The 57671-nt window shown below is 45.9% G+C and carries 46 protein-coding genes (1 of these 46 running past the window's edge); 16 read left to right on the top strand and 30 right to left on the bottom strand.

Annotated elements, in window-relative coordinates; genetic code table 11:
* The 8 genes from IQ263_RS09020 to IQ263_RS08985 form a co-directional block, all read right to left on the bottom strand.
* A protein-coding gene (locus IQ263_RS09020) for a phytoene desaturase family protein (RefSeq protein WP_194067125.1) crosses the window boundary here: on the bottom strand, positions 1 to 1240 show its 5' portion. 293 nt of this gene lie to the left of the window's left edge; 1240 of the gene's 1533 nt are visible here — the first part of the coding sequence; it begins with the start codon at positions 1238 to 1240; its stop codon lies off the left edge, out of view.
* An 827-nt stretch (positions 1241 to 2067) separates the two neighbouring features.
* Complete coding sequence (locus tag IQ263_RS09015) at positions 2068 to 2553, bottom strand: CRR6 family NdhI maturation factor (protein ID WP_194067124.1); 486 nt, start codon at positions 2551 to 2553, stop codon at positions 2068 to 2070.
* A 288-nt stretch (positions 2554 to 2841) separates the two neighbouring features.
* The gene (locus IQ263_RS09010; protein WP_194067123.1) at positions 2842 to 4800 is read right to left on the bottom strand and encodes a DUF3685 domain-containing protein; all 1959 of its coding nucleotides are present in this window, start codon (positions 4798 to 4800) and stop codon (positions 2842 to 2844) included.
* Between the two features lie 40 nt (positions 4801 to 4840).
* Positions 4841 to 7114, bottom strand: coding sequence for a hypothetical protein (locus tag IQ263_RS09005; protein ID WP_339384819.1), 2274 nt, complete (start codon positions 7112 to 7114; stop codon positions 4841 to 4843).
* A 412-nt stretch (positions 7115 to 7526) separates the two neighbouring features.
* Entirely contained in the window at positions 7527 to 7688 is a 162-nt protein-coding gene (locus IQ263_RS09000) for a hypothetical protein (RefSeq protein ID WP_194067122.1), read from the bottom strand.
* Between the two features lie 79 nt (positions 7689 to 7767).
* Positions 7768 to 8232, bottom strand: coding sequence for a Fur family transcriptional regulator (locus tag IQ263_RS08995; RefSeq protein ID WP_194067121.1), 465 nt, complete (start codon positions 8230 to 8232; stop codon positions 7768 to 7770).
* A gap of 361 nt (positions 8233 to 8593) precedes the next feature.
* Complete coding sequence (locus tag IQ263_RS08990; RefSeq protein WP_194067120.1) at positions 8594 to 9565, bottom strand: Hpt domain-containing protein; 972 nt, start codon at positions 9563 to 9565, stop codon at positions 8594 to 8596.
* Positions 9566 to 9745: 180 nt separating this feature from the next.
* Entirely contained in the window at positions 9746 to 10000 is a 255-nt protein-coding gene (locus IQ263_RS08985; protein WP_194067119.1) for a hypothetical protein, read from the bottom strand.
* A 194-nt stretch (positions 10001 to 10194) separates the two neighbouring features.
* Between IQ263_RS08985 and IQ263_RS08980 the strand changes: the two genes are divergently transcribed.
* Complete coding sequence (locus IQ263_RS08980; RefSeq protein WP_339384818.1) at positions 10195 to 10878, top strand: DUF1345 domain-containing protein; 684 nt, start codon at positions 10195 to 10197, stop codon at positions 10876 to 10878.
* Between the two features lie 898 nt (positions 10879 to 11776).
* Complete coding sequence (locus tag IQ263_RS08975) at positions 11777 to 12436, top strand: SanA/YdcF family protein (protein ID WP_194010446.1); 660 nt, start codon at positions 11777 to 11779, stop codon at positions 12434 to 12436.
* A gap of 129 nt (positions 12437 to 12565) precedes the next feature.
* Here the strand turns inward: IQ263_RS08975 and IQ263_RS08970 are convergent, their stop codons facing one another.
* Complete coding sequence (locus tag IQ263_RS08970; RefSeq protein ID WP_194010447.1) at positions 12566 to 12790, bottom strand: hypothetical protein; 225 nt, start codon at positions 12788 to 12790, stop codon at positions 12566 to 12568.
* A gap of 531 nt (positions 12791 to 13321) precedes the next feature.
* Here IQ263_RS08970 and IQ263_RS08965 point away from each other — a divergent pair.
* Positions 13322 to 13960 (top strand): transaldolase family protein, encoded by a 639-nt coding sequence (locus tag IQ263_RS08965; RefSeq protein WP_194067118.1) that lies wholly within the window; start codon positions 13322 to 13324, stop codon positions 13958 to 13960.
* Positions 13961 to 14149: 189 nt separating this feature from the next.
* Here the strand turns inward: IQ263_RS08965 and IQ263_RS08960 are convergent, their stop codons facing one another.
* Positions 14150 to 16210, bottom strand: a complete 2061-nt coding sequence (locus tag IQ263_RS08960; RefSeq protein ID WP_194010449.1) for a protein kinase domain-containing protein — start codon at positions 16208 to 16210, stop codon at positions 14150 to 14152.
* A gap of 725 nt (positions 16211 to 16935) precedes the next feature.
* Positions 16936 to 18057 (bottom strand): calcium/proton exchanger, encoded by a 1122-nt coding sequence (gene cax, locus IQ263_RS08955; RefSeq protein ID WP_194067117.1) that lies wholly within the window; start codon positions 18055 to 18057, stop codon positions 16936 to 16938.
* A 346-nt stretch (positions 18058 to 18403) separates the two neighbouring features.
* On the opposite strand from cax, the gene IQ263_RS08950 reads away from it, so the two are divergent.
* The 3 genes from IQ263_RS08950 to IQ263_RS08940 all read left to right on the top strand — a co-directional run bounded on the left by IQ263_RS08950 (position 18404) and on the right by IQ263_RS08940 (position 20657).
* On the top strand, positions 18404 to 18943 hold the full coding sequence (locus IQ263_RS08950) for a GrpB family protein (RefSeq protein ID WP_194067116.1): 540 nt from the start codon (positions 18404 to 18406) through the stop codon (positions 18941 to 18943).
* Positions 18888 to 19235 carry an antibiotic biosynthesis monooxygenase family protein gene (locus IQ263_RS08945; protein WP_228049908.1) on the top strand — a complete coding sequence of 116 codons (348 nt, stop codon included), beginning with the start codon at positions 18888 to 18890 and terminating at the stop codon, positions 19233 to 19235. Before IQ263_RS08950 ends, IQ263_RS08945 begins: the two co-directional genes overlap by 56 nt.
* 480 nt (positions 19236 to 19715) lie before the next feature.
* Positions 19716 to 20657, top strand: a complete 942-nt coding sequence (locus IQ263_RS08940) for a GNAT family N-acetyltransferase (protein WP_194067115.1) — start codon at positions 19716 to 19718, stop codon at positions 20655 to 20657.
* Between the two features lie 377 nt (positions 20658 to 21034).
* On the opposite strand, the gene IQ263_RS08935 is transcribed toward IQ263_RS08940, so the two are convergent.
* Together IQ263_RS08935 and acpP are read right to left on the bottom strand one after the other, a co-directional pair.
* On the bottom strand, positions 21035 to 21496 hold the full coding sequence (locus IQ263_RS08935; protein WP_194067114.1) for a hypothetical protein: 462 nt from the start codon (positions 21494 to 21496) through the stop codon (positions 21035 to 21037).
* Positions 21497 to 21813: 317 nt separating this feature from the next.
* Positions 21814 to 22074, bottom strand: coding sequence for an acyl carrier protein (gene acpP, locus IQ263_RS08930; RefSeq protein WP_339384820.1), 261 nt, complete (start codon positions 22072 to 22074; stop codon positions 21814 to 21816).
* A gap of 1433 nt (positions 22075 to 23507) precedes the next feature.
* On the opposite strand from acpP, the gene IQ263_RS08920 reads away from it, so the two are divergent.
* The gene (locus tag IQ263_RS08920; protein WP_194067113.1) at positions 23508 to 26120 is read left to right on the top strand and encodes a dynamin family protein; all 2613 of its coding nucleotides are present in this window, start codon (positions 23508 to 23510) and stop codon (positions 26118 to 26120) included.
* Positions 26121 to 26349: 229 nt separating this feature from the next.
* Here IQ263_RS08920 and aroF read toward each other — a convergent pair whose 3' ends face one another.
* The 5 genes from aroF to IQ263_RS08895 all read right to left on the bottom strand — a co-directional run bounded on the left by aroF (position 26350) and on the right by IQ263_RS08895 (position 32558).
* A complete protein-coding gene (gene aroF, locus IQ263_RS08915; RefSeq protein ID WP_194067112.1) occupies positions 26350 to 27411 on the bottom strand; it encodes a 3-deoxy-7-phosphoheptulonate synthase in 1062 nt (353 codons plus the stop codon).
* A 421-nt stretch (positions 27412 to 27832) separates the two neighbouring features.
* Positions 27833 to 28306 (bottom strand): PAM68 family protein, encoded by a 474-nt coding sequence (locus tag IQ263_RS08910; RefSeq protein WP_194067111.1) that lies wholly within the window; start codon positions 28304 to 28306, stop codon positions 27833 to 27835.
* Positions 28307 to 28402: 96 nt separating this feature from the next.
* Positions 28403 to 28672, bottom strand: a complete 270-nt coding sequence (gene rpsO, locus IQ263_RS08905; RefSeq protein WP_194012436.1) for a 30S ribosomal protein S15 — start codon at positions 28670 to 28672, stop codon at positions 28403 to 28405.
* A 183-nt stretch (positions 28673 to 28855) separates the two neighbouring features.
* Positions 28856 to 29479 (bottom strand): Holliday junction branch migration protein RuvA, encoded by a 624-nt coding sequence (gene ruvA, locus IQ263_RS08900; protein WP_194067110.1) that lies wholly within the window; start codon positions 29477 to 29479, stop codon positions 28856 to 28858.
* A 433-nt stretch (positions 29480 to 29912) separates the two neighbouring features.
* Positions 29913 to 32558, bottom strand: coding sequence for an AAA-like domain-containing protein (locus tag IQ263_RS08895; protein ID WP_194067109.1), 2646 nt, complete (start codon positions 32556 to 32558; stop codon positions 29913 to 29915).
* 972 nt (positions 32559 to 33530) lie between these two features.
* On the opposite strand from IQ263_RS08895, the gene IQ263_RS08890 reads away from it, so the two are divergent.
* The 3 genes from IQ263_RS08890 (at position 33531) to IQ263_RS08880 (ending at position 35547) form a co-directional block, all read left to right on the top strand.
* The gene (locus IQ263_RS08890) at positions 33531 to 33740 is read left to right on the top strand and encodes a hypothetical protein (RefSeq protein WP_194012439.1); all 210 of its coding nucleotides are present in this window, start codon (positions 33531 to 33533) and stop codon (positions 33738 to 33740) included.
* A gap of 280 nt (positions 33741 to 34020) precedes the next feature.
* Positions 34021 to 34596, top strand: a complete 576-nt coding sequence (locus tag IQ263_RS08885; RefSeq protein ID WP_194012440.1) for a hypothetical protein — start codon at positions 34021 to 34023, stop codon at positions 34594 to 34596.
* A 234-nt stretch (positions 34597 to 34830) separates the two neighbouring features.
* Positions 34831 to 35547 carry a GUN4 domain-containing protein gene (locus tag IQ263_RS08880; protein ID WP_194067108.1) on the top strand — a complete coding sequence of 239 codons (717 nt, stop codon included), beginning with the start codon at positions 34831 to 34833 and terminating at the stop codon, positions 35545 to 35547.
* Between the two features lie 253 nt (positions 35548 to 35800).
* Here the strand turns inward: IQ263_RS08880 and IQ263_RS08875 are convergent, their stop codons facing one another.
* The 9 genes from IQ263_RS08875 to IQ263_RS08835 all read right to left on the bottom strand — a co-directional run bounded on the left by IQ263_RS08875 (position 35801) and on the right by IQ263_RS08835 (position 49075).
* Positions 35801 to 36166 carry a DUF1823 family protein gene (locus IQ263_RS08875; RefSeq protein ID WP_194067107.1) on the bottom strand — a complete coding sequence of 122 codons (366 nt, stop codon included), beginning with the start codon at positions 36164 to 36166 and terminating at the stop codon, positions 35801 to 35803.
* A 129-nt stretch (positions 36167 to 36295) separates the two neighbouring features.
* A complete protein-coding gene (gene gap, locus IQ263_RS08870; RefSeq protein WP_194067106.1) occupies positions 36296 to 37327 on the bottom strand; it encodes a type I glyceraldehyde-3-phosphate dehydrogenase in 1032 nt (343 codons plus the stop codon).
* 340 nt (positions 37328 to 37667) lie between these two features.
* Positions 37668 to 38588 (bottom strand): NAD(+) kinase, encoded by a 921-nt coding sequence (locus tag IQ263_RS08865; protein WP_194067105.1) that lies wholly within the window; start codon positions 38586 to 38588, stop codon positions 37668 to 37670.
* Positions 38589 to 39082: 494 nt separating this feature from the next.
* Positions 39083 to 39826, bottom strand: a complete 744-nt coding sequence (locus IQ263_RS08860) for a hypothetical protein (protein ID WP_194067104.1) — start codon at positions 39824 to 39826, stop codon at positions 39083 to 39085.
* 786 nt (positions 39827 to 40612) lie between these two features.
* Positions 40613 to 42145, bottom strand: a complete 1533-nt coding sequence (locus IQ263_RS08855) for a hypothetical protein (protein WP_194067103.1) — start codon at positions 42143 to 42145, stop codon at positions 40613 to 40615.
* A 75-nt stretch (positions 42146 to 42220) separates the two neighbouring features.
* On the bottom strand, positions 42221 to 46333 hold the full coding sequence (gene cobN, locus IQ263_RS08850; RefSeq protein WP_194067102.1) for a cobaltochelatase subunit CobN: 4113 nt from the start codon (positions 46331 to 46333) through the stop codon (positions 42221 to 42223).
* Positions 46334 to 46482: 149 nt separating this feature from the next.
* Positions 46483 to 47355, bottom strand: a complete 873-nt coding sequence (locus IQ263_RS08845; protein ID WP_194067101.1) for an EamA family transporter — start codon at positions 47353 to 47355, stop codon at positions 46483 to 46485.
* Complete coding sequence (locus IQ263_RS08840) at positions 47352 to 48089, bottom strand: ABC transporter ATP-binding protein (protein WP_194067100.1); 738 nt, start codon at positions 48087 to 48089, stop codon at positions 47352 to 47354. Before IQ263_RS08840 ends, IQ263_RS08845 begins: the two co-directional genes overlap by 4 nt.
* A 179-nt stretch (positions 48090 to 48268) precedes the next feature.
* On the bottom strand, positions 48269 to 49075 hold the full coding sequence (locus IQ263_RS08835; RefSeq protein ID WP_194067099.1) for an ABC transporter ATP-binding protein: 807 nt from the start codon (positions 49073 to 49075) through the stop codon (positions 48269 to 48271).
* 69 nt (positions 49076 to 49144) lie between these two features.
* Between IQ263_RS08835 and IQ263_RS08830 the strand changes: the two genes are divergently transcribed.
* The 4 genes from IQ263_RS08830 (at position 49145) to IQ263_RS08815 (ending at position 52599) form a co-directional block, all read left to right on the top strand.
* Positions 49145 to 49312, top strand: a complete 168-nt coding sequence (locus IQ263_RS08830) for a DUF433 domain-containing protein (protein ID WP_194067130.1) — start codon at positions 49145 to 49147, stop codon at positions 49310 to 49312.
* Positions 49308 to 49523, top strand: a complete 216-nt coding sequence (locus IQ263_RS29775) for a YgiT-type zinc finger protein (RefSeq protein ID WP_370589076.1) — start codon at positions 49308 to 49310, stop codon at positions 49521 to 49523. Before IQ263_RS08830 ends, IQ263_RS29775 begins: the two co-directional genes overlap by 5 nt.
* Positions 49523 to 50665: a Uma2 family endonuclease gene (locus tag IQ263_RS08820; RefSeq protein WP_333194100.1), complete on the top strand. Its 1143-nt coding sequence runs from the start codon at positions 49523 to 49525 to the stop codon at positions 50663 to 50665. The genes IQ263_RS29775 and IQ263_RS08820 overlap by 1 nt, the downstream gene beginning before the upstream one ends.
* Positions 50666 to 50730: 65 nt before the next feature.
* Positions 50731 to 52599, top strand: coding sequence for a tetratricopeptide repeat protein (locus tag IQ263_RS08815; protein WP_194067098.1), 1869 nt, complete (start codon positions 50731 to 50733; stop codon positions 52597 to 52599).
* A 61-nt stretch (positions 52600 to 52660) separates the two neighbouring features.
* Here IQ263_RS08815 and IQ263_RS08810 read toward each other — a convergent pair whose 3' ends face one another.
* On the bottom strand, positions 52661 to 53293 hold the full coding sequence (locus tag IQ263_RS08810; RefSeq protein WP_194012195.1) for a L,D-transpeptidase: 633 nt from the start codon (positions 53291 to 53293) through the stop codon (positions 52661 to 52663).
* A 684-nt stretch (positions 53294 to 53977) separates the two neighbouring features.
* On the opposite strand from IQ263_RS08810, the gene IQ263_RS08805 reads away from it, so the two are divergent.
* Entirely contained in the window at positions 53978 to 54481 is a 504-nt protein-coding gene (locus tag IQ263_RS08805; protein WP_194067097.1) for an autotransporter, read from the top strand.
* Positions 54482 to 54584: 103 nt separating this feature from the next.
* Positions 54585 to 55931 carry a PQQ-dependent sugar dehydrogenase gene (locus tag IQ263_RS08800; protein ID WP_194067096.1) on the top strand — a complete coding sequence of 449 codons (1347 nt, stop codon included), beginning with the start codon at positions 54585 to 54587 and terminating at the stop codon, positions 55929 to 55931.
* Between the two features lie 484 nt (positions 55932 to 56415).
* Here the strand turns inward: IQ263_RS08800 and IQ263_RS08795 are convergent, their stop codons facing one another.
* A complete protein-coding gene (locus IQ263_RS08795; protein WP_194067095.1) occupies positions 56416 to 56982 on the bottom strand; it encodes a DUF924 family protein in 567 nt (188 codons plus the stop codon).
* A 281-nt stretch (positions 56983 to 57263) separates the two neighbouring features.
* Positions 57264 to 57671: peptidoglycan-binding domain-containing protein (locus tag IQ263_RS08790; protein ID WP_228049907.1), on the bottom strand; the 408-nt coding region annotated here is incomplete at its 5' end.

The raw sequence follows: 57671 nt of genomic DNA, 5'->3' as shown, positions 1-57671 counted from the left end.
AGTCCAGAATCTCTTGTTTTTTCTGTCTGTAAGCTTTGCGATCGGTATCCCAAAGTTGTTTAAAATAGCTGTAATTAGCAACAGTCAGGAATTCCACAATTTGACAATCTTCAGGACAATCCCCCCGTGCTTCTGTGAGTAAAGTGGGTGTGGTAATTGCAAAACTAGGACTAGAAAAATCATTTTTATCGTACATTTGAGCAAAAGCTTCATTCAGATTCAAATGTTCGGAATGAAATGTATTCCACTTACCAAATCCATAGTCTCGCAGGTCGATATCTTTGACAACACAGTAGACCATGTAATTAGATGCAGAATACTCGTAGTCGAGTTTCCGCCGCACTGTTTTCGAGAACAGTTCCTCCCCAATCATCTTGGCCGCTCGTTTGGGATCGAGGTTGCAAATCACCGTGTCGCCGGTGAATTCATGGGTTTGATGCGTGGTTAAATCCATCGCTTCAACTCCCGTTACGCTTCTATCTTTCACCCTAAAATTTGTGACTTCGTGGTTTAGAGAAACCTTCCCGCCGTTGGATTCAATGACTTTAACTAAAGAATTGATGACATCTTCAAAATGTTGCGTCGGGTAAAATGCACCTTCTTGATAGCCTCGAAACAAAGCAATCCAAGCATAGAAAGAAAGCTGGTTCGGAGGTAGCAAAAAGTCCGGCCATTGCAGGGCTAATAGGGTTTGGGCTGCTTGCGGGAGTTGGAATTTGTCGAACACGTCTTGAAGCGTGCTGTTGAGGTGCTGGACAGCGCAGAATACCTCGCTGAAATTTTTGATTAATTCAATTGGTTTGACGGGAGGAGCGAGTTTTCTGAGTCCTTCGCCGGTTTTTTCGACTTCGTTGACGAATTTGCGAATTCTCTCGCTTGCTTCGGGAAACAGGGCCGACAATCTGCGGATCAGTTCTTCTGATTCCGAGGGAATATCTAGTGCGTACCCCGGCATTCTCATGTGGTCGAAGCCATTCGGATCGTACCGTTCAAAGGTGACATCGCGATCGAGATTGAGTTTTTTGAGGACTCGATTCACTGTATGTCCTTCGCCGCAGTCCCAAACGTAGTGGAATTGGGCATTAAAGGTGTATTTTTTGGCCATTGTAAAGGTGTGGCCAAAGCCTCCGGGGTGTTCGTGAGCTTCAAGGATGTGTACGGTTTTGCCGGAGTTTGCCATCAAAGCTCCGAAAACCAGTGCTGATAAACCACTGCCGACGATGAGGTAATCTGTTTTCATGGGATATTTCCTCGATCGATATGAAGATGGAAGAAGTCATTAGTCATTAGTCATTAGTCATTAGTCATTAGTCATTAGTCATTAGTCATTAGTCATTAGTCATTAGTCATTAGTCATTAGTCATTAGTCATTAGTCATTAGTCAGTAGTCAGTAGTCATTAGTCATAAGTCATTAGTCAGTAGTCATTAGTCATTAGTCATCAGTCATTAGTCATTAGTCAGTAGTCAGTAGTCATTAGTCATTAGTCAGTAGTCAGTAGTCATTAGTCATTAGTCAGTAGTCAGTAGTCATTAGTCATCAGTCATTAGTCATTAGTCATTAGTCATTAGTCAGTAGTCATTAGTCATCAGTCATTAGTCAGTAGTCATTAGTCATCAGTCATTAGTCATTAGTCAACAGTTAACAGTCAACAGTTCACAGTTAACAGTCAACAGTTCACAGTCAACAGTCATTAGTCATCAGTTATTAGTGCTGTCGCCTCTGAGCTTTCCGTACAACGTCATCAGGAAGATGCGATCGACCACATGGGTTTCATTCGTAAGAACATTCTCACCTACTTATCTATCTAAGCTAACTCTCAATTCTGAGGAAAACGTGAAGTCAAGCAACAAAATTGCTAATGGCGCTGGTTAAAGCATTGTATTAAAGCCGTTTTGCGGTTACTGTTAAGATTAATTAAGCTTTTTAAATCTAAGTTATAGCTTGTAGGGCGAGCTTTCCAGGTCGCCCCACCAGGGAAAAAACCGGGTTTATACCTTTGTGCGTAAGTCTTAAGGTATAGATTTATCTACCTAATTAGGATGATATTAATGAGATGTCCGATCGCCTATTTGTGCGGCACGATCACATCAAAAAAAGCATCCTCCAAATCATAACCAAACATCTGGGACATCGCCATCAACTTCGATTTGCTGGGAATTCCCTGCTGGTTCAACCAATCAGTCAACACAAAAATTTTGCTCATCAAAAACATTTCTAAAGCTTCAGGATTGTACTGAATGCCTTGGGTGCGGTGGAACTGGTGCGGCACCAACATCGCCGCGTAGCGGGCCAATTCTCCACCTTTCCAATCTAGCAAAAAGGGCAGCCAAGGATAACAAGCATCCAAGCGGATAAACCACAGCCGCACTTCTGGAATTTCGGATATTTCTCGCGGATCTAATTCTTCGCGCGGATACTCAATTTCAAATTGTACCTGTTGTTCGTTTTCGGCGATCGCCCCGGAGGCCAGCCACTGTTCGATCGCACTCCGCACCGGAGACAAATCTAAACTGTTTATGCGATCGGCATCGATCGCTATCATAATACTCATAAAAAGTCAACCTTATAACATTAAGTTTTAGATTAATCCCACAGATAAATCCGGGAGTCCAGTAACCAATTGCTTGATAGTCAACTGTATACCGTTTAGTTATCATACCACCAGCTATAAATATTTTAGCTGACTGTTGACTAATGACTGCTGACTGCTGACTACTGACTACTGACTACTAAGAGGGCGGGCACGCACCATCCACCGCCCCTACCAACTGACTAATGACTAATGACTAATGACTAATGACTACTGACTACTGCCAACTGCCAACTGCCAACTAACTAATTACCCATTTTTCCCAAACTTGCCATCCTGCAAAGAATTACCAATTCCCTGAATAATTCCCCGCCCGATCAAACCAATTCCCCGCCCTATTACCTGCGTCAAAACGTAAACAACAGCAGCACCCAACAGCGAAATCACCGCGCGAACCCTAGGCGCGATCGCATCCCTAGCTTCCAGCACCAAAGTCAACACCAACTGCAACCCAGAAAGCTGTGCTAACTCCCGATTTCTCGGAGCATAAATAGAAATTCTCTTGATTCCCGCATCGCCCAAAACAAACAGCCAAAATCTGCTTTCAAAAATAGCTTTTGGTTCCACAAAATAGTTGTCCCAGCGATATCTCCAGGATAAATTATTCCGAAACCGCTCAATTTCTCGTGTCGAAATCAACTTTCCATCATAAAAATTTTGCTTAATTTCCTCAATATTTGCAAAATTATTCAGTAGGGGCTGCACTACTCCGCTAGCAATTTGAATTGCCAAATTTTCTAACAAAGCTTCCGCTCGCTGCATTGCTTGCGGGCTGCCAGCAACACAAGAAAGATTGCCAACTGTTAGCGGAATTTCAAATAATAAATGGGCAAAAAAATCAACAGTCATCGGTATTTTGTCAAGAATTTCTGCCGCCACGGCTGTTTCTTCTGCCAACAGCACCGGCACCATTTCTACGCTACTGCCGTTTAATAAATTAGCAGCGGTTATCGCTGGATTTTCTGACAGTTTCAAGTTTGTTGGACTGTTGTCTAAAAGCAGATTTTCTTCTGTTTGTAGCGTGTAATATCTGCCAAAAAAATCTATGATTGTTGCTTCCCACAAATCCCGCAAAATAGCAGGCATTTTTTCCGACAATTGAGTTGGCTGCACTTGCGAAAAGCGCAATTCCTCTAGCAAATCCTCTAACTTCCGCAGGATGGAACTCATCAATTCGCGCTTTTGAGCCGATCGCAAAATATCGATTTCCAAAGGCACGCCAGTCAAATTCACCAAATCAAACTGCAATTTAGCAGCCGCCGAATCAAACAAACTCCCTTGCCAATCATTTGCCACCACCAAAGATTCCGCCGCCACTTGAGATTTCGCGACTTGCAACTGAGAATTATTCAACAAATTCTCTGCTTTTGCTTCTGCCTTCTCTCTTCTTTGTACCTTGAGCGAAGCCCGATCGCCCTCTTGCCTCTTTTTACCTTGAGCGGAACCCGATTCCCCTCTTGCTTCAAATAATAACTGACTGACAATCCAGCGAGCAGCCAACAATTCTCGGCGGCGTCCGCTGACTATAACCCGGTCTAAAATAGAGGGCAAATCCGTCGTACCTGCCGCTTTCACCTCTTCTAAATCAGCTTTGACAAGCGCCAAAGCTGAGTCTATTTCCCGCAATCCAGACACAAAAGCATCAGTCAGGATGTTTTGGCGTAAAGGGCGATCGACTATCGGATCATCAAGATTTTCCTCAGCAGCAATTGCTGCTGAGTTTTCTATTGCTGCAACTACGGCTGAATTTAGCTGTATTGTCGAGTTAGCTGTCGCATCCGCCGGCCAATAAGTGCTGCCCGAACCCACCGCGCGAATAGCTTCCATTGTCACAGAAATATCTCTACCTTTAGGACAATAGCCATTCGCGCCCGCAGCTTGTATGACCGCCAACAACTCCGGTGTCAGCGGTTCGCCTAGCAGCAAGAGCGGCAGGTTGGGGTACAAACTTTTGAGTTCGCCACAAGCTGCCAGCGCCGAATCTTGACCCGATCGCAAATTTAAGGTCTCAACACCCAAAATTGCCAAATCTGGGGGCTTCTCGGCCGCTCCAGAGTCGAGGGAGCGAGCTTCTAAAACCTGCAGGGCCTCCGAGACAGTCGAAACCTCTGCGACAACCTCCAAGTCTGGAGATTGTTCGCAGGCGACTCGCAGCCCCAGCCGGAAAATGGGGTCGTTATCGATCGACAGCAGTTGCAAATTACTCACTCGATTTTAGATGTTAGAGGTCGATCGCCAGAAAACCCAATTACTCGGGGAGCAAATTAGCATCAGGAGGCCCAGCCGATTCAGGAATCGACGGCGGAGCCGGAGCTGGAGCCGGAGCTGGCTCTGGAGCTGGAGCCGGAGCCGGAGCCGGAGCCTCTTGTCGGTTGGGCGGATAGTAAGGTTCAGGCTCCCTCGCCGGAGGATAGTAAGGTTCAGGCTCCCTCGCCGGAGGATAGTAAGGTTCAGGCTCCCTCGCCGGCGGATAGTAAGGTTCAGGAGCCGGAGCCGGGGCCTCTTGTCGGTTGGGCGGATAGTAAGGTTCAGGTTCAGGAGGTGGCGCGTACTCCTCCTGTCGCGGAGCTGGCGCGTACTCCTCCTGTCGCGGAGCTGGCGCGTACTCTTCCTGTCGCGGTGCTGGCGCGTACTCCTCCTGTCGCGGTGCTGGCGCGTACTCGCGAGCGGGTTCAGGCGGTGGTGCAGTGTTGGCTCTGAGTTCGGCACTCCAGCGCCCGATCGCCCTTGCAGCCTCTGAATGTAGTGCTCTACCGTAACCGATTTGCGAAGCCATATCGATCGCCGCCGACAGACTACCTTGAGACGCCAATTCAGCAGCTCGATCCAGAATCGGTCTGTCTCTAGCAATTTGCAGTTCGCTCACCCACTGATAGATATTATCCTGAGCTTTGGCGTACAGAGTCCTACCGCTCTTAATTTCCGAAGCTTTATCAATAGCCGCGCTTAGTTTTCCTTCCTTCGCCAGGGCGATAGATTCATCCAAAAAAGGCTGATCTTCAATCACTTCAATGCGTTTCGTCCACTGAGCCAAGAGAGTTTGCGCCTCTATTCTCCGGGGGCGGTTGAGAGCCACCAAACGTACCTGAGCCATGCCGCCCTTGAGTCCTTCAACCGTTCCCGACTCTGCCAACTGCTTCGCCAGAGTCACAAAAGATTTGTCTTCGATCCGCTGAATTTCCCGGCGCCAAGTAGCCACCAAAGTTTGAGCGTGAATCCGCCGCGGCTGAGAAGGGCCGATGGTTTGCGCTTCAGCGATCGCTATCTGAAATGCCCCGATTTGACCCAAACCAGCGATCGTGCTCGCCATTTGCAGCTGCACCAAATCTTGAAACTGCACCTGTAAATTTTCAATTTGAACTTGAGCCTGCTTGTACAGAGGGCGGCCCGGAGCAATTTGGCTAGCAGCGCCCTGCCCTTCGAGCAAACTAAAAATATGTTGTGGTAGCGGTGTGGAAATCGACTGATTCCACGTCACCGCCTGAGCCCTACCCAACTGCATCAAATCTTGAGCTTCCGCAAACAGTGGCGTATTTTGCGGCACCACAGAAGCCGCCTCGATCGTCCCCGGCAAGTCTTTCGCCTCCAACCGCTTAGTAGCCATTGCCAGCAAAGTCCGGCTCCAACCCTCAATTTCCTTCTCTGCTTTCGCGCGCGCAAAAAGCTGCGAGTCTATTTTACGAGCTAGGACGATCGCCTCAGCGAACTTTTGCGGAGTCCCATCCTGCGCCAAATCTCTCGCCTCTTGCAAGCGCTGCCAGCCGTTTCTTTCCAAAGAAATCTGCTGGATCAGCTCGTTGTAGCGCTTTTGACTCCAGAAAATATTTTCCAGCTTGAACAAAGCTTGAGCATAATCCCAAGCCTTCTTTAAATCCTCGCTTTTCAAAGCTGTTAAGGCTGTATCGTAGAGTTTTTGACCCTCCTGCCAATTTTTTTCCCAAGCAGCAACAGCATCCTCTACATCTGGGTAAGACGGACTGGTTTTGGGAATTTTCGCCACAATGTCCAGAGCCCCCTTCAAATCCCCCTGCTCAATTTTTGCCCTGGCAAAACGCAGCATGGCTTTTGACCATTCTCCGATCAAATGTTGCCCCTGCGAGTATAGCGGGTGTTCTTTGGGCCAAGCCTGCACCAGTGCAATTGCCGATTCTAGCTGTTCTAGTTTTCCCGACTTAGCCGCTTGTTGAGCGCAGTAAAGTCGCTCTCCATCCGCCGCCAGCGGTGACAGTTGTTGGCAATTTGGTGGTGGAGGCATAGTCAGCAACCACAGGAATGCGGCCGCACCGGTGACTCCAAATCCCACTAGGAGACTCAGCCAGATGAGCTGCCACTGCCAAAAAGTTCTTTTGCCCTCGTTGATCGGCAGCACCCTTGCTGAGGTACTCGCATCGCCTATCGCCTCTGCACTCAATGGTGCTGTCGGCTTGGGGGATGGGTTGTACTGCGGTGCTCTGTGGAATTGGTCAGATTGTCGTCTCGCCATTACTTCAGCTTGTCCTGTAATGCGCTCTATGCGTGACACTCCCACATCAAATCCATAGATTGTGATGTGGGATTCTGACTCCTGTTAAGGAGATCGAGAACTTCCTTCAAGGTACTGGCAATCTTTCCCTTTATGGCATTTTATAGTGAGGTTTGTGTCCCGCCCCACTGCTGGCTTTGGAGTATTTTAGGCTCTGTAAGCACGTAGATCATACCAGTTATCAAACTGTTATTCACAGCTCTCGCTGGCAGTTTAGCAGAAAAAACTGTATTAAGCCCCGTCAGTAGATTTTAGATACTTCGGCTTGCTTCGGCTCCCTTCGGCTACGCGAGCGGGCAAGACGCGAGCGGGCAAGTCGCGAGCCTACAAGTTTTAGATTTTAGATTTGACTCTGCTGTTGAATTGGGGAGTTCAACTAAAGTTTTGCTTTTCTTTACCCAAAAAAATGGGTTTAAAGCCTCTCCCTTGTAGCGTCCAAGGAAAAATTAATTTCCCTCAGAGACAATCTCCTGGCGATCGCCCCAAGTAACTGTCCCAGCTCAGCAGTCAACTGTTGAACGTACAGAATTGCTCTGCGCCCGACGGCGATCGATCGCCGTCGGGCGCAGAGCAATCATACTGAAATCATTTTATACTGCCGACAGGTTTATTTCCAATATTGCTTTAACAGCAGGCAGCCTAGGGATTTCTGGTTAAAAAGCCTTTGGTGTTTCGCTAACACTCGATGCTTCCGCCTCTGCCCCTGCCGAGCGGTATCCGTAGAAATCTATCCGGTAGTCTACAATTTTGACACCAGTTTGCTGTTGAATTTGTTCGATCAACTCGATCGGCAATTCCACATGAACGTCGAGAATCTGAGCCGTATCCAGACAGTTGACATGGGAGTGAGAGTCGCTGACATTCCCGTACAAGCGTCCCTCCGAGCGTTCTATGCACTCAATAATCCCTTCTCTCGAAAGAGCTTCCAGATTTTGATAAACAGAAGTATGACCGATCGAATGCGCTTGTCGGTTCAGGCGATCGTAAATTTCTCGAGCCGATAGGTGTTCTTTTGCATCCCACAAAAGCTCTAGAATAAATCGACGCTGGCGGCTCAAGCGCATTCCCGCCGCCTGACAGCGGTTTAAAGCATCTTCTAATGAACGAATTGGTTTCACAGCTACCGCCTTCTAGAGCCTGCTCGATGTTTAATTCTGGTACAATACTGCACGCCGATCTTATATCTAAATTCTAACGCAGGGTTGCCCAACAGTAGAAGATAGAAGGCAAAAATCAAAAATCCGTAAATCTTCAATGCCCCTATCGACTAACCGTTGCCGCACTAGACCAGAGTTGCACTCAATCGCTTTCAATTATTGAATTATCTGCGTCCATCAGTGTTTGTACGCTAGAAATCTGCGGTGAACAGATCGATCGAATACTTGTGCAACTCAAGTCTAGGAGCCTGCTGTGAGCACGCAGCAGAAAATTTCCGTCTCAAAAATATTGCTTTGACCTTATTTTCTACTGCAACAACTCCTATTTCGAGGATTTGATAGCATGAACCAGTAACTTGGCGATTTCCGAAAGTTGCTTTTTGTTGAAAGTTTTGAGCAAAAGCTTTACTACCGCCTTCGGGTCGGCGGGAAGAGCTACTTCCTTCGATGCCGGTGGTGCTGCGGTTGCTGGGGCGCTTGCTTCTACAGTTTTTGGGCTTGATGCCAAAAGTAGCAAATTTTTACTTGGAGCGATCGTCTTAACTTTCCCCCCTTGCACCAAATCCCCAGCCTCCTTGAGTTCTTTGATAATCAGCGGAGCTAAGACTTTATAAGAGTTTTTGGGATTAACGATCGCCCCTCTAGCTATTTTCACTAAATTTTGCCAAGTCTCAATTTTACCTCCCAACTTATACAGGCGAACGCACACAGCCGCCAACTGCTCGCGACTAGCAGCCGATTCTTTCTGTTTGAACCCCTGCAACATTTCTTTAAGTAAAACCATCACTTCCGCAGCAAAATTCGCCGGCACACCGCCCGCTGTTTGAGCGGCCCCGGCCCCGCGAGCCACCGCAGCAGCAGCCGGAACTTTACCCGCAGCCAAGTTTTTGAGATGAGTTTCCAGTTGAGCAAAAACTGGCATCACCTGTTGAACGAGTTTTTCTCCCTCTTCATTCCTCAAGCCAAAAGGCCCTTCCAGTCGCGCCAGCAAATCTTTAAGCGTATCAACTCCCTTTAAAAATAGGGATTCTGCCGTTTGGTCAACCTGCTTGACGGGCCCGTCCTTGAGTACCTTAAAACAATCTTCCAAGCGGTGAGCGGTTGTTTTGATACTATCCAAACTGAGCATCGCCGCCCCTCCTTTGACGGAATGGGCAGCTCGGAACATCTCTTGAACGCTTTCGGGGTCTTTCATCGTGGACTTCAAATCCACTAAACCATTTTCTAGAGTATCGAGGTGCTCCTTAGCCTCCTCGATAAACAAACGCATAATTCGATCTTGCTGATCTGACACGACAGTTCTCCTAACAATCTCAGCCCCCCTCCAGAAAGCACCATCTTCGCGGGAGGAAACAGGACTCCTGCCAAAAGTCAGAAGCTTCCATGCAAAATATTCTAGCCTGACTAACCTAGCAGGCTCAAAATACTGTCGGGCCAGTCTGAACCTCTAAAACTGGTGCGGTGGAAATTAAACCTATAGTTCTGAAGGAGTATCGGGAGCGATTTCAATGCCCCTGCCTTGTTTCATCATCTGCTGATCCGTAATTAAATCGCTCAATTCCTTAACTTCAACGCCGATGTTTTGGCAAGCCTGTTTCAATTCCCGCTGGAAGGTGTTGACGTCGGCTTCGTAGCCGCAAAGCTGCGCGGCTGTGACGATTCCTTGTTGGGCGTTTGCTTTGGCGCAGTCGATCAATTCAAGGCCTGTGAGGGGTTGGGAGGATGCCATAGTGTCAAACCACAATTTATATTTTGTCCCACTGTACCCAAAATGTTGAGATCGATCGATCTATCAAAAGGCATGAAACATCCTTTCTGTGCTGCGCGTTATCAATTCTTACCTTTTTTTGGGGAGTTCCTGGCAAGATAGCAGTAATTGGCATTTTTTAATCTAGATTGTGCCTAACTTCATATTGAATCGTAGTGAAAAACCTTCGCTTATCTAAAATGCACTGGCTTTGGAGCGTCCGGCATCGCGTTTTGGTGTCTGTTCTGTTCGCTATAGCAGTTACTGTTTTCCTGCCGCCTGACTATTTCCTGCTGACTCGGATGCTTTGCATTTGGAACGCGGGCGCTGTCAGTTTCCTAATTTTGACTTGGATGCTGATGCTGCAAAGCAATCCACAACTGATGCGCCACCACGCTCAGCAGTTGGATGCAGGTCGCTTGACTATCTTAAGTACGATCGTCGCAGCCGCTTGTGCTAGCTTGTTGGCGATCGTCTTCCTGCTGCGCGATACCAAAGGCTTGCCCCCCCATTTGCTATTTTTGCACTTGGGGCTTTCTGTGCTGACAATTGTTGGTTCTTGGATGCAGGTGCACACTATTTTCACCATGCACTATGCCCGAAGCTACTACGGAAACAGCAGCAAGCAGCACGGCAGCCATTCGCAGGCGAAGGGTTTGGATTTTCCCGGCGACGAGGAACCAGACTACAAAGATTTTTTATATTTCTCCTTTGGGATTGGGATGACTTGTCAGGTTGCAGACGTGCAGACAACTTCTCGTTCCATGAGGTATCTCGTGCTTTTTCACAGCGTTTTATCCTTCTTTTTTAATACTGCTATTTTGGCTATGAGCGTCAATATTATTGCTGGATTGAATTGATAGGAATCAGTATAATTGGCAAGCAGGAAGATTGGTATTATTTCAAATTCGGTAGTATAGAAATTATTAGCTATCATCCTTACCACTCTGGTAGACTGAACAATATAATTTCTATAGAACCGGAAACGATATTAGTAGAAAATAAATTCAGCCAAATTACCCAGATTGGTCTGACGCAATATGAATAATAACCAAAATGATAGCAACTAGCATTTGGCACAATTTGAATCGCTTTGAATATATCGATTATTGGCGTTGCTGAGTTAAAGTATGAATAGGAAAAATATCGAGTTGCTCGATCGGAATATGAGATAGCATCCGGTCAATTAGGATCGAAAACTTAATAATTCAAGCACCTCCTACAGTCATCTCTCCTGTAGGTTGCCACATCAAAGAAGGCAGAGCGAAAGTAACGAGTAATCGCTTAAGTTATTAACTTTTTATTCCTTACCAACAAAAATTATTCGTTCGTAGTGCGGAATTTACTCCGCACTACGAACCTGATTTAAATCTGTCAATCGACCGAACACGAGTTCAAAAGTAACCGTAGAAAAATTCAGATTTTTTGTAAACAGTAGTTAGTTGTGGGATTTGTATATTTAGCCGTTCATACTCTAACTCAGCAACGCCCGATTATTTGGCTGCGATTGTTAACGCTGTATTTGCCGCATAACTTAGCAATCTCGTCAATATTGTTTTTCAACCATAAAGCGATGAGACAGTTAGTTTAAGGCCGCATCTCCTGCATTGGATAGATTATTTTTTGCTTGATTGCTGTCCCCGAAGAGCGAGTTGTATAATAATAATTGCGAGCGGAGACGATCGCACTGTAAAAAAAAATGCTTTTTGTCAACCCGGAGATGCTCCCGAAAAAGTTCCCTCAAATAAGCTTAAATTTATGGTACTTAAATCGTTTCTATTGCAACTGCGCTTAGCCTTACCGCTGTTAATACTAGCCTGTGCGCTCACATCCCTAGCGCTCAACTACTACGTCAGACTTGTTACCAGCAACTACCGTCACAGCGATATAGCTAAGGTTCCAGCAGAACCTATCGCCATTGTTTTTGGTGCTGGAATTTGGGAAGATGGCACTCCGACTCCAATGTTAGCCGATCGAGTGCAAGCGGCGGTCGATTTGTACAAAACTGGGCGAGTGCGCCAAATTTTGATGACAGGAGACAACAGCAGCCCAGATTACAACGAAGTCAAAGCAATGCAGGAGTACGCCCAAGCACAGGGCGTACCGCTAAATAATATCACTCTCGATTATGCTGGTTTGAGCACCTACGAAAGCTGCTATCGGGCGAAAGAGATTTTTGGTATCACCCAGGCTGTTTTAGTGACTCAAAACTTTCACATAGCCCGCGCTGTTTATACCTGTCGCCAGTTGGGCGTACAGGCGATCGGCTTAGGAACCCCCGATTGGGGGAAATTTCGCCAATCTAGCATGATCCGTTACAGTTTTCGCGAATTTTTGGCAGTCCTCAAAGCGCTTTGGGAAGTGCGCGTTTCCCGTCCCAAACCGACTTTTTTGGGGCCGTTTGAAGGAATAAAATAAAAAATATGGGCGATGGGCTGAAGAGTTAAGTCCTTAGATAGAGGAATTTAGTCCGAACGATCGAACTAATTTGCTTAAAAAGAAGCCGTAAGTTTTGATTGAAGCAAAATTCTCAATCCAACTCACAGCTTACTTGGGTTTGGAAAGTCCTGCCAGCGACCAAGTTAGGCTCACCATCATCAAACGGCCCAGAGCCTTCATACGGTCTTCGGCGTTATTTTCAACCAATTGAGACAGAGTTTCCGAATTCAGATTTATCGAGGATTCTTCAGCGACTGCTGGTTCTTCTAACGGGACTTGTTCCGAAAATGTCTCAAGGCTGACTTGTCGCTGCTGATTTTCTTGTTCGGTCATTTCTGAGTCACCTCCTGGAGCGATCGCATACATAACCCCTACTACAAATGTAACTTATGTGTATCCGGGATTTGGCAATTAAATTTTTCTGTACCCAACAATCACAATTACCAACAAACTTCTAAGCTTTGAGCTCATTTATAAGTTATCTTGATCAAAACTTATGCACTTTCCCTCAAAAACCTGGTTTTTTGATGTAAATATTGTTAAATTCCCAGCTTGTATTATGTCCGGGGAAATAACCTGCCGCGCCTTGGTAGTGAGGATTTTAGTTTTGTGAATTTTCTGGGGACTCATCTGGTCACTACAAAACCAATTTAATTGTAGTCGTGACTGCAGACACGATCTTACGCATTCTCGGCTCCCACGCTACTGCTTGTGATGCACATCACTGAATTGTTATATTTACTTAAGAGTAAGATTTCCGAGATTCTGATATTGTTAAAGCTTGTCTAATGAATTTTGCTCAAATTTATCTCAAGCTGAAACCAAGCGTCTGGAAATTATTAAGAAACTAAAGGTGTAGAGCCGATGGCAATTTATGTTGATACTGCAATTATAGCAACTGCCGCACGGGCGATCGAGTTCGGATGGATAGCGGGAATTACTACTAATCCGACACTTTTGGCAAAAAGCGAGCTATCTGCTGATGAGACACTAAAACAACTGGCACAACTGACTTCTGGAGAAGTGTACTATCAGCTAACGGCATCTGATTTTGATGGCATGGTAGCAGAAGGAAAGGGTGCTTTTGAGTCGATCGGGCGGCAAACAGTTTTGAAAATTCCAGCAACAGCGGCGGGCTTCCAAGCAGTAGCTTATTTGTCGGGGGAAATTCCTTGTGCGGTGACAGCTATTTACAGTGCCGCCCAGGCCGTTGTGGCGGCAGAAGCGGGGGCCAAATATGCGATCGCCTATGTGAATCGCGCCACCAGATTCCTAGGAGACGGTTTTGGCTTAGTGCGGGATATGGCAAATGTTTTAGAGAGAACAAATACAGAGATTTTAGCAGCTAGCATTAAATCGCCGGAAGAAGCAGTCAAGACTTTATTAGCCGGCGCGCATCATTTGACATTGCCTTTTGACGTGTTGGAAGCAATGGCAGTTCACGAATTATCCCAGCAAACTGTTGATGAATTTGCCAAAAACGGGCGGGGAATTTTGGGATAATAGCAAATCCATTTGTACAACCTGTTGATTTTTTGGAAATTGGTAATTGGGAATTGGCTATTAGTAAGTACGGGCGGGTGCGGGTTGATGCAATTGTTGGTACTGCCAGCAAGAGCTATATCATACAAAATTAGTCATTAGCAATGATTCAATTTGTTCATCTAGAATCTCAAGTTTACAGTGGTTTGACTATGGCATTCGCCAAATCTTAATAGTGCAATCGGGACTGCCACTTACCACAGTCTTGCTATCTTTGGTAATAGCAATAGAATTCACAAACTGACTGTGACCCGAAAGAGTGGCTCTTTCTTTTCCCGTCTTCAAATCCCAAACTATAATCTCTCCGCCCGCGCTAATCAAAGTGCGACTGTCCGGGCTAAAGGCGATCGTCCTCACCCAACTCGAATGCCCTTTAAAAGTGCGGGTACGCTTTCCGTCTCGCACGTTTGACAAACGGATTGTATTGTCGTTGCTCGCACTAGCCACAAGTTGCCCGTTGGGGCTAAAATCTACAGCATTAACCGCGCCCCCGTGACCGGTGATAATTCTTCTGACTTCTCCGGTGTCGAGATTCCACAAACGCACAGTTTTGTCCTCGCTGCCGCTAGCGAGTGTTTTACCGTCTCGGCTCAAAGCGATCGCATTTACTCCTCCAGCGTGGCCGGCCAAAGTCCGCAACCTGCTGCCGGTTTTGGTATTCCACAAACGCACAGTTTTGTCATCGCTGCCGGTAGCCAGAGTTTTACTGTCACTGCTAAAAGCGATGGCGTTGACGGCGGCTTGGTGAGCGGCAATTGTCCGAATCCGCCGCCCAGTCTTCAAATCCCACAAAATCAGATTCTTGTCGTCGCCACCGCTGGCAAAAATCGAGCCATCCGGGCTCACCGCCAGCGACTTGACCGATTTTTTAGAATGCACCCCATTCAGAGTCCGCACGAGTAGTCCCGTCTTCACGTTCCACATCCTAATTGTCCCAAAGCTGGCGCTGACTAAAGTTTTACCATCGGGCGACAGGGCGATCGCATTTACACTCCCGACATTATCTAAACTTCTTTCCAAAAACCTACTGCTAGGCAAACTAGAAAGCAGCCACACCGGGTTTGCCGGAAACAACCCGTAACGCATCGAACCGTAAATTTGAGACGCACCAATACCCAGCATCAATACAGCAGCGCCTGAGAGGAACTTCTTTTTCCAATCAAAAACATTTTTATCGGCCTTGTTCAAGCCCGAATTCAGAGGTCTGAGGCGCTTCATCAAACTCTGCTTCGTCGCCCCAGCTCCGGCGGAACTTGCGCGAATTTTAGTTTGCCCCGTCGTCGGTAACTGAGTTGGCAACTGAGTTTCTGCCGCGTCTAGATTAATTTCCTCCAAGCACTGCAAAACCATTTGCGGACTTTGAGGTCGATTTCCCGGAAAAGGTGCCATCAGGTAGTCGATCACATTAGCCAAGGGGTCAGAAACTTGAGGAGCTCCCTTACGCCACATTAATCGGCCCGTGCGCGGGTTTTCGGGAAACGCAGTCGGCGGCTTCCCTGTCAGCAAATAAACAAAAGTGCGACCCAGAGCAAAAAAATCGGACTGCGGAACAGCTTTGCCATTAGTTTGTTCCGGCGGTGTGTAGCCAGGGGAAACAATACCAGTGACATTTTGTCCCTGGCCCACCTTAGCGAAATAAGTCGCCGACACTTCCCTAGCAGTCCCGAAATCAATCAGCACTAACTGCCCGTTGGGCTTGCACATAATGTTGTGCGGCTTGATATCTCGATGAAAATAGTTGAGTCGGTGAACTTGGTCTAAAATTTCCGACAGTTGTTTGAGCCAGTTGAGAGCTTGTTGTTCGCTGATCGGGCGGCCCCGATGTTTCAACCAGTCTTGCAAATTTGCACCAGCAATTTTCTCCATCACCAGACAGTGAAAAGACTCTGTGCTGTGAGCTGGCGAAAATGTAAAATAACCGTCGCGATCGACTTTTGGAATTCCTGGATGTCTCAGCCTGACCAATACGTCGGCTTCTTGCTTAAACAGTTCTACAGCTTTGGGATGTTCTTTGAGCAGGACTTTGATCACTTTTCGGGTGCCGTTGTCGTCTACTTCAAAGGTTCTGCCAAAGCCGCCGCTTCCGAGAGGCGCGACTAGGCGATATCGACCTTGCAACAAAAGTTCAGACCCGCAGTGAATGCACGCGGGTTTACCAGAGTTGGCTGGATCGGAGGGATTCGGGCATTTGGGATTGAGGCAATAACTCACGAAGCCACATAACCCTGATTGAGGTTGCTCTATCAAGTTTTACTCGGGCATTCTCAGCACTGTGTTGTGACTGAGATTCTTGCTTGGGCGAACTCACTTACTGGCAACTGGATTGCTCCAGCCTTCGGTAGAGGTGTTTTCTCCTCAAGCGTCAATTCCGGTATGCCCTACCGTATTCGATTAGTCGTTTTTATCTAGTTCGGTTTTTTTGCGAGTGCCAGCTTTCCCAGAGGGCAACACTGTTAGGTGTGACTGCACGCTCAACAACCTAGTTAAATTTTTACGTGGTCTACTTATACTCAATCTTCAGATTGTGACGATCGTAGCACACCTAGTACAACACTCATCAGCACTTGCTGATTGAAGTCCAGAAGGGTCGATCGAGCCAAGCAGACGGACTAAAGTTAAAGTCTCGATCGCGAGTGCGAATCCAATCTTTTTCTAGAACTTACGGCAGCTATATTTCAATTGTACGATCGCCACGACCACTTTCAAAAAAAAGAAGTCCTGCAAGCAGAGCGTCCGGGGAACATCGAGCGCCCAAGCATTTGTAGTGCCAGCGTCCTCTTCGAGAGATTATATACTCCCTCGAAGAGGAAGCTGGTAAGTAGTCAAAAAAATACTGGAAAACCGAGAGGCTTTTGAGTGGGAGAGTGGAGGAGAGTTGGAAAATCCACCATCTTCCTTCTTGCATCTTGGATCTTCCTTCAGCACGAGAAAGCCTGTTAAACAAGTCCCTCGATTACCGGATGGAAGTAGAAAGCCAGTGCCAAAACCGCATAAGCTGCCAAGAGCAAAGTACCTTCGAGCCAGTTAGAGTTGCCGTCAGAACTGATAGAATTGGCGATCAGCACCGACACCGCCACCGCTACAAGTTCAAACGGGTTGAAGTTCAAGTCCATCGGTTTGCCCAAGATAAAACCTGCCAAAACCAACACCGGCGCAACAAACAAAGCAATTTGCAAGCTCGAACCCACGGCCACAGAAACCGACAAATCCATTTTATTTTTCATCGCCACAGTCACCGCCGTCGTGTGTTCGGCTGCATTGCCAATAATCGGCACTAAAATCACCCCGGTAAACAGTGATGTCAGCCCCAAAGTGGCGGTAGCTTCTTCTAGGGTACTCACGAGCAATTCTGACTCGATCGCTACCATGACAGTACAGGCCAACAGCACACCAATCCACAGCGGCAGATTGACCTTGTGGTCGGGACTGTCTGGTGCTAAGTTACTTTCGGCTAATTCTTCGAGCATTTCTACTTCTGCCACGCCAGCATCGTAGAGATAAGTGTGGGTTTTCATCGAAAACAGCAGTGTCAGCACGTAGACGACAATCAGGATTACAGCCACAGCGCTAGAGAGGTTCTGCATAGTTGCCTCTGGAATGCCAATAGAGGTGGCATTAACTGCCGTCGGCACCAAAATGGCAATCACGGCTAAGTTCATCGCTGAAGCGTTCAACCGAGCGACTGTGGGCTGAAATTCTTGTTCTTTGTAGCGCAAGCCACCTAGCAGCATTGCAAGTCCCATCACTAGCAGCAGGTTGCTCATAATTGAACCGGTGATGCTGGCTTTGACAACATCTATTAATCCGGCGTTGAGGGCGACGATGCCGATGATCAATTCTGTGGCATTTCCGAAGGTGGCGTTGAGCAAACCCCCCAAATTTGCGCCGAGCACCACGGCGATTTCTTCGGTAGCCGTGCCCATCCAGGCGGCTAGGGGGATGATGGCTAGGGCTGATGTAATGAAGATTGTGGAGGATTCCCAGCCGAGAAAGTGTCCGGCGATGGAAACTGGGATAAATATCAGCAGGCTGGAAATTATTGTAGTTGTGTTTGGCATTTAGATTGTTAAAAGCTCGCAACTGTCAATCATAGCCTGCCACAAAGTTGCAAGAAGCGGGAGGAAAAGAAATTTGGGTTCGCTCAAAGCTTGAGGTGGCGCTCTTCTTTATTGGCCTACTCCTTTGTCGGGCTTTCCCTGTCGCGACGCTGGCGGGAGAGCAACTTTACACAAAGGGCGATCGGGCGATTTGAAATTTCGCTCCCAAACAGTCAGTTTTTCCCCGTTATCCGTATGTTTAAGAGTTTGGCGCGCAGCCGGTAAATGAGTAATGATAAAATCAGTGTCGGTTAAATGCGATCGTCAACTCATCTGAAATCACAAAAGTCGCAAATAATTATCAGTCATGTCAATAAAACTAGATTTTTTCAAAGTAGAAGTCGTCCCCCACGATCCAAGTTGGCGAGACGCTTTTGAAACTGAGTCGAAACAGATTGCACTTGCACTTACCGAAAATGCGATCGCTATACATCACATCGGTAGCACAGCCATTCCACAAATTTATGCAAAGCCGATTATCGATATGCTAGTTGAGGTCAAAGATATTATGAAAGTCGATGCACAGAGTTCAGGACTTGAGGCCTTAGGTTATGAAGCAATGGGTGAGTTTGGGATACCGGGCCGCCGTTTTTTTCGTAAAAGTAATGAACTAGGGATTAGAACGCACCACATTCACAGGTTTGAAGTGAACTCAGCACAGATATATCGCCACTTAGCGTTTCGAGATTATCTGATTTCCCATCCTGAAGACGCGCAGCAATACAGCGAACTTCAAAGAAAACTCGCAAACACTTACCAGGATAACATTCAGGGGTACATGGATGGAAAAGATGAGTTTATTCAAGAAATCGATCGAAAAGCAGCAAATTGGCGATCGCCTGATTAAATCTATGATATTAGAAGTTGCTATTCTTGATGTTAAACCTAATATGGCTGCTGAATTTGAAATTGCTTTCAAAACAGCTTCAGCTATTATTTCTTCTAGGCCGGGGTATATTTCGCACGAGCTGCAACGGTGTATCGAAATTAGAAATCGCTATATTCTGCTGGTGCGATGGCAGAATTTGGAAGACCATACTGTGGGATTTCGAGAATCGCCAGATTATCAAAGGTGGCGTTCTTTATTGCATCACTTTTACGATCCTTTTCCAACAGTGGAACATTACGAAGTCATTTGATCGTGACTTATAGAACCCATTTGATATCTTGGAGTTTTTGGGTTGGGTGATGAGGAATATAGAGAGAAACTGGTTTATGAGATTTACGCAAGGGGCGATAAACCGGGTTTCTACGAGTTTTGGGTGGATCACGAGAAATATAGAGAGAAACCCGGTTTCTGAGATTTACGCAGAATATATATCAAATGGGTTCTAAGCTGTTGTGCAAATAAACATTGTATATTTTGATGACAATCAAAAATCGTCAAATTCTCTCCCCCTCTCCCCTGATCCCCATCGGACCCTCAATCGCCATACACAATCTATATGAGCAACAGCTTATATCCTATAGGGTAGATTGACAGGTTTCGGATTGGTTCGTATTCGGACTTTAGTCCGCAATAATGAGCGGGAGATGTTCATCTAAATCAAATATTTATGCAAGAGGTTTAATATGTATAATTGCATGATTGTTCGCTTTGTTAACGGATATCGCACACAATGAATATCTCTATTCGACTACTTCAAGAAAATGAGTTGGCGGCGGCTGAACATATTTTTCGACTGGCTTTTGGTACTTTTATTGGATTGGCTCAACCGACGGATTTTGGTGGTGATGCGAACTATGTTCAAACGCGATGGTTAGTCGATCGCACGGCGGCTTTCGCAGCGGAGGTTGAGGGACAGCTAGTGGGCTCGAATATAGCTGTTTGTTGGGGGAGTGTGGGTTTTTTTGGGCCGCTGAGCGTTCATCCTGACTTCTGGAATCAAGGTGTTGCTCAAGGTTTGATTGAATGTGCGATCGGCAAATTCTCGGAATGGGGGACGCGACAGGCGGGGTTATTTACTTTTCCCAACAGTCCAAAACACCAGGGGCTTTATCATAAATTCGGGTTTTACCCGCGTTTTTTGACTTTCATTATGGCAAAACCAATTCAGTTTGTGGATCGGGATTTTCCGGTAATAAAATATTCTGAATTAAATTCACAGGAGCGATCGCACTTTCTGAAAGAATGTTATGAATTGACGGATGGTATTTATGCAGGGCTGGATTTATCGCGGGAGATTTTGGCGGTTGAGGCTCAAAATTTGGGCGATACGGTTTTATTGTGGGATGACAAGGGTTTGGCGGGATTTGCTGTTTGTCATTGCGGTGCGGGTAGCGAAGCTGGTTCTAATGTATGTTATGTCAAATTTGGAGTTGTGCGATCGGGTGTTGGCGCAGGCGATCGATTTGAACAGTTGCTGGATGTCTGTGAAGCGTTTGGGGCGAGTGAAAAAATGTTGCGTCTGATGGCTGGAGTGAATACGAGCCATGATGTGGCCTATGGTAAAATGGTCGATCGGCATTTTCGCACAGAAAGTACAGGTATAGTAATGCACAAACCAAATGAGCCTGGTTACAATCGATCCGAGGTTTTTGTATTAGACAATTGGCGCTAATTCAAGGTTTTTTGGCGATGTTTAACAGACATTTACTACCTGTTATATCAAATCTTCTCTTCATTGGAATAGTAAATTCAGTGTTGACTGTTGACTGTTGACTGTTAACATCATGAGGAGTGCAACCGGAATTGATATTAATCATATTTTTAGGAGGTTCTTCCTCACTTACTATCCTAAATCAAGAACTCAATCTTTCTCAAAATTTGAATAGATGTGTAATAAAGTAAATCAAGTTTTTGTCTGGCTTGACATTTAGGCTGGTTTAATTGTCAACTCTCAAGAGACACAAGAATTTTTGAGAGCGAATTACAGTCACGAGCCCAAAAAGGGTATTCATACCAATTCATTGGTTCATGACTTTAGCTAACTATCAATCATTTTGGCAAAGAAGGCGGTGCGGGTGGAGACTGAGAAGGTCGGGGAATATAGCTCGGTTTAGGACGGCAAGCTTCTATTATTTCGTTTCTAAACTGGTTAATTTTATCACTTTTTGAATAAAACAGAATTAAATTATTGCTACTCGTATAAATAACAATATAACGCTGTTTTACAACGAAAGCCAATACAATGAAAATAATACCAATAAAGAAGATTCCCAGGGTCAAAATTCCAAGTCCGAGCAGCCACCAAGTACAGCCTTCCCCAATTTCAACTGCTTTGACATTTTGAATGGGAATGACAATTTCTTTGATTTCTAAGCCAAAAAATGAAGTAAAATTTCCTTGTAAGGTGTCTCCAACTATTTTAATAGTTCCTGTACCGCTGGTTCGGAGTGGAACTGCACCGACTAATTGACCTGGAAGACCGCTGATTTGCGTAACTGATTTAGACTTCATTTTGTTTGATGATTGTTGTAATAAGAATTACCGGGATCGCGCAGTATTTGTTTTCCGCTGTGCCTGAGTTCCTGGTAGGGACACGGCATTGCCGTGTCCCTACACCGATCTTCATTTTTTTTGATAATTGTTGTAATAAGAATTACCGGGATCGCGCAGTATTTGTTTTCCGCTGTGCCTGAGTTCCTGGTAGGGACACGGCATTGCCGTGTCCCTACACCGATCGCTCTGCTGAGTTGGTATTACATGAAACCTTGAAGTCTTTCTAGTGCTTTCTTCTGTTTCAGGAATTTGAACTTAGTTACTGTCTTTGCTTTTTAAACAGCTACTTTTTGGTAAATATAATCAACAGCCTGTTGAACTGTTTTTATGTTCTCCGCAGCTTCATCGGGAATTTCAATGTCGAATTCCTCCTCAATCGCCATAATTAGCTCTAGCGTATCTCGGTGGAGTCCAAAATAACCACCTGAAATACTACTAAAATCTGCTATATCATCGGGAAACTTAGTATTGAGGGTAACGTCAGTTGCATCAACTTCTAGTTGCTTGGCAACAAGCGCTTTGACTTTTTCATAGATTTGCTGCTTAACCTTATCGCTTGGGAAAGATTCTGCAACAACGGTAGCAGTAGCAGTAGTAGTTTCATCAGAATCTAATTCTGATTCGTCTTCCGATTCATCTCGGATTCTGAAATAGTAATATAAATTAGCAACAGCCAAATCTGATGCTTTCTCCAAGTTCGACAATACTAAACTTTTATGACCCGCATTTTCCCCTTGCTCAATGATATAACCTTCATACTCTTCACGTCGCTGCGGATCGAGCATCAGTTCCAGTTGAGTGCGAAGCGCATAAAAATGAGACTTCGGGCGCAAATTTTCATAAAATAACTGTTCGTCGGGTATTGCTAAAGCTGTGGTGGCTGAATTTTTCTCCCCAATAACAGCTAAGTTTGATTTACTAAAATCAGCACTTTGTAGCTCTTTTAATTCACTGGGCGGTAAAGATTTTATCCAGTCAATCTGATTTTGCCAAGTGTCTAATAAAACTAAATCGCGATCGTGAATGCACGCAATCTCTGGAAACAGAAAATCTAGTTCTCCGTCTGAGTCGCAGCCAGCAATTACTGTTAAGCCATCTTGACGGATTTGTTGTTGAAGTTGAGAAATGCGATCGCCCGCAGCACCAAATTCATTCTGCACCTGATACGTGCCGATAATACTTTGCTCGATCGCCCAACTGCACTCTAACCGCCGCAACTGTCCCGCCGCACAGGTTTCTGCCAACAAATGCGGATTTCTGTAATCTGCTAAAGCTTCAAACAGCATCCCCCGCGCGGCATCAATTTCAGCATTGCGGCGGTTGATATCTTGCAGTTGCAAAGCCGATCGCATTCGTTGAATTGCTTGATTGAATAACCCGTAAGCCCGCACTAAAACTAAACGGTGGTTCTCAAATTTTATATCTGCAACAACTTCCGAAATTAATTGCTTAATTTCCGCGCCTTGGCCTTTCACAAGTTGTTCTAAATTGATGAAACCATTTTCTACTTTAACTTCCAGCCTTTCTACCGCTTTTTTTAATTTCAAAGTCTGGTGCAAATTCACCGCTGACAAAGCTACCCCAGCCGCAACTCCCACACCAATGACGGCTGTAGTCGCTTGCAGCACCCCCAAACTCGCTTGGACGGCTTGAAAGCCCATGTGCGTTTGGTGCATCTGCAAGCCGCCCATAACAAGCTGCACGGGAGACACTAAGGGCGATAGTGGGCTGTTGTTGACCACCGCACCAACGGCATGGGCCGCAAACTGTCCCGTGGCTGCATCTCTCGCCATGCCGATCGGCACTCCAGCGGATGTAAACACTTGCACGTACTTGCCAGCCTCGATCGCAGCCTGTACCGCTGCAGGAAATACAAAGTTCATCATCAATTTTTACCCTGGTAGCAACCCACAGAACAACTGATCTATTATGATCCATTTAATAAAAGAAATATTATTAGGCGCTACAAATGAATACTTCGTTAATTAGTCCGCAAACGGTTGAGCTTGTTTCGCTGCTGACTGGGCAAAAACTACGAAAAGAGGATATTACTCCGCCTCTGCTTTTTCTGGCGGGGCTGGTGACGGTGTTGTTGGGAGTCATGTATGCCGATGATACGGTAAGTGCTGAGGAAACGCAGCGATTGCGGACAACTTTTACGGAACTCATCCCCGCGAACAACAGTTTGCGCCAATTGGTAATGCTGATGGTTAAGGGCGTGCGAGACCGGCAAGTTTACAATAAAGTGACGGTGTTGTTGGCGCTGACTGCGTGTTTTTCTGAGGAGGAAAAACTGCTGCTGATTAGTTTTGGGTATCAAATGTCGGCGGCAGATGGAACAATAGAGGAACGAGCAAAAGAGTATTTGAAAATCATCGCTAGCCGACTCGGAATCGACGGGCGATATTTGACTGTTTTGGAAGCGAGTTTTAGCAATCAATCAATAAGGGATACAGCAGCTTTAGCAGAAGTCCATTCGTTACTCGATCCAGCAAGATTTCAATCTCTCGATTCTTTGTTTGTCCGTGCAGCCAGTCACATTATCGAACATTTGCCAGCAAAACCCAAACAGCAAACAAATCGCAAACAGTCAGTTTCGTCCTATCAGGAGTTGAAAAAGTTTCAGGAGTATCGGCAACAACTGGATGCTGTTTGTGGAAAACTAGGCTTAACTCTGCTAGATGGGAGCGATCGCAACGTGCTATCTCCTAATTTAACAGAAGAAGTAGCAAAGATATCTCGTAAATTACAATCTCAGCGGTTTCGCGTTGCTGTTGTCGGCGAGTTCAGCAAAGGCAAATCAACTTTGCTCAATGCTTTGTTGGGGGAGGAAATTCAACCGGTGCGGGATATTCCCTGTAGCGGTACGGTAACTGTTTTAAAATACGGGCCGCAGCAGCGGGTGATTTGCAAATATACAGATGGACGCGAGGAGGAGATTTCACCCGATCAATATCAAGAGAAAGCCTCGATTTCTGAGGAAGCTGCTTTAGGTTCTTTTGGAGATGAAACTGTCAAGTCAGAAATCACAGAAATCATTTTCGAGCATCCGAATCTCGAATTGTGTACCAATGGTGTAGAAATTATTGATACTCCCGGATTGAACGAACAAGCGGAACGCACGTTAGTTACGGAACAGGTTCTCAAAACAACTGATGCGGTGATTTTTTTGACTCACGCTCAAATGGCTTTGACAGAAAAAGAGCGGGAATTGCTGTTGTATTTGAAACAAGAGTTGAATCCGGGGAAAGATGATGAACCTGCGAAGAATATTTTTGTTTTAGTTAATTTTGCCGATTTGCTGCGTCGAGAAGGAAGCCACAAGCAGGCAAGACAAAGGGTAGAAAAGTTTGTTAGTGAAAAATTGATTGGTGGTGAAAACCGGATTCATTTGATTTCGGCTCAATCAGCACTTGAGGCTATTTTGGATGGGACGGAAAATGAGTTTGTGAAATCTTTTCAGGATTTTACGAAATCTCTGGAACAGTTTTTGACAGTTGAACGGGGGGCGATCGCACTTCGGCAATCAGCCACCGGAATTAAGCAAATTATTAATGCTTGCTGCGATAAATTGAATCAAATGCGGGAAATTTCAGAAGGAAAGCTGACACTTTCTCAAGGAGATAAGGCGAAGATTTTTGAAGAAATGGCGGAAGCAAGCGGTCGCGATGTTAAGATTAGACTTTTAGCTAATAAACTGAGGGAGGAATCTTTAGAAGAAGCTCGTGAATCTTGGCACGAATGGGTGAAAATATTGGACGATCGCATGGCTACAAAAAGTAAGAAATGGACTTCAGAGCATAATCATATTTGGAGCCAAGACAAGTTAATCCGAGATTATGCCAAACAATTTGTGTGGGAATTAACACAAGAAATTGATGTTTGGAGCGACCAAAAAATGCAGTTTATATTAAAACAAAAAATAGAAACTTTAGACTTCAAAATTAAGGAAGAGTTTTATGCAATCCGACAAGAGTTTCAAGAGTTCGATCTGCGACTTAGCACTAGCCTTGTTACTCAATTCAATAACTTAGGAATAGCAAAAAATTTGGGTGGAATTGGCATCGGTGGAAGCAGTATCGCTTCATCAATTAACTCAGATATTGGAGGTCCTGGAGGTTTTCTTGGCGGTTTAGGTCTTGGTGGAGCCGTCGCGGCGGGATTGCTGTTTTTCGCAGGACTTGGTATTATTCCAGTTATTTTGGGTGGCTTAGCTGCTGGTGGGGGTGGCGCATTTGGATTGGGAATGCTAGATGTTGATGGAATTCATAAGCAGATTAAGCAAAAAGTCGTTATGTTAGGCTATGAGAAGTTTAATGAATCTTCACAGTCTATTTTTGATAAAATACAAGAAAGAATTATTGCAGTATTTGAAGAAAGAGTTGAGACGAGTAGCGGTGCGATCGCACAAGCAATGTCGCTGTGGGAGAATTTATTGGAACAGCAGGAAAAGCGCGATCGCCAAAATCAAGCAGAATGCGACACCGAAAAAGTTTGGCTGGCTGAAAAACGCCGAGAACTCGAACAAGTACAGAATCAAATTGAGGCTATTTTAAATCAGAGCGATCGGCTAATTCAATGAGTTACGGGTAAACGCAAAAAAACCATAGTACCTTGTAGATACTACGGTTTTTTGGGCGATCGCCTACTGATTACTGAATACGCTTGGGTTAAAACTGTTCATTCCCCGGAGATCCCCCTAAATCCCCCTTAAGAAGGGGGACTTTGATCAATTTCTTATTCCCCCCTTTTTTAGGGGGGTTAGGGGGGATCCGCCGAGGCTAAATCCTAGTGACTGATTACCGATACTTCTACGCCAAAACTGGCACCGGCTGCGGCCAACGTTTCATGACTTTACCAATCACCGCCAATTCTTCCATCAAGTTGTCGAACTGATCCGGTGTTAAAGATTGCGGCCCGTCAGACAAAGCTTTTTTCGGATTCGGGTGCACTTCTATCATCAGGGAATCTGTACCAGAGGCGATCGACGCAAACGCCATCGAAGGTACAAACTGCGCCCAACCAGTCCCGTGACTCGGATCAACCATAATCGGTAAGTGAGTCAGGGTTCGCAGCACTGGAACCGCCGACAAATCCAGCGTATTCCGCGTATACTGCCTGTCATACCCGCGAATGCCGCGCTCGCACAAAATCACGTTCGGATTGCCCGCAGCCATGATATACTCGGCAGCCATCAACCATTCTTCAATCGTGGCGGAAATGCCGCGCTTCAGCAAAATTGGTTTGTCTTGAGCTCCGACTTTCTTCAACAGCGAGAAATTCTGCATATTTCGGGCTCCGACTTGGATCACGTCGGCTACTTCTACGATCGCACTTAAGTCCGCCGCATCCATAACTTCGGTAATAATTCCCAAACCGCTAGCTTCCCGCGCCGCCGCCAGCAGTCCCAAAGCACTCTCGCCGTGTCCTTGGAAAGCGTAGGGAGAGGTTCTCGGTTTGTAGGCTCCACCGCGCAAAAATTGAGCGCCAGCAGCTTTGACACGCATCGCCGTCTCGACAATCATTTCTTCGTTTTCGACCGAGCAAGGGCCTGCTACGACTGCGATCGGGTGATTTAAGCCGATCGTCACAGTTCCCAAGGGAGTAGCAATCGCGACTCCGCTGGGTTCACCTTGGCGGTATTCCAGAGAAGCGCGTTTGTAGGGTTTTTCTACCCGCAGCACTTCTTCAATCCAAGTGCTCATTTCGCGCAGTTGCATCGCTTCGAGCTCTGCGGTGTCGCCTACCAAACCCATGACAACTTTGTAACGCCCAACGATTTTTTCTGGTATCAAACCCCAGTTAGTGCGGAGTTCTTCGTCTAGTCGATCGATCTCGGCTGCTGGAGTGCCGACTTTCATGACAATAATCATATTTTTTTTCCCTTGGTCTGTTGCGCTCAACACGGATTATGACACGGATGCACGAAGAAAAACTGATGTAATTTTAATTCTGCATTCATCTAGATTCTTTCACCTGTCATCATTTCTCAGTTAGCAATTGCCCAAATCTATTATAACAACCTGTTTATAGTAATGACTAAAGTCTTTGCTGGCAATTTTACCTAGAAAAAACTGAAGTTTTCACTAAAAACCTTTGAAATTTTGGTAATTTTGTCTGTTAGCTAAATTACTGATGACTGATGACTCAGAGGGCGGATTTTGCAATTTTTTTAGTCACTTGTATCATATATCCTCTTCTAAACCCGCCCCTACAAAATGCTAATGACTAATGACTGCTGACTGATGACTAATGACTGCTGACTAATGACTAATGACTACTGACTAATGATTTTTAACTTTTTGGTTTAGCGGCGCGCCATGCTTCTCGCATCCGTCCAAAATTGGTAGTGAATTCTTCCCACCCCAGAGTGCTTCCTGAAGTTTCTTCATCCCAGGAAGCTGAGAGGACTCCGTAGCTCAATCCCAATACGCCTAAACCAAAACAGCCCATGCTTACCAGCAATACTGCTGTGTTGGGCAAGTCAAACAAGCCTTTGCTGACTATCAAATAACTCACAAAAAATGTGGAAATTCCCAGAATGGTCGGTATGCCGCAAAATACCGCTATGCGCGATATCATGCGTTTGCTGACTGCTTCTGGGATGGATTGCGCCTGTTTTCTGGTTTTGTTAGCTGGAGGCTGCTTGTCGGCAACATTTGACTCTAAGGCTGCATTTGTTTCAGGTTCTGGGGGCTTTTTAGGCGTTTTTTTACGATTTGTGACCGGTTCAAACGGTAAGCGCTGGCGGGGTGGTTCGGAGGACATATTTTATCTCTAACCTGAATTCTCGAACATTTATTCAATAGGTCTTGGTTTTTGTCCAAGATTCTTGAATATTGTCGCAAATTTTGGCTTTGATGTTTAGCCGCGAATGCCTAGACGGGCAATCAATGCTTTGTAGCGTTCAACGCTTCCTTTTTGGATGTAGGCTAGGAGGCGCTTGCGACGGCCGATCATCATCATTAAACCGCGCCGGGAGGCGAAGTCTTTTTGGTTGATTTTCAGGTGGGCGCTGAGTTTGCTGATGCGATCGGTCAGCATGGCGACTTGGACATCTGCCGATCCGGTATCAGTTTCATGGGTTTGGTAATCGCCCATGATTTCTAGTTTGCGCTGTTGTGTAAGTGGCATGAATTGATTTTATGTTTTTTTGTACGATGTCACAATCTGGGATCTTATCACAGATCGAGAACGGTGGGGGTTGATTTTTTGGCGGCAAGGGTTGACCGGGCGATCGGGCGAGTTTAAATCCCCTTGGGGGGAAGTCAATTCCGCTACAGCGAAGTGGCGGCTGCTTGTCGCCAACTGATTTAGTTATCGGCTTAAATAGCTGATCGCCTCGCGTATCCAATCATCCGCATTACCTTTGTTGGACAAATTGCTGTCTTGACTGAGGGTTTGCAAGGCTTGCAAGACTTCCGCCCCAGTGTATCCCATCGCCAGCAGGATCATCTCGACTTCTTCTTGAATAGCTGCGGGGACTCCGGCGGCGACAGAAGTTGTCAAACCTGCTTCCTGTCTCCATTCCGAGAGTTTGCTTTTGAGTTCCAAGGCGAGGCGTTCGGCGGTTTTTGTGCCCACTCCGGGGGTTTTGGCGAGGATGCGGGTGTTTCCGCCGACGATCGCCTGGACTAAATCTTGCATTCCTAAAGTATCCAAAAGGGCGATCGCCAGTTGAGCACCAACACCGCTAACACTCGTCAACTGCCTAAACAAATCGCGTTCTGCCGCGCTACCAAAACCGTATAATACGATTTGGTCTTCCTTAACTTGCTGGTGAGTAAATATTTGGGCGATTTCGCCGGAAGCTGGCAATTGACCCGTCACGCGGGGTAAAATTTGGATTTCATAGCCAACTTGATTGACTTCGAGAGTCAAAATGACGCGGTTGCTGCCTTTGGAGATATTGGCGACAGTGCCTTTGAGATAGCTGATCATATTGTTTTTTACTAGACTTATTGCATAGATATTTGATTGATGGGCAAACCGCAGATGTCAGGTAGATAAACGCCCATGGACGCAGATAATTTCAACTCTTGAAAACCAATTAATTCAATCTTGTTTACTGAATAATACTACACTTTTGTATCAACTTATAGCGGTTCGATCGCGTGGTGATATCGTTTCCGGTTGCATCGGAATGATTTAACCGGCGCTAGAACACAGAGTACACAGAGTCCGAGAATATATATCTGAATCATTCCGATGAAGAGAGGATTTGATATGAGGTATGCCCGCAGAGGCCTATGCCCAATGCCCAATGCCCTGTTTGGCCAATGCCCTGTTTGGCCTGCGCGGGCCAATGCCCTGTTTGGCCAATGCCCAATCCCGCATAGTATCTCATCTTTCTGAGAAAGGCTATAGTTATTTTTTAATTCAAAATAAGATGCTTTTTGACCAACGACAAATCCGTCTTGCCAAAATTCACCGCCAAAGCCACATTTAAATTTTCTAATGATTTTATAAACCACATAATTTCATCAGAAGCTTTACCTTCATAGTGATTAAACAAAATAGACAATCGCTTTTCCAACTCAGGCTTAACTTTGCCCGAAAGCAGCAGGATTTTCAGCATTAAAGCAATTGTCCGGCTGGGGCCGAGGTTGTATACCAAGTCGTAAAAAACGTAGTGACTGAGATGTTGGGAATTTTCCACTACTAAAAAATTGAACAATTGGTTGCAAGTCCGAGCTAACAATATATTATTTAATTTCCCCGAATCGCTTTCAGAAAATGTATTTTTGATGTACCTGTACAAGCGGTCATTAAATTGACGACCGCCGTATTCTGGCTCCACTGCCGAGATTAAATATTCATACAAATCAACTTTAAATGAACTGTAAGATGGAGTTTGTCTGGCATCTCTTAAGAAAAACTGAGCCGATTCTTTGTGGGTGCGCTCGCCTGCCACTTTTCCGACAAATTCCCTAACAGCCAAGTGCAGTTCTGAATCATTCAAAAGTGTCGGATTAGGCGCGCGTTCCACAATGCCGATCTCTGTATTTCTCGGCTCAACCAAATAATTCAAATATTGAGATAAATTATTTTCAAATTTTCGCAATCTTTGAATTTCTAGTTTTTTGATTGTTTGCTGGTCTTCCTCAACGCTGTCCTTGCTCAGCAGAGAATGCCCGTACAAATAAGGATACCGATAAATCAATTGACCCAAGGGGTAACGACTATTTTCTTGCTCTGCTTCCGGGTCTTGTTCTACGGCTTTTACTAAACGCTCTAAGGTCTGGAATTCTTGACTTTTAGTAAAGAATTTTATTTGTTCTTGCAAGCGCTTGACTATGTAAAATTCCATCCCGAATCGGGGAGAAGTCTGTTGAAATAAAGCTACTAGGTTGGCGATCGCAAATTTGTTCTGCGAGTGCAATTGCCAGCGGTTGATCGGGATGTAGCAGCAGCGGTGGAGAATATATTTAAAGTTCCGATCCGATCGCTTGACGGAGATTATGTTGTATAGAGTTGCTTCAATGGAGCGATCGGGATAGCCCATACCGTCGATAAATAGCTTGCGGAACCGCTCGATTACCTGCGGGGGGGATTCTGTTTCCACGCAGAAGACGATGTGATCGTACAATCTCTGTTCGTTGCTGCCGGATTGAACAGTATCTGAGGGCGGGGTGAGAATGCTGCTGTCTGCATCGGTTTCTGGACTGCGGTCTGCAACTTGTGGGACAATGATGGTCGGTTTTTCCTGAAAAGTTCCCGGATGCAAAAACCAATAGTGTTCTTGGCTTAATTGTTTGTTCGCCGCCCAATCCAAGGCTGACTGCAAACTTTCTCCGGTCAATAAGTGCGAGTCATTTTCGCGATCGGAAGCCAGCCACGCTGCCAGCGCCTCGCGGTAGGGTGCCAGATTTCCTAATTCTTTTTCCACCCAGAATTGATTGAAAACTGACTGATAAATTAGGTTGGCAACTCTTAATTTACCCTGAACTTTAACAACCAGTCCTGACAGTTGCAATTCTATTTGTTCGGCAGAGTAATCTACCGCTAATCCCGGCGCTTCTGCTGGTTTTGTCTGGTCTGGCGATCGCAAAATTTGCTGGTAGCAGGTTAACAGCTTGGTGAGGTCGCAGCGGCTGTGGAAAATGCGTTTGCGAATTGTTGTCAAATGTAGGGGTTCGTCCCATTCTTCCCAATTTTTAATAATTCGATGTTTGAGTATTGTTTTGACTTGCTGGGCTTCGCAATTTCGGCCAATAAAAGACCCGTATTCAAGTACCAAGTTGCAAAGCTTTTGAGTCAAAAACGGTTGACCGCCCGTCCAAACTAATATTTCTTGGAGCACTTTTTGGGGACGAAAAGCTTTGAGTGCCAATCCTTTTGCTAGTGGCAAACTTTCTTCGAGTTGGAATTGACTTAAATTAATCGATCTTCCAATATTAAAAGGGTTGCAGTTTGAATCTCGGATCGATTCTAACGGGGCGGCTGTTCCAAAAACTGCAAAAGTCAGGCGATCGTATTCGGGTTGTTCTGCCCGCTTGGAGTAACAAGCCCGGATCGTGGCAAAAAAATCGTTGGTACTGAAATTTAGGTTTCTAGTGCTGTCAATGTCATCGATGAAAATTACCAGATTTTGCCGAACTGACTTGAGCAAAACTTTTTCGATAAATATCTCTAATCGGTACGCTGGCGACAGCAGTTCGCGATCGTTCCACCACTTGATGGCATCAAACCTGTTGGTGAGGTGCAAACTGCTGGCGATGCGGTGCACGATCGCCCCGTACCACTTTTGGAGGGAGATATCCGGGCTGCTGATGCTTTTCAAGTTGATGGCGGCAAAAACTGTACCTTCTGCTTGCAACTTTTTGGCTGTTTGCACTAGCAGGCTGGATTTGCCCATTTGTGGCGAACTCAACACGTAGCAGAATTGTCCGGCTTTGAGTCCTTCGTAGAGTTCGCTGTCTGCGGGTCGCCTGACATAGGTGGGCGCACCGGCAGGCAAATATCCTCCGACTTGATATTGGTAGGTTGAGTTGACCAATGCTGTCATCTGGGAATTCATCAAGATCCTGCGCCCCTATACTGTGCGATCGAAAGGTTACAAATTGCAATAATTATTATTGCCAGCTTACTCTTGTGGAAAATTTTTGTGCCTCTTTCTCTATTGTCTACTAACTAAACTTTCTGCTGCTCAATCTTTACCGTATCTTTGCAACTGTTGACCTCAAATCTGGTTGGGCGGGCGATCGGACTCCGAGATCCGATTATTTACATTGGTTTACATAAACTATAACTATATCTATTTTTTGGGCTCGATCGGATTGAAAACATCAAAACGCCATTAAGTTCATATTTTTTGACAATAATACTTTAAAATTCACCCGATGGTATGATATTGCCAGGGAAATTCATAACTGCAATGCCCTCAACCTTCTGCCTTCTGCTCCGTCTGGCGAATGCAGACAAAAAATGCTCAGCAATGAGTAGCAATAAAAAACCTCAGCATTTGGCTGAGGACTGCTTGAGTGGGAGATATCGTTAATCTGCGTTTTTTTTGTTGACTTAGATAGCATGGAATTCCATGCTGCTGACACTCCCCCGACTTCGATGAGCGCGGGGATTTTTAAGGAAAAACTTTTTGGAATGAATCCACAAAAAGTTTAATTCTTAAAGGCATTGTCAGTGCCCGCCAACCACTCGCTCAACTATAAAAGCTAAGTCTGTGGCTAATTGTAGAAGATGCGCCCTGATGAATTAACTACCCGATAGATGAGCACCCTGATGACATAACTCCCTGATGGATCGACGCCCTGATGGCTTTAGCCCCACTACCCAAAAAATTCAGGTTGGTGGATGATCGTGGACATTAGTAACACGTCACTTCTGGCGTTTTCGATCGCAAGCGGGTGTGCCTGTCTGAATTGATTATGGCAGGTAGATTTATCAGAAGACAAGTGGGCTATTGCATCAACCCACTTCTGAAAGATCGGGTTAGCCAAAAAGTGCCAATCTACGGAAATCAGGGTCATCGAACATGAAAAACAGCATCTTAGTATTAGGGGTAATTGCCTCGGCGGGCGTCGGCTTTTTCCAGGCAGGTAGCGCCAGCGCTTCTGCGATCGTCCCACAACCAAAAACAGCCAGCAGTTTGACGGTTTCCGGGAGTCATCCCGACTTCAACTACACTGGAACGAATGAGGATGGGGACCAGGAAGAGGTCAAAACGGGTAAAGGCAGGAAATAATTGGCGATATTGTGTGGTTTGCCCGCAGTGCGGTTGCGATCGTAGTTGTGGTTGTGGTGTTTGTTGTCGCAACCGCCTCGGCTTGAGGCGGTCAAAAGTCGATCGCGAATATCAGTCTACCTAATATCGGGGGGTGGAGTCAGCTTCCAAGAACGGTGAATGAGAAAATAAAGAGGTGAGGCGAGTCTGTCGGTGGAGTTTCCCGACCTTGGGACTTCCTTACCTTCTGATGTTCGGGATTCGGATCTGGCACAATCGTATTTCATATCTTAAAAATCCAATGGAAAATATTCTCGAAACTACCCGCAGACAGCGGGTATTGACTAGAACCCAGGAAAGGCGTCAGGCGACACCCAAAGAAAAACAGTTAATTCACCTGCTGGCAAATATGGCTTGCAGTTTAATTAACTATGACTACAAACACTCGAACGGGAAGGGAACTCTCGCGCCTTCGGAACGCAAGCGTTTAGCGGAATGGCACTACCTGCGAGTTCAGCAAATTCGCCGGATCGAACGGTCGTTAGAACCCGTAGCTACCCTCAAGCGCGTGTACTACAAGAGCATTCTCAGTCCGAGGGATCTCAAGTCTTTGAAATTTCTGTGGCTGGATGAGGAGGACAAAAACCGCGTCAAACGGGTAGATCCCGACTTGGACGACATTCTCAGCGAAGCTTTGGATCGGGGAGATACTTTGAAACAGCTATTTCACTCGATCGAATCGAAAGACCGAATCTTTGCGGCAACTCCTAGCCCCGGCGTTGTACCGCTTTGGGTCAAAGAGTGGGAAGATTCCGAATATGACATCAACTATTTTCCCCCTTCTTTCTCTGCATGGGTGTCGATCGTGGACGACTAAGCTGGGTAAGAAACTTTTTTGCACGGGATCGATCGCAAATTTCAGATGGTAAAGGGCGGTTGCGATTGCCGCCACCGACTCTCGACTTGGCCGGGGGCAAAGTTAGGGCGCTAAGGTACGAGCAACCATCGGAGTATAGAGAAGTGAATCGAAGTCAGTACCGTTGTACAATGGAGCAAAACCAGGGCTTCAGCTAATAGCTGATAGCTGATAGCTGATAGCTGATAGTTTCCCATGACTGACTCGATTTCTACTTCTCCTTTAGACTCGGCGGCCGATACAGCCGAACTACGCTCTCAGTTGAGGTCGGGTTCGGAAAAAGCTCAACTGCAACTGCTGCAACAACACATAGCAGATGCCGGTTGGGACGTATTGATGGAATTTTTATTAGAACGCAAGTCGGAGGAACCGACGGCGGTAATGGGTAAGGCTTACCAAATTCTTTACAGTGCTGACTCTCCGAGAGCTACGGAGTTTTTGCAGGCAAATTTTCCGACTGGAGTTGTGCCGCTGCGATCGGACTCTAACATTGATTACACTCCGCTGCAACAATTATTGGCGCTACAGGAATTTCAAGAAGCCGATCGCTTGACATTAGAGAAGCTTTGTGAATTGGCGGGCTCCACAGCTTTGCAAAGAAAGTGGCTGTATTTTACGCAAGTTGAGAGTTTGCCGGTGGCGGATTTGCAAACAATGAATGTGCTGTGGAAAGTTCATTCCGAAGGTAAATTTGGCTTTTCGGTGCAGCGCGAAATTTGGATGAGTTCGGGCAAGAATTGGGATAAATTGTGGCCGCTAATTGGCTGGAAGAAGGGGAATAATTGGACGCGCTACCCGCAGGAGTTTATTTGGGATTTGAGCGCGCCTAGGGGTCATTTGCCGCTGTCAAATCAGTTGCGAGGAGTGCGGCCGTTTGCGGCGTTGATGGGTCATCGGGCTTGGGTGAAGTGAAGGGTTTGGGGCGGGCTGGACGATCGCCGGCCCGCGATAGTTAGCGGGGAGATGGAATTTTTAGATTTAACCGTAGAGGGCGCATAGATCGCAGAGGTAGAGGGGTGAAGAGAATAGGGGCGATCGTGCTAATCGATTTTTCGCTGCAAAGGCATCAAACTCTTGCAGCATCTACATGACAGCCTCAAAATTCAACATTGCAAATTTTACACCTACTGGCTACCGCACTTTTCAACAAAAAATATAGTTCCATCTACACCCCAGCTTCCATAAAACCCATCAACCAATTAGCCATCGTCGCCCTGCGAGTCTGTCTGGGCCCGAATTCCCCAATTTTATAGCCCTTAAACCCCAATTTTTCCTTCAGTAACTGCTTGTTTTCTGGAGGGGTCGATCGCGTCAATTTCACCGTCGCAGGCCTAGAATCGATAAAATCCGGCGGTTCCGGGTAATCTTGGTACCATTCCGGTGCAACATTTTCATTATTCCACACCCCAGTCTCGGCATCGCAGCGGTAGCCCAGATACAGCCAAACTAATCTGTTAACAGCAGCATCGTCCATTTCTTCGTTGAGGATAGCCCAAATAGTTTCGTGATTGAGTGGCGGTAATTCTGACATGATTAAAGTGCGATCGCAAATAACAACAATTTAACCTATAGCGGTCTACCGAAATAGTAGGTTCAGCGCGGGAAAACCTGCATTGATTAGTGCTAGCAGTCGATCGCCCCGCCGAACCACAATACAATACTACTTACTCAAAATACCGTCCTTCTCGGCCATCGACAGCATCAAATCGATCGCGCGCCAAGAATAACCCCACTCGTTGTCATACCAGGAAATGACTTTAAAAAACGTAGAATTCAGTTCAAGTCCCGCACCTGCATCAAAAATGCTCGATCGCGCGTCGCCCCGAAAATCCGTCGAAACCACCGCATCCTCAGTATATCCAAGAATGCCTTTCAGTTCGGCCTCCGAGGCTTTTTTCATAGCCTCGCAAATTTCTTTGTAGCTAGTTTCCTTACTCGTTTTAAAAGTAAGATCGACTACAGAAACGTCAGGAGTTGGGACTCGCAAAGCCATTCCCGTCAATTTTCCCTTCAATTCCGGCAATACCAAAGTAACAGCTTTCGCCGCACCAGTCGAAGATGGAATAATATTTTGAGCCGCGCCTCGTCCTCCCCGCCAATCTTTTTGGCTTGGCCCATCTACAGTAGGCTGAGTAGCAGTCATCGCGTGAACAGTAGTCATTAAACCTTCTTCCAAACCGAAGTTATCGTTAATAACTTTGGCAATTGGTGCTAAACAATTCGTAGTGCAGCTAGCATTAGAAACCACAGTATCTTTTGCCGGATCAAATTTGTGGTGATTGACGCCTACTAGATATGTTGGTACTTTTTCCGGGTCTTTAGTCGGTGCTGAAAGTATTACTCGTTTTGCTCCCGCCGTCAAGTGTTTTGATGCGCCTTCAAAATCTGTAAACAATCCCGTAGATTCTACAACATAATCTGCACCTGTTTTAGCCCAAGGCAATTCGGCTGGATTTCTAATTGACGTACAGGGGATAAATTTTCCGTCAACGATGATACCGTCTGGCTTACCTTCAACTTCGCCGTCATAAATTCCGTGGGTAGAGTCGTATTTGAAAAGATAAGCCAGGTTTTCTGGCGAAACTAAGTCGTTAATGCCGACGAATTCGATGTTGGGGTTTTTGATGCCGGCACGCATGACTAACCGTCCGATGCGACCAAATCCGTTGATGCCGACTTTTAATGCAGCCATTGTTAAACTCCTCTTGAAAATATCGTTAATCGATCGCCTAGTGTGGGTTAGAATTTACCACGCTTGCCTGTTTTGACAACTGATTCTTTTCTATATCTTAAGGATTCTGACTTCGGCTTCCGTTTCGGTGCAATTCATCCTGAAATCACCGCAGGTTAAGGGCTGATGGCTGACGATCCATAATTGTAAATTTTCTATAACGATAGCAGGCGCAGATTGTTTTTCACAATTGCGTTTTTGCAATCAAAGGAAAGTGATAATCAAAGATTTATCTCAAAGCAAAAACCGATTAACAACGAAAATTTAATACTTCAAATATTTGCTACATTAATAATGTAGATTAATTGCGGTGATTATTGCTGTACTTAATTCTAGCTCCTGCCCATTGAAGTTTTTCCCTCAAAGTGCCGTAATAAGAATAGTTTTCCCGCAAAATGATAAACTTGGCTTCGCAGTCTGCCATCCGCACATCTACGCGCTGTCCCGGCCAAATTGCAGTACCCAAAATGCCGTCTGTCCAGAGTTTTGTACTGAGTTCGTAATCTGCTAAGGGCCAAATGCTGACGACTGAACCGGGCGGCAAAACTACAGCCCGACTCGATAAGCTTAAAGGGCAAATTGGAGTAACTGCGATCGCATCCATTCCGGGATGAATAATCGGCCCGTTGGCGGAGGCGGTGTAGCAAGTCGAACCGGTGGGAGTTGCCACAATTAAGCCGTCGCCTTGGTATTGATCGACTACTTCGCCGTCAACTTCCATTTCTAGAATACAGCTAGGCATTCGATCGGCAGAAGCTGGTTTAATGCACATTTCATTGAGTGCTAAAAATCGATCGCTCTGGGGTTCGAGATTGGTTCTGTTTCCCTCAAAAATTGCCGCCTGCAACATCATCCGCTTCTGCACAGCATATCTGTCTTGGGCCAGTCTGTCCCAAATCTCGTCAGTATTCTGGAAATCATCAAAAGATTCAGTTAAAAAACCCAGATGTCCCCCCACATTCACCGCCAAAATCGGGATGCCGTCAGCAGCTAAATTCCGCGCTGCAGCCAGGGCCGTACCGTCGCCCCCCAGAACCACGGCTAAATCTATGGGACTGTTACTAGAAGCTAAAAACACCGGATACGGATTATCTTTCGCGCCGCTAGGGCCCATCAAAACTTGACACCCGCGACTTTCTAACTGGCGGGCGCATTGTTCTGCCCACCGCTGGCTCATGATGTCTCGGGCTTTGTGGGCGATAATTACTTGTTTTAGTTGCACAACCTATCTATTTTAGATTTTGGATTTTGGATTGTGAGATTTTAGAGTGAACTCACAATCTATGGATTTTGGATTTTTGATTGTGAGATTTTAGGCTGATTGAAATATCTTAAAATGTTCGATCGCACAAATTGGTTTTGGACATCAGGTTAGATTTTAAACTATTTTTGAGCATTGCGAGGCAGAGCCTGTGGAGCTGCGTTACCCGGATGTGCCTGGTAAGGAGAAAGCCGGGAAGAAATATTATTATGACTGCATTTCCCCATCTTCCATCTGGCTCTCCTAGCTATCCGGTGCTTTATATAGATTATATGCCTCATGGTAAGGAATTGGGCGATTCGATTCCGAATATTTTGTCCTGTGCAATACAGTACAGTTTGCACCACCAATCCAAGAGAGACTTTGTAACAAACATAATACTAATGAAAAACGATGGTAGAAGAGAAGCGTTATCCCCTCTACCATCGCTACAACAACTGACCAATGGCAATAAATTAGACGGCGCTCAACGAGCGATCTGAAAGAGCCGCTTTGCCAAACGGATTTTCGTAGGAATGAGTTTTGTTGTAAACCAAAAATTCATTGATTAGTTCTGCAAAATAGTCAAAGGCGACATCAATCAACTCCATCGCTTGTTGGCGAATCTCCTCTGACACTTCAATTTCTCTGATGGCTTGCAAAGAGGCTGGAGTATGGAGCGTGTGGGTATTTTCAATGTGATTGTGACACATACCAAAATAGCGGAACTCATGTCCAGTCATCGCTTGCAGTTGCATTGCCACCGGATTGGTTGCCCCGAAAAAAACATTGGCTGTGACTTCAGAAACCTCGATCGCCACCAGCTTCACGATCGGATCGGCTTGGTAGGTGTAGCGTTCAAACAGAGGAAGCATGGAGCGAGATACCTTGGTGTGATCGCTCCAAATGAATCGTACAACATCGCTGAACGGCATGGAATAATTTATGCCCATCTTCTCCATGTCTTCCAGCAGCCATTGCCAATGAAAATGTTCTTCATGAGTGTGCCGATTCACTATTTCTTGAATCTTGTTTGTCGTGGGCTCCTGTCGCAAAACCCGCTTGCACAACTCGCTAAACTCCAATGCCAGTGGGGTAATCACTGGCGCAAATGCCAGTTTTTGCCGAGGTTCAACACTTTCATCTTTCATATACTCGAAAAACGGCAATTGAGCAAATTCCTGATTCTTTTTTTCAATTATACGAAGAAGGTCTTTCATCTCAATTCTCCTGTCAACAAAAAGTGAGTAGTTAAATTTAGCTATAGCCGAGTTCAATCTCTTCAAAAAAAATGAATGGGGGTTTATCCCTAACCATAAATTTCTTAGAGCCTCCTAAAATCAATGGCAATCAGTCAATTGAAATCAGGGTGATGCGATGGCGACTGGGACTTTATAACCCACCTTCCGCACTTCAAGATGTAATATGTAATTATTACATTTGTTGGTAGTTTTGCAAACATAAAAACAGAAGAACCTAAGTATTTGTACGCAAACAAAACTTTAAATAACTCACAATTGTCGTATTACTTAGCATACTACAAATTGACGTGCCGAATGTGGGTTATAAAAAAGAGTAGAGGCACTGTTATAACCTGAAAAAATTGTAACTTAATTTTTTTGTTATTGCCCTCTGTAAAACTACTGGTTAGCAAACTGTCAAAACTACCAATTCAATACTCAGTATTTCCCATTTTTCAGTAAATTATACTGAGACTACTAATGGCTTTTTATCTATCTGAAGCACTTTGATAATTAGAGTACATCAATAAAAATTAGATTTCTCAGGTACATAATACCGTTATAGTCTATATTTCAACCTGCCTGAATGTGTTAGTCGGCTCTTCTGGCCATCCAACGATCTATCTAGCTTATATCTCTCAGGGTAAGGGTTTGGGCGATTAGATTGCCAAGATTTTGTGCTGTAAAATACAGTTTTCACCACGAATCCAAGAGAGCCTTCCATCTTCCATCTTCCCTCTTCCCTCTTCCCTCTTCCCTCTTCCTTCACCCGTCGTTGATTCGGGATTTGGGGCGCGGCCAGATAATGCTGGTATCGGATGCTAGCAGGCGAGAAACGGCGATCGCCCCAAAACGGTTGAGGTGGCTTGGATCGAAAAAAAAGTCGTTGCGGCCGGGCCACCGCTGGGACAAGTCGCGGAAAGCGAAGCCTTGTTGCTGCGAGAGTTGCTGCATTCGCTGCCGGAACTGCTGTTCTGCCTGCAGTCGCGCGGGATCTAAGTAGTCGTCGGTTAGGGGCAAATTGACGAAAATTAGGGGGATTTTGCGCGTTTTGGTAAATGCTACGACTGAGTTAAAGGCTGCTGCTTGTTTTCCGCCGAGGTTGAAGTTTTCGTAGTCGCGATCGTACATACCTGAAACGTAGGGGCGTTCTTGATAATAGGTGTTGGGATTGTAGCGCGCCGATAGGGCCATGAATCCGTTGGAGTCGATCGCATTTGCCGGTGCGCTGACTTGTCTGCTTGCTACTGTTGTCGGCTGCGCTGCATCATAGACAACGGGCAAGATTTCCGTTCCACCAGAGAGGAATTTGATTGTGGGGCTCGCCTCTTCCCCGCCTCCTGCCTGAGCTCTGCGGAAAATACCATCGCCGCCACCGCCGCCACCACCACCACAGGGCTGCGGGAATTTGTAACATCGGGGAATCACGTTGGGTTCACCAGACGGGAGTTTGGGACGAATGCCTGTTGCTAAAAGTTGGCTGCCTTGTGAATCGACGATTGAATTAAAAGTGCGATCGTCCCGGCCGCTGTTAAATGCCCGCACGCCGTCGGCCCAGACAATCATTTGAGGCAAATAATCCGGCTTCAACAGCCGCCGCAGTTGAAAGTCAACTACTTGTGCAGTTGCGCCGTTGATTGCAAAATTGAATATTTTTAAGCCCGGACGCCCGTTACCCGCCAAAGATTGTTTTAGCTGTTTGGGATCGACGCCTTGCAAGGCGCGGGAACTGCCGACAATCAAAACATCTGGCGGCCCGACAGTCGCAACGTAGGATAGGTAAAGTTCTAGTTGTTCGTTGAGCAAATCGCTGCTGAAACTAACTGTACTGGCGGCTTGCGATCGGGCCCGGCCCGCTTGCTGTTGCGAATACACCAGGTTTTTTGTGTACTCGATGACTTTTTTCTCGGCAAACGCCCGCCGGGGACTGCCGGGGGGAACCGCTTGCATCCAAGCGACGGCTTGCACCCACAGGGCTGCTACTTCGTCCCAGTCTTCTTTGGAATTGGCTGATTGAGCCAAATTAGAAGCTTGGGTGGCAAAGCTAATTGACTCCGCAAATGGGTCGTTTTGGGTGCAGGAAGCAGCGCTGAGGGATTTTTGGGTTTTGTTGGGGTTTCGAGCCAACACAGAGCTTGGCAGCTCTGCTAGGGCTGCCGGTTCGGTGGTGTGAGATGCCCCGGAGTTTTTGGGCGGGTTGGGCTGCGAACATCCGGCTGTTAGGGCGATCGCGGCTGCGGCGGCGCAGGTAAGTTTTAAGATGTTAGTGCTCAGGATAGCAATATAGCGGCGAATCATACAGCTTTCACCGTTGGCGAAACATTAGTAGATATTACCGCAAACAGTCAAAATTCTCTCGGTGCGATCGCGCCTTTAATTGCGTATTTCTGTCTGAGATTCGATGACTGCTTCGGCTTGCAGGGCGATCGATCGCAATTTATCAAGAGTATCCTGATTAGCACTCTGCCACAATCCCCGCTGGCGAGCTTCTAACAATCTCTCCGCCATATCCCGCAGCGCCCAAGGATTGTTTTCTTGGATAAATCCCTGCACTTTTTCATCAAAAATGTAAGCCTCTGCAATTCCTTCATACATAAAATCTTCTACACAATTTGCCGTCGCATCGTAAGCAAACAAAAAATCCACCGTTGCCGCAATTTCAAAAGCACCTTTATAACCGTGGCGCATCGCCCCTTCAATCCATTTCGGATTTACCGCCCTGCTGCGATAAACCCGCGCTATTTCTTCTTTCAGTTTTCGCACTTTCGGATTTTCTGGAATCGAATTATCACCGAAATAGGTTTCAGGATTTTTGCCTTGCAAATTGCGAATTGCCGCCGTCATTCCGCCTTGGAATTGATAATAATCGTCGGAGTCGAGGATGTCGTGTTCGCGGTTGTCTTGGTTTTGCAGAACTATTTGCATTTCGCCGAGGCGTTTTTCAAATGCTTCCGGTGCACAACATCCCCATTCACTTTGTTTAACTCCTGCAACATCTCCCTGCAAATTTGAGGAACTAGAGGAAGTATAGGCGTAACTGCTCCAATTAATGTAAGCTTTTGCTAAATCGCCGTCGCCTGTCCAGTTTTGAGCTTCAATTATGCCTTGAAGTCCCGCGCCGTAAGCCCCCGGTTTTGAACCAAAGACTCGAAATTTCGATCGCACTTCTGCATCTTCCCGACTCAAACCCGCCGCTTCCCAATCCAAAATCTCTTGTTTAACTTGCGCTGCTAAAGGATTATCTTCGGCAGGTTCTTCTAAATTTGCTACAGCTTTTACCGCACTGTCAAACAAATCAATTAAATTAAAAAAAGCATCGCGGAAAAAACCAGAAATTCGCAAAGTAACATCAACGCGCGGCCGCCCCAAAACAGCAACAGGCAATATTTCAAAATCTACAACCCGGCGCGAAGGCCCATCCCAAATCGGTTGAACTCCGATTAGTGCTAAGGCTTCGGCGATGTCATCTCCCCCCGTCCGCATGGTGGATGTTCCCCACACTGACAAACCCAAAGTTTTCGGATATTCGCCGTTTTCTTGAGTGTATCTTTCGATTAAAGTTTCCGCAGCAACTCGACCAACTCTCCAGGCGGTTTCTGTTGGTATGGCACGGATATCTACGGAGTAAAAATTGCGACCGGTGGGCAATACATCGGGTCTGCCGCGAGTGGGCGCGCCGGATGCGCCGCTGGGAATGTGCCGCCCATCTAGTCCGCGCAACAGGTTAGTAATTTCTTGGTTTGTTTGGAGGAGTGAAGGCAAAAGATAGTTTTCGATCCAGTCTAATTCTAGTTGGGTCGCTTCTCCAATTTCCGAATTAGCAACGGCAGATAAGCGCGGAGAAACGCGGATATTTTCGATTAAATTATCTACTAATTCAGCGGCTTTTTCTTCAAGTTCTGCTGTTAAATCGCCCGCTGTACGGTTCTGAATTATCGACGTTGGATCGGCTGTTAAGGGGTCGAAATCGTAGCCTGAGTCTTCAGCTAGGGCGCGGGTTATGCCCGATCGCGCGTTGGTGGGATGGCGGGCGATCGCAATTATCAAATCTCTCAACTGTCGCCCTTGGGGACATTGACCAAAAATGTGCAATCCGTCGCGAATTTGCGATTCTTTTAGTTCGCAAAGATAGCCGTCGGTACGGGTGATAAATTCGGTAAATTCTGATTTATTTAGCTGGATTCCTAAGTCTTTATCTAAGTTTTCCTGGTTGGTGAGGGCTACAATGCGATCGCGAATCATCGGTAATCGAGACGGATCTAAGCTTTGGGCTTCGCAATATTCGTCGATTAAGGCTTCTAATTGCTGCAAGGGCCCGTAAAGTTCGGCGCGAGTCATCGGCGGGGTCAGGTGGTCGATTATCGCGGCTTGCGATCGTCTTTTTGCCTGGGAACCCTCCCCCGGATCGTTGACAATGAAGGGATAAAAATTCGGCATCGCGCCTAATGCTACTTCGGGATAACATTTGTTAGATAGTGCAATACTTTTACCGGGAAGCCATTCTAAATTGCCGTGTTTTCCCGCATGAATTATCGCATCAATTCCTAATTTTTCTCGCAGCCAGTAATAGTAAGCTAGATAATTGTGGGTAGGTTCTAAATCCGGTGCGTGATAGTTCAAACTCGGGTCAATTTCATATCCGCGCGATGGTTGAATTCCCACAAACACATTGCCAAACTGAATCCCCGGAATCGGAAAGTAGGGACACGGCATTGCCGTGTCCCTACCTTGTGTATGACCTTCTGCCAACCCCCATCTATTGCAAATTCCATCCTGTACTTCCTGCGGCAAACTAGCAAAGTATTTTTGATATTCTGCTAAATCCAAAGATTGACGAACAGGCTGTAATTCGCGTCCTTCCGGGTCATTTGTCACGCCAGAAGTCAGGAGTTCAATTAACTCATTACCGCTAGGGGGGATATTTTCAACTAGATAACCGGCTTGCTGCATCGCTTTGAGGATTTCGACACAGCTAGCGGGCGTATCTAAGCCGACTCCGTTGGCTAATCTGGCGTTGCGGGTGGGATAATTGGCGAGAATAATGGCGATGCGTCTGTTGGCGGCTGGGGTTTGTTTCATTTTCACCCAATTCGCGGTTAAATCTGCTACAAATGAAATGCGATCGTCCGCTGCGACATAGCCTACCACATCTGTTTCTAATTCATCGTTCCAAGTCTGTACGGCTTTAAAAGAAACAGCCCTCGTAATGATTTTTCCGTCTACTTCTGGCAATGCTACATTCATCGCCACATCGCGGGGCGAAAGTCCTTGTAATTGTGTTTCCCACTGTTCCAAACCGCCACCGCTGAAGATTGCTTGCAATACAGGAACATCTAAGGATTTTAAACTGTTTTGTTCGGGTTCTGGACTGCTGAAACCGGAGACTGCAAAACTTGTTGTATTGATGAGTAATTGAATTGGTTCTGAGTCTTTGGGTTGAAAATGTTCCAGCAATTCTATTTGCAAATCTGGTTCCCGCAGCGAAGATACAAACACGGGAACTGGCACTAAGTTTCGCTCTGTTAAAGCTTGACAAAGTGCATCAATAGGTGCGAGATTTCCTGATAAGTAATGAGCGCGATAAAATAAAATTCCGACCGTAGGGGCGGTGCCCCCGTGCCCGCCCTCCCCGTGCTCTTTAGAGTCTGTTTCCAAACTCGGAGATCCACCCCAGACCCCCTTAATAAGGGGGGAGCAAGAAGTGGTCAAAGTGGGTCTTGTTAAGGGGGATTTAGGGGGTTCAGCGTCTGTTTCCCAACCCGGAGATCCCCCCCAGCCCCCCTTAATAAGGGGGGAGCAAGAAGTGGTCAAAGTGGGTCTTGTTAAGGGGGATTTAGGGGGATTAGAGTCTGGTGTCAAAGTCGCCCTTAATAAGGGGGATTTAGGGGGTTCTGCATCTGGTTGTAAAATCTCTAAACACGCTTCACCGCCTCCCCGCCAATCGTAAATTCCAACGCGGGAAACTGTTTGAGGAAGAGGCGGATTGTAAGCAGTTTTCAAACAAGTATCGGCGGTAAATTTGAGGGCGTTAACAAAATTTTGAACTCCGCCTTCGGTGAAGTAGCGCCACAGTCTATCGACTGCTGACAGCGATACATTGGAATGGCTGATTAAATCGGGGTCTGGACTGTTTTCACCGGGCATCACAATCAATGCTGCATTAGTTTTCTGCGCCGTTTCCCGCAGAATTTCTAATCCGTAAGACCAATAGGAACGCCCGCCTAATAGTCTTAAAATTATCACCTCCGCCTGTTCTAAAATTTCCTCTGCATAGGTATCTATGGTTAATTGTTGCTGCAATTGAAGCAAGTTTACGGCGCGCACTTTGGGGAATTCTGGCGGCATTTTGGAGGAGGCGGCCGCGAGTGTTTGAATGTCGGTGTCAGCAGCACTAATAAATACTATTGGTGCTGGGGTTTGTTGAATAAAAATTACTCCTTCTGCTTGAGGGTTCCAACCTCCGGGTGTGGCTGCTATTTTGTGCATTATTTTTTCCTCTATAATAAGTTAAATTTTTACAATTTTTAGATACAAAAGCTCTTACTTAAGTATTACACGAAAAAAGATGTTTGTAGTGAGGACTTTAGTTATCGTATTTGGAGCGGAATGAATTCCGCACTACGAATATATAAAATTCATAATGTGATAAAGAAAACTCCCACAATCATGATAGCAGATCCTAACAATCTTTGCTGGATATCTTTTTCTTTGAAAATGAAATGACCGAACAGTACACCCATTAATACGCTGGTACGTTTAACTGCTATTACTTGCACGACTAAAGTCATTGTTAAAGCTTGCATCTGAAAAATGACTCCTAAAGCATTGAAAAAACCCATGGTTGCTAGCAGCGGTAAGTGTTTGATGATTTTGCGGCTGGGGTTAGGGGTTTTGTGGAGTAAAACTGGTAGCAATAAAAGACTCATAGTCGTAAATAAAGAGAACAACCAAAAAATTGGGGAGGAGTTCTGCACGCCTATTTTATCAAAGTTTGATGTGATACTCCAGAGAAATGCTACGATTAACATTAATTTTGGCCCGGGCTGGTGCAGCAATGCTTTGAAGGGCGCTAGGTATCCTTGAGATTTTTCTTTAATGTTTAATAGATAGGAGCCTGTGACTATGAGAAAAATTCCGATATAATCAAAAAAATTGGGATATTCGCCGACAATTAACGGTGAGGTTAGCAGCATGAATAAGGGTGTCAAAGCTACTAACGGGACGGTGAGGGATAAGTCCGAGAGTTTGATGGCTTTTATGTAGAGGATAGCTGTGACTGCGTTGATGCTTCCTCCGATTGACAAAGCTATCCAAAATTGCGGGTTTAGTTGCGGATTTAATTGGGGTATTTCTATGAAAAATAGCAAGGGAGTTAAAAATACGGCTGAAAAAGATGCTAGCGACCAAGCTACTACGTATTCATCGTTTTTTTTCAGGTTGTGCTTGCTGAAAACGTCTTTTATTGCTTCAAAAAAAGCGGTAAGAATTCCAAAGATTAACCAAGTCAACCTAAATATGCGCTCCTGATTCGCTCGTCGTTTAGCAAGTCCAATCCTATACCTGTGAGGGTAATTTTACCAGCTTCTAGTACGTAAGCCCGATCGGCAATTTGCAGTGCTAAATTCGCGTTTTGTTCTACCAATAGAATTGTAACGCCCGTGGAGCGCAGGTTTTGAATAATTGTGAAAATTTCTTTGACGATCGCCGGTGCTAAGCCTAAACTGGGTTCGTCTAATAATAGCAGTTTGGGGCGCGACATCAGAGCGCGGGCGATCGCCAGCATTTGCTGTTCGCCCCCGCTGAGAGTTCCAGCTAGTTGAGTGCGCCTTTCTGCTAAGCGCGGAAATATCTCGAATTGGCGGGCTAAATCGGCTTTGACTGCCGCAAAGTCCGATCGCACGTAAGCCCCCAATTCCAAGTTAGCTAAGACTGTTTGCTGCGTCAAAACCCTGCGCCCTTCGGGACTGTGGGCGATGCCCAATTTCACCACTTCGTGGGCTTGGCGGCGGCTGATATCGCGGCCGTTATAGATAATTTGTCCTTGGCGCAAATTAACTATTTTAGAAATAGCCCTGAGTGCGGTACTTTTTCCCGCACCGTTAGCACCGATGAGGCTGACAACTTCGCCTGCATTAATTGTCAGATGAATATTTTGCAGGGCTTGAATTCCGCCGTAATTTACACAGAGATTCTTGAGTTCTAAGAGGATATTTTCGGTAGTTTTTGGTGGGGTTAGGTGCATTTTTTGTAACTTGATTTGTTGATAATCTTACTCGTTTACTCGTTCCAAGGCTCTGCCTGGTAACGCAGATAAGCGAGGCTCTGCCTCGATTTTTCCTGTTACTAAACGAGGCAGAGCCTCTAGATATCGGTTCTAAGGCAGAGCCTTGGAACCAGTGAAACCGGTTGAATTTTTTATTTTTAATCTCCCAAATAAGCCTCAATTACAGCAGGATTATTCCTGACGACAGCAGGTTCGCCCAAAGCAATAAGCTGACCAAAATTAAAAACCGCAATTCGATCGCACAATCCCATCACCAGCGGTACGTGATGCTCGATCAATATTACAGTTAAATTGAATTGTTCCTGCACTTCCCGGATAAATTCACTTAACTTGTGCTTTTCACTGGGATTCATCCCCGCCGCCGGTTCATCTAACAGCAATATTGTCGGTTCTAGGGCTAAGGCGCGGGCAATTTCTAAGCGCCTCTGGTCGCCGTAGGGCAGGTTTTTGGCTGGTTCGGCCGCGCGATCGCCCAATCCGACCAAATCCAACAATTCCCGCGCTTTCCGCTGGGTTTGGCGCTCCCTTGCGTTAGACTCTGGTAAGGCTAAAATCCCCGCTAGGAGCGATAAAACCGGATTTGGCGATCGGCTGTGGATGTGTCGGGCGATCGCCACATTATCCAACACAGAAAGTTCGCCAAACAACCTAATATTTTGAAATGTTCTGGCAATACCTTTATTCGCAATTTGATAAGGCCGCAATTTAGAAATATTTTCGTCTTGATAAATTAGATTGCCAGCAGAAGCAGGTATCAGTCCAGTCATTACATTAAACAGAGTAGTCTTGCCAGCGCCGTTAGGGCCGATCAATCCAAAAATTTCGTGTTTTTGAACTGTGAAAGATACGTCATTTACAGCCACTAAACCGCCAAAGCGGCGAGTTAATCCTTGGGCTTCTAAGACGGGATTGCTTTGTGATAAGGTAAGTGGTTCGCCAATCATCAAATATGATAGAATAGTGATTATCTAATTATGCCTCAAATTATGGATGCTTAAAAACTTTTAGAACGAATCACCGTAAACCCCAAAATATTTAACGGCAAACCGATTATCCGGGGTCGCCGACTGGCAGTTGAGCATATTCTAGGAATGTTAGCGGCTGGCGACATTCCTGAAACGATTCTCGAAGGCTATTCGTGGCTAGAAAGAGAAGATATTCAAGCTTGTCTAATGAATTAGGTCGATTGAGAATCCGAAATCCGGGATAAGGAGGATAAACTCAGGGGAGAAATCCGATGCAATACCTGGTAGTAACAGTTATGAAGAACGTAAAATCAATTACCTTTACAGGCATCAAGGTAAATACTTGCTAGTTCCTAACACGCCCGTTGAGATTTGTATTGATTGCGGTATGATTTATTACGATGCAGCAGTTATTAAAGAAATTTAGTGCCGTTTTTTTGCTATTCACCAGCAGAATTAAATGCCGGATTCATATATCAAAATTCCCACCTAAAGTTACACGTAAATAAATTTTGGTTGGTTTGGGAAGATACGATTGTCGCCCTAAATTCGAGATTTCCCGATCGCGCGATCGCCATTTGCAGCACTCCGCAGAAATGGAAAACCGCTATAATGTCTTCATTGCCGTACCGCCTCAATCTCCTCAAGCCGTCTCGCCAGGGAAATCTTATGACGATGCACGTACCAGATCCGCAATCTTCCCCAACAAAAGTGCTGCCGACGATGTACGATCTACCTAGTGAAGACCCGGAGGAACCCGGTTTGCCTGACGAATATCACCGGTGGCAAGCACAACTTTTGTGCGATAGCTGCATTCCCCCCAATTATCCGCCCGATCGCGTATTTTCGGCCAGCGATCTCAATCTATACTACGACTCCAACCATCTCAATTGGTACAAAAGACCAGATTGGTACTTAGTTGTGGGCGTTTCGAGATTTTACCAAGACAGAGACTTGCGCCAAAGTTACGTGATTTGGGACGAAGCAGTCAATCCTTTAATTGCGATCGAATTTCTGTCACCCGGTACGGAAGATGAAGATTTGGGGCTGACAGAATCGGCACCAAACAAACCGCCGACTAAGTGGCAGGTTTACGAGAGAATTTTGCAGATTCCCTATTATTTTGTGTTTAGCAAATACAACAACCAATTGAGAGTATTTCGCTTAATTGGCAACCGTTACCGCGAACAATTGTTAACAGGTTCTCGATTCTGGATACCCGAAATACAGTTAAGTTTGGGTTTGTGGGAAGGTGCTTTCCTGCAAAATGAAAGGTTGTGGCTGCGCTGGTACGATATTAATGGGAATTTGGTTCTGACTCCTGAAGAATTTGAAAGACAGCGAGCTCAATTGGAAAGCCAACGAGCTGAATTGGAAAGCCAACGAGCCGAATTTGAAAGGCAACAAGCTCAAATTGAAAGACAGCAAGCTGAATCGGAAAGACAGCGGGCTGAATCAGAAAGACAGCGGGCTGAATCGGAAAGACAGCGTGCTGAATCGGAAAAGTATCGGGCAAATCAATTGGCCGATCGCCTGCGAGCAATGGGCATTAATCCAGACGAGCTGTAAAATGAAGTAGCAGCCTGCAATACTGTCTGCTGTCTCAATAAAAACTTATTAACTAAAAATAAATTATGCCAGAATCTACCTCATTGCGCGATCGCTACCTAGCACTGATCGATAAAATTGTCGAAATCACCCTCAAAGGTCAAATTCGCTCGAAAGAACAAGTTTATCAAATGCTGGTGCAAGACATTGCTGCCGGCACCGGCGAAATCTTTGAACGCTGTTTCGGCGAACGCCTTGACGCTACCGAAAACCTGCTAAGAAATGAAAAAGACGAAATCAAACAAGCAAAGGGAAATCGCAGCCTCAGAGCGCTAAAAACTATCCAAGGAGAGTGGGAGCGCTGGCAGAAAGATAACCGAGTCGATCGCGAAATCGCATCATCCATCCAACAAATTATTACCGCCGAATCTAACAGTCGCCTCCTCGCCTTATTGCAAGTAATCGATCCCAATAAAGAACATCCGCTGACTCTCGCTCAATTGCAGCAATTAGCAAAATCCCTGCACCAACAAATGCTGCAAACAACTAATCCCGAAACCGAGCGAGATTTGCAGCAAATTACCGCCGGTATTGCCAAAGGTTTAGAATCTTGGCAGCGGTTGGAACCGGAACTCGTCGGTTGGATTTATCAGCCGCAGCAGCTAGGATTCGCTGGCAGTCCCGAACAAAATGGGCCTTGGGCTTTTTGGGCAAAAAAGGTTAACAGTCCTTGGCCTCATGCTCTTTTGCAGACTATTTCAATCGGTGAATCTATAGTTGAATTTGCAGCCAAGCAATCTAATGTAGAAATTGGTACATTGGTGGAATTGGCGATTATTTTGCAGTGTTTGCAACGGGCTTTGGCGACATGGTTTGACAAGCAAGTTTACGATTCCAAGGTGTCCACAAAAGCTTCAATTTCTACTTACATTACTTTTGCGGTAATTTGGAGCCAGCTAGCTAGTGGGTTTAATAATTCTACTAAGAGCGGGGAACAGTTGGCTAATGCTTGTTTTCAAGTAACTTTGCAAATTTTGCGCGCTTTTTCTGTGCGGGAATACTTTCCGCTTTACGGGGGGATTTTTGCTTCGTTTGACGGTAAAGCTCTGCGCCATACTTTGGATTATTTAGATGAACCGCTGCGCCGTGTTGAAGGTACTCAAGCGAAAGCTCGGATTCTGACGCTTTTGGGTTATTCGATGCAGGCGGCGGGGGCCTACGAGCGATCGATCTTGCTGCACAAACAATCGCTGGAAATTGCCCGTCTCGAAGGAGATAAAGCTTGCGAAGTTGCTAATCTCAATCACATCAGCCGCAACTATGTTGCTCAAAAAAATTATCAGGAAGCGATTAATTACAGCCAGCGGGCTTTAATTATGGCACGGCAAGCGGGAGAGCGGCAAGGTGAGGCAAATGCCCTGGCTAATTTGGGCTACAGCGAAGTGTTTCAGGCGCGGCAGTTGGAGGAGGTGGAACCGGAGGTTTATGAGAGTGCGATCGGCTATTTGGAGCAAGGTTTGTTGTTGTCAGAAAAATTGGGCGATCGCCAAAGTCAAGCTTTTTGCTCTAGCAGCCTCGGAATTGCTAAAATTGCTCTGGAAAATCCCGCAGGTGCGATCGAGTATTTGATTGAAGGTTGGCAAGCTGCCCAATTTTCGGGCGATTTGTATTTGCAAGGTCTGAATTTGGCTTATTTGGCTCAAGCTTATTACAGCTTGAATGAACTAGAACAAGCGATATTTGCTGGCTGTTTGGGGATGTATACTTTGGAGCAAATTGGGGCGGTAGAGTGGCGGCAATCGGCTGGTTTGCTGACAATTTTGCGGGGACAAATGGGTTCTGAAGCTTTTAAAGAATCTTTGGCCAAAAGCCGATCGAAGATCATTCCGGCGATCGGCGTTGATGGCTACGATTACATCCCAGAATTGCTGGAAAAATACCAGCAATCTATTTGATATTCGTAATCTTGAAAAATCAGGGCGGGCACTCTTGGCACCGCCCCTACGGAAACTACGATTACTTCTCAACAATCACAGACGTACCAACTGCGACTTTCTCAAATAAAGCTTGGGCATCTTTGTCGAACATTCTGACACAACCGTGAGAAGCCGCTCGCCCGATCGACTCTAGAGTCGGAGTCCCGTGAAAACCGATCACATTCTTACCATCAGTCCAAAACCCGATCCACCTACTCCCCAGCGGATTGTCGGGCCCTGCGGGTACAAGTTCTCCCGTCCAAGGATGTTCCCAAACAGGATCTTTAATCATTTGCATGACTTTAAAGCTGCCCGTGGGAGTTTCCCAGCCCTGTTTCCCGACAGCAACCGGGAAACTCGCTTGCACCTTATTTTTGCGGTAAACATAGACGCGGCGTTCTCGCAATCTCAGCACTAAACGGACTTCCTCAACGGGATTTTCTACAGCCTTTGGTTCCTGGGGAATAAACTGCAAAGATTCGCCCAGGGGCGGCAGTTCTGGGGCTGCGAGATTCGGCAATTTTACCTCAGATTTTGAGCGCTCAGTGGCGGCACTATTGCTTGGATTTGCAACAGATTGGGCAGTCGCCTGCTGCTGTAAGGCTACAGACAGCGCCGCCGCACTCAAACTCAGCACAATTAACTTGTTAAATAAAAATTTGCTGTTCACCATTTTTTGTTCGCTTAACTCCTCACTAGAAATTGCTACAAAGCTGCTATCCAATTATCCGCCAACTGCACCCGATATGCAAATTTTCGAGCTGAATTTTTGACTGTAAATGCGCCCCAGTTTTTTGTTTCCATTTCACAAATTATAACTTGTTTAACGATCGCAAAAAAGGTTGGTAGTGAGGACTTTAGTCCGCAATTTAGGACGAAGTAAAGTCCGTCCTACGAACTGTTTTTGCGATCGAGCTGCCGGACATAATTATGATGCGTAAATCCTGCAAACCCATGATTTAATTTTACCTGGGACTAATTTTGATTTTTTAGCTGTGGCAGACTGGCGATCGACAATTAAAACTGTGGCACTGCTGAATCCGGCAAGCGCAATCTGTCTTTTTGCCGATTTTCCTGCCCGGGAGCGACAGTTAGGTGGGCCTAAAAAAACGGAAACGGTCGATCGAACAAACTCAATATATCACGCCTGCACAAAGAGAGATACCAAGTGCTGAACTTATGGTAAATCGGGAACTTTTGATATAAAATTCAGTCGCTAATAAGTTATTCGATAATCTTTTGTAATATTGTTATAAATTTCCTACTCCGGGGATTAAACTGGATTAGGTGTAGAGGTTGGGATTTTCGCGCAGCGGAAGCAAACCCAACCCAGAATAGTAGTTAATGTGAGGTTTCAATGCGTCTTCAGAAAATCAAATTATTGACAGGTGCAACCCTGTCGGTGCTAATGTCGGCTGTCTCAGTGCATCCGGTGATGGCTAACCCTCCAACTCAAATAGCCCAAACCCAGACTACCAACACAGCAAACACTCAAACTCTGACCGGTTTTGTCAAAAGTATTGTCGGCGACGTAGTAACCATTCGCCCAGAAAATTCGCGGTACAGGACTCTCAGGATTCAAAAATGCGTCCTGAAAATTATTGGCCTGGTACCGGGAATGAAAGTCAGAGTCTTGCTAGCCGGAGATATGGTGCAAAATATCGCCGTGATCCCCGACTACAAGGTGGTAGCTACAACGGTTGTTCGTCCCGCCGCCGTAGCACCGCGTCCGGCCCCTGAACCGCCACCAATGCTTCCGGCTCCCGCTCCCCGTCCAATAACCCGTCCGGCTCCAGCTCCGATGCCGGCTCCCCGTCCAATTCCGGCTCCCCGTCCGGCTCCTGTGAGAGGACTTTGGTAGAACTAGGTTTTTAAACGGAATAAGTCACCGCGCGCGGTGGCTTCGCTGTTTAATAGCAGCTAAAATCAAAGAATTGTCGAGCAATTGTGGAGAAACCGCTGCTATGTCTTACCTGCGTTTCCTGTTGCTAATTCTGCTGCTGCCGTTGATTGGGTGCGATCGAGCTACAGATGCCACAGCCACTTCTGTTCCCCAGCCAAGTCCGCTGTCGCAAATTCCCTCCCCTGCACCGCTGACAAATGGTCGGACAAATCAAATTGTACCGACCAAACCGCTTTCCCCGCAGCCCATCGGCATTGTGGCAACATCTTTGCCGCAGCCAGGAGCCACCGAAAGCGCCTCGAAACCTGCTCAAGTAATACCGATTCCCCCATCGCCAGTGCTGCGAGTGCCTCCCGGCTTTGTGGTCAACGTTTTTGCTGACAATTTAGACGCTCCCCGATGGCTGGCTTTGACGCCGACTGGGGATGTTTTGGTAACAGAAACCCGGCAGAATCGGATTACGCTATTGCGGGATGGTAACGGCGACGGTGTTGCTGAGGTTCGCAAGACTTTTGCTAGCGCCCAAAACAATTTAAATATTCCCTTTGGGATGGCTTTTGCCGATCGCTATTTTTTCCTGGGAAATACCGCAGAAGTCCGCCGGTTTCCCTACACAAAAGGGCAGGAACAATTAACTGGAACAGGGGAAAAAATTGCCGATTTACCGGGCGGTGGCTACAATCAACACTGGACGCGAAACGTTGTCGCTTCCCCAGACCAACGCCAGTTGTTTGTATCAGTTGGTTCCCAGTCTAATGCCAACTCCGAACCGCTGCCGAGGGCGTCTGTGCAAGTGATGAATTTGGACGGCACCAACCAGCAAACATTTGCTTCCGGTTTGCGAAATCCCGTGGGATTGGATTTTCACCCCAAAACTAATCAACTCTACACCACAGTCAACGAACGCGACGGTTTGGGAGATGATTTGGTACCGGATTACTTGACAAGAATTCGTAAAGGCGAGTTTTACGGCTGGCCTTATGCTTATTTTAAGCCGAATTTGCTCGACCCGCGCCACTCCAGAAACGGCAAGAGCGATCGACCTGATTTAGCGGCCAAAACATTGATGCCAGACGTACTGTTTCAGGCGCACTCGGCAGCTTTGGGACTTCAGTTTTATGACGGCAAAAGGTTTCCCAAAAGATTTTTTAACGGTGCGTTTGTGGCGTTTCGCGGCAGTTGGAACCGCAACGCAGGAACTGGTTACAAAATTGTGTTTGTACCTTTTAATGCGGCTACCGGACGACCTGAAGGCTATTATGAGGATTTTTTGACTGGTTTTCTCACCGATCCTTCTGGCCCGAAAACTTGGGGGCGGCCGGTTGGTTTGCTGGTTTTACCTGATGGGAGTTTGCTGTTTACTGAGGAAGCGAATAACCGGATTTATCGGGTTCAGTATCGCGGGTGAAAAAAGGGCGATCGATTAGATACCGACTTTTTCAAGAAGTCGGGAATCTGATTTTTTAGTCAGCTTCCAACCTTACTAAGTTGAGATTCACCGGAAACTTTTTGAAAAATTAATAACCTATCTGCTTCCGCAGTTTCGCGATTTAAATCCGACAGTTCGTAAAATGATAACTTTAGTAGCTGATTTGATTTGAAATTGTAAATGTTAGCCGAAAATCGCTATTTTTTATATCAATTGCAGTCTGTGCTTTTTGTTTTAAAGTCAGTGGGGTATTCCTCTTAATATCGTTTCCGGTTGCATGGGAATGATTTAACCACAGAGAGCGCAGAGAACACAGAGGAAGACAAGAGAGTGATGAATACAGGACGATGAAGCGCGGATTTGATCTGACTCGATTTTACAATTGGGATGCTACCGGATTTGATATAACTATAGCATTTTCTAGTTTTTAGGGCAAATAACCTAAAAGTTTTGCGATCGCGCTTTAAAATCTCGAACCTGGTTGTTTGAGAAACTCTGCTTCTTCGGGTGTTGTTTCGCGTCCGAGAATCTGATTGCGGTGGGGAAATCTGCCAAAACGCTCGATTATTTTGAAATGCCGAATTGCGAAATCAATGACTGATTCGCTGTCGGGTTCGCCGCTGAGTTGGCGAAAGAGTTCCACAGATTTTTGCTGGTGTTCTAAGTTTTCGCTGTGTTCAAAAGGTAGGTAAATAAACCATTTTTCTACTTGCAGCAATTCGCGATCGAAGTTATTGTTAACAGCGTGTTGGGCGGCGGCTAAGGCTTTGCTGTCTGTGGCGAATGCTTTCGGCGTTTCGCGAAACATATTGCGCGGAAACTGATCGAGGAGTAAAATTAATGCTAGGCAGTTTTTGGGAGAATCTTGCCAATAGTCTAGTTTGCCGGAGGCGGCTAGTTCGTATTGCGACAGAAAGTTCGCTCGCACTTCTGCATCAAAATCCGTATTTTTCTCAAACCATTTCTTGTGAACTTTGCCAAACTCAGGAGAGTGCGATCGACCAAACCAAAAATCTAAAATTTCATTCATTAGCAATCTAATATGCGATTGATTGTTGATTGCAGCTTCAGTGTGTGCAGTTGCACAAAATCTACTTGATGTGCAACTACAAATCCAGGGATTAATTATTACCAAAGATGACTCCAACCAAACACAGGTACTTGCTTTCCGAGGCTATCGAGGGTCGAGAAAAAAAATTAGATTACAGAGTTTAAGCTTCCAGATTCATCTGTTATCGAGTAAATCTAAAATCTAAAATCTAAAATCTAAAATCGACTGACTTAGGAACTTTTGTTTTCCGGTACTTAAAGTTAGGAACTAGCAAACAGTCTGTCCCAAGTTTTGCCTCCCACAACTCCGTCTACAGGAAGGTGGGCTTGTCGCTGAAATCTCTTCACTGCTGTGAGAGTTGTCGGGCCGAACACGCCATCAATTACGATCGGGTGTGGGGAAAAGCCCTGCGCGTTCAACAATTTCTGCAGTCTCTTCACGTCTTCCCCTCTCGATCCGTGTTTCAAAACCCTTTTATGCGGTCGATGGGGTCTCCTATCTGGTTCGTTGCAATCATCGTGCGGCGCGCAAATGGTGTCACTTGATGAAGCAGTATATGCTCCGCCACCCATGCCAGTCAAAACTACTAAGCCCAGAATTGCTAGTAAAATCAAATAAGGCGGCTGCGGCTTAGGCTTAGGCGGAGGCGGAGGAGGTGGGGGAGGGGG

This window comes from Tychonema sp. LEGE 06208 (assembly GCF_015207505.1).
Classification (GTDB): Bacteria; Cyanobacteriota; Cyanobacteriia; order Cyanobacteriales; family Microcoleaceae; genus Microcoleus.
Note: the sequence above shows the minus strand (reverse complement) of the source record. Positions and strands in the feature narration are given on the sequence as shown.

Coding starts and splice junctions, on each gene's coding strand:
- IQ263_RS09015 (WP_194067124.1), bottom strand. CDS start 2,553: ATGAGTATTATGATAGCGATCGATGCCGATCGCATAAACAGTTTAGAT.
- IQ263_RS08985 (WP_194067119.1), bottom strand. CDS start 10,000: ATGGCATCCTCCCAACCCCTCACAGGCCTTGAATTGATCGACTGCGCC.
- IQ263_RS08975 (WP_194010446.1), top strand. CDS start 11,777: ATGGTACTTAAATCGTTTCTATTGCAACTGCGCTTAGCCTTACCGCTG.
- IQ263_RS08970 (WP_194010447.1), bottom strand. CDS start 12,790: ATGACCGAACAAGAAAATCAGCAGCGACAAGTCAGCCTTGAGACATTT.
- IQ263_RS08965 (WP_194067118.1), top strand. CDS start 13,322: ATGGCAATTTATGTTGATACTGCAATTATAGCAACTGCCGCACGGGCG.
- cax (WP_194067117.1), bottom strand. CDS start 18,057: ATGCCAAACACAACTACAATAATTTCCAGCCTGCTGATATTTATCCCA.
- IQ263_RS08950 (WP_194067116.1), top strand. CDS start 18,404: ATGTCAATAAAACTAGATTTTTTCAAAGTAGAAGTCGTCCCCCACGAT.
- IQ263_RS08945 (WP_228049908.1), top strand. CDS start 18,888: ATGAGTTTATTCAAGAAATCGATCGAAAAGCAGCAAATTGGCGATCGC.
- IQ263_RS08940 (WP_194067115.1), top strand. CDS start 19,716: ATGAATATCTCTATTCGACTACTTCAAGAAAATGAGTTGGCGGCGGCT.
- IQ263_RS08935 (WP_194067114.1), bottom strand. CDS start 21,496: ATGAAGTCTAAATCAGTTACGCAAATCAGCGGTCTTCCAGGTCAATTA.
- IQ263_RS08920 (WP_194067113.1), top strand. CDS start 23,508: ATGAATACTTCGTTAATTAGTCCGCAAACGGTTGAGCTTGTTTCGCTG.
- aroF (WP_194067112.1), bottom strand. CDS start 27,411: ATGATTATTGTCATGAAAGTCGGCACTCCAGCAGCCGAGATCGATCGA.
- IQ263_RS08910 (WP_194067111.1), bottom strand. CDS start 28,306: ATGTCCTCCGAACCACCCCGCCAGCGCTTACCGTTTGAACCGGTCACA.
- rpsO (WP_194012436.1), bottom strand. CDS start 28,672: ATGCCACTTACACAACAGCGCAAACTAGAAATCATGGGCGATTACCAA.
- ruvA (WP_194067110.1), bottom strand. CDS start 29,479: ATGATCAGCTATCTCAAAGGCACTGTCGCCAATATCTCCAAAGGCAGC.
- IQ263_RS08895 (WP_194067109.1), bottom strand. CDS start 32,558: ATGAATTCCCAGATGACAGCATTGGTCAACTCAACCTACCAATATCAA.
- IQ263_RS08890 (WP_194012439.1), top strand. CDS start 33,531: ATGAAAAACAGCATCTTAGTATTAGGGGTAATTGCCTCGGCGGGCGTC.
- IQ263_RS08885 (WP_194012440.1), top strand. CDS start 34,021: ATGGAAAATATTCTCGAAACTACCCGCAGACAGCGGGTATTGACTAGA.
- IQ263_RS08880 (WP_194067108.1), top strand. CDS start 34,831: ATGACTGACTCGATTTCTACTTCTCCTTTAGACTCGGCGGCCGATACA.
- IQ263_RS08875 (WP_194067107.1), bottom strand. CDS start 36,166: ATGTCAGAATTACCGCCACTCAATCACGAAACTATTTGGGCTATCCTC.
- gap (WP_194067106.1), bottom strand. CDS start 37,327: ATGGCTGCATTAAAAGTCGGCATCAACGGATTTGGTCGCATCGGACGG.
- IQ263_RS08860 (WP_194067104.1), bottom strand. CDS start 39,826: ATGAAAGACCTTCTTCGTATAATTGAAAAAAAGAATCAGGAATTTGCT.
- IQ263_RS08855 (WP_194067103.1), bottom strand. CDS start 42,145: ATGATTCGCCGCTATATTGCTATCCTGAGCACTAACATCTTAAAACTT.
- cobN (WP_194067102.1), bottom strand. CDS start 46,333: ATGCACAAAATAGCAGCCACACCCGGAGGTTGGAACCCTCAAGCAGAA.
- IQ263_RS08840 (WP_194067100.1), bottom strand. CDS start 48,089: ATGCACCTAACCCCACCAAAAACTACCGAAAATATCCTCTTAGAACTC.
- IQ263_RS08835 (WP_194067099.1), bottom strand. CDS start 49,075: ATGATTGGCGAACCACTTACCTTATCACAAAGCAATCCCGTCTTAGAA.
- IQ263_RS08815 (WP_194067098.1), top strand. CDS start 50,731: ATGCCAGAATCTACCTCATTGCGCGATCGCTACCTAGCACTGATCGAT.
- IQ263_RS08810 (WP_194012195.1), bottom strand. CDS start 53,293: ATGGTGAACAGCAAATTTTTATTTAACAAGTTAATTGTGCTGAGTTTG.
- IQ263_RS08805 (WP_194067097.1), top strand. CDS start 53,978: ATGCGTCTTCAGAAAATCAAATTATTGACAGGTGCAACCCTGTCGGTG.
- IQ263_RS08800 (WP_194067096.1), top strand. CDS start 54,585: ATGTCTTACCTGCGTTTCCTGTTGCTAATTCTGCTGCTGCCGTTGATT.
- IQ263_RS08795 (WP_194067095.1), bottom strand. CDS start 56,982: ATGAATGAAATTTTAGATTTTTGGTTTGGTCGATCGCACTCTCCTGAG.